The 57,671-nt window shown below is 68.8% G+C and carries 47 protein-coding genes and 1 riboswitch (1 of these 48 only partly in view); of the genes, 19 read left to right on the forward strand and 28 right to left on the reverse strand.

Annotation, left to right across the window (positions count from 1 at the left end; all coding sequences use genetic code 11):
* The 3 genes from AC0VYP_RS17155 to AC0VYP_RS17165 all read left to right on the forward strand — a co-directional run.
* Positions 1-65, forward strand: partial view of a TIGR02678 family protein gene (locus tag AC0VYP_RS17155; protein WP_475470687.1) — the final stretch only. 1,225 nt of this gene lie to the left of the window's left edge; 65 of the gene's 1,290 nt are visible here — the last part of the coding sequence; its start codon lies off the left edge, out of view; its stop codon occupies positions 63-65.
* A 28-nt stretch (positions 66-93) separates the two neighbouring features.
* Positions 94-4,257: a TIGR02680 family protein gene (locus AC0VYP_RS17160; RefSeq protein WP_475470688.1), complete on the forward strand. Its 4,164-nt coding sequence runs from the start codon at positions 94-96 to the stop codon at positions 4,255-4,257.
* A 190-nt stretch (positions 4,258-4,447) separates the two neighbouring features.
* The gene (locus AC0VYP_RS17165; RefSeq protein WP_285757036.1) at positions 4,448-5,062 is read left to right on the forward strand and encodes a superoxide dismutase; all 615 of its coding nucleotides are present in this window, start codon (positions 4,448-4,450) and stop codon (positions 5,060-5,062) included.
* A 70-nt stretch (positions 5,063-5,132) separates the two neighbouring features.
* On the opposite strand, the gene AC0VYP_RS17170 is transcribed toward AC0VYP_RS17165, so the two are convergent.
* From AC0VYP_RS17170 to AC0VYP_RS17180, 3 genes are all read right to left on the reverse strand, one after another.
* Complete coding sequence (locus AC0VYP_RS17170) at positions 5,133-5,807, reverse strand: HAD family hydrolase (protein WP_475470689.1); 675 nt, start codon at positions 5,805-5,807, stop codon at positions 5,133-5,135.
* 46 nt (positions 5,808-5,853) lie between these two features.
* On the reverse strand, positions 5,854-6,477 hold the full coding sequence (locus AC0VYP_RS17175; protein ID WP_285757037.1) for a DUF4126 domain-containing protein: 624 nt from the start codon (positions 6,475-6,477) through the stop codon (positions 5,854-5,856).
* Between the two features lie 110 nt (positions 6,478-6,587).
* On the reverse strand, positions 6,588-6,842 hold the full coding sequence (locus AC0VYP_RS17180; protein WP_285757038.1) for a DUF2630 family protein: 255 nt from the start codon (positions 6,840-6,842) through the stop codon (positions 6,588-6,590).
* 205 nt (positions 6,843-7,047) lie between these two features.
* Here AC0VYP_RS17180 and AC0VYP_RS17185 point away from each other — a divergent pair, with 205 nt between their 5' ends.
* Entirely contained in the window at positions 7,048-7,653 is a 606-nt protein-coding gene (locus tag AC0VYP_RS17185; RefSeq protein ID WP_285757039.1) for a hypothetical protein, read from the forward strand.
* Here AC0VYP_RS17185 and AC0VYP_RS17190 read toward each other — a convergent pair.
* Positions 7,628-8,551: a hypothetical protein gene (locus tag AC0VYP_RS17190; protein WP_475470691.1), complete on the reverse strand. Its 924-nt coding sequence runs from the start codon at positions 8,549-8,551 to the stop codon at positions 7,628-7,630. The two genes, AC0VYP_RS17185 and AC0VYP_RS17190, sit on opposite strands and share 26 nt — an antisense overlap.
* 526 nt (positions 8,552-9,077) lie before the next feature.
* Between AC0VYP_RS17190 and AC0VYP_RS17195 the strand changes: the two genes are divergently transcribed.
* The gene (locus AC0VYP_RS17195; RefSeq protein WP_285757864.1) at positions 9,078-9,365 is read left to right on the forward strand and encodes a metal-sensitive transcriptional regulator; all 288 of its coding nucleotides are present in this window, start codon (positions 9,078-9,080) and stop codon (positions 9,363-9,365) included.
* A 34-nt stretch (positions 9,366-9,399) separates the two neighbouring features.
* The gene (locus tag AC0VYP_RS17200; protein WP_285757865.1) at positions 9,400-9,606 is read left to right on the forward strand and encodes a heavy-metal-associated domain-containing protein; all 207 of its coding nucleotides are present in this window, start codon (positions 9,400-9,402) and stop codon (positions 9,604-9,606) included.
* Between the two features lie 96 nt (positions 9,607-9,702).
* Here AC0VYP_RS17200 and AC0VYP_RS17205 read toward each other — a convergent pair whose 3' ends face one another.
* Positions 9,703-11,058, reverse strand: a complete 1,356-nt coding sequence (locus tag AC0VYP_RS17205) for an NAD(P)/FAD-dependent oxidoreductase (RefSeq protein WP_475470692.1) — start codon at positions 11,056-11,058, stop codon at positions 9,703-9,705.
* Positions 11,059-11,389: 331 nt separating this feature from the next.
* Here AC0VYP_RS17205 and AC0VYP_RS17210 point away from each other — a divergent pair, with 331 nt between their 5' ends.
* Positions 11,390-11,830, forward strand: a complete 441-nt coding sequence (locus AC0VYP_RS17210) for a hypothetical protein (protein WP_475470694.1) — start codon at positions 11,390-11,392, stop codon at positions 11,828-11,830.
* Between the two features lie 76 nt (positions 11,831-11,906).
* On the opposite strand, the gene AC0VYP_RS17215 is transcribed toward AC0VYP_RS17210, so the two are convergent.
* A complete protein-coding gene (locus AC0VYP_RS17215) occupies positions 11,907-12,485 on the reverse strand; it encodes an SACE_7040 family transcriptional regulator (RefSeq protein ID WP_285757043.1) in 579 nt (192 codons plus the stop codon).
* Between the two features lie 58 nt (positions 12,486-12,543).
* Here AC0VYP_RS17215 and AC0VYP_RS17220 point away from each other — a divergent pair, with 58 nt between their 5' ends.
* From AC0VYP_RS17220 to AC0VYP_RS17230, 3 genes are read left to right on the forward strand one after another with little or no spacing between them, the layout of a single operon-like run.
* Complete coding sequence (locus tag AC0VYP_RS17220; RefSeq protein WP_475470696.1) at positions 12,544-14,202, forward strand: carboxyl transferase domain-containing protein; 1,659 nt, start codon at positions 12,544-12,546, stop codon at positions 14,200-14,202.
* Between the two features lie 55 nt (positions 14,203-14,257).
* Positions 14,258-16,384 (forward strand): acetyl/propionyl/methylcrotonyl-CoA carboxylase subunit alpha, encoded by a 2,127-nt coding sequence (locus tag AC0VYP_RS17225; protein ID WP_475470697.1) that lies wholly within the window; start codon positions 14,258-14,260, stop codon positions 16,382-16,384.
* Positions 16,385-16,389: 5 nt separating this feature from the next.
* Complete coding sequence (locus AC0VYP_RS17230) at positions 16,390-17,544, forward strand: acyl-CoA dehydrogenase family protein (RefSeq protein WP_432707407.1); 1,155 nt, start codon at positions 16,390-16,392, stop codon at positions 17,542-17,544.
* 79 nt (positions 17,545-17,623) lie between these two features.
* Here the strand turns inward: AC0VYP_RS17230 and AC0VYP_RS17235 are convergent, their stop codons facing one another.
* The 5 genes from AC0VYP_RS17235 to AC0VYP_RS17255 form a co-directional block, all read right to left on the reverse strand.
* A complete protein-coding gene (locus AC0VYP_RS17235; RefSeq protein WP_475470699.1) occupies positions 17,624-18,415 on the reverse strand; it encodes a class I SAM-dependent methyltransferase in 792 nt (263 codons plus the stop codon).
* Positions 18,416-18,543: 128 nt separating this feature from the next.
* Positions 18,544-19,134, reverse strand: a complete 591-nt coding sequence (locus tag AC0VYP_RS17240; RefSeq protein ID WP_285757866.1) for a GTP-binding protein — start codon at positions 19,132-19,134, stop codon at positions 18,544-18,546.
* Positions 19,135-19,168: 34 nt separating this feature from the next.
* Positions 19,169-19,684, reverse strand: coding sequence for a DUF742 domain-containing protein (locus AC0VYP_RS17245; RefSeq protein ID WP_285757049.1), 516 nt, complete (start codon positions 19,682-19,684; stop codon positions 19,169-19,171).
* Positions 19,685-19,704: 20 nt separating this feature from the next.
* Positions 19,705-20,106: a roadblock/LC7 domain-containing protein gene (locus AC0VYP_RS17250; RefSeq protein ID WP_285757050.1), complete on the reverse strand. Its 402-nt coding sequence runs from the start codon at positions 20,104-20,106 to the stop codon at positions 19,705-19,707.
* Between the two features lie 215 nt (positions 20,107-20,321).
* A complete protein-coding gene (locus tag AC0VYP_RS17255) occupies positions 20,322-23,435 on the reverse strand; it encodes a sensor histidine kinase (protein ID WP_475470701.1) in 3,114 nt (1,037 codons plus the stop codon).
* A gap of 505 nt (positions 23,436-23,940) precedes the next feature.
* Here AC0VYP_RS17255 and AC0VYP_RS17260 point away from each other — a divergent pair.
* Positions 23,941-25,314: a D-alanyl-D-alanine carboxypeptidase family protein gene (locus AC0VYP_RS17260; RefSeq protein WP_475470702.1), complete on the forward strand. Its 1,374-nt coding sequence runs from the start codon at positions 23,941-23,943 to the stop codon at positions 25,312-25,314.
* Between the two features lie 69 nt (positions 25,315-25,383).
* Here AC0VYP_RS17260 and AC0VYP_RS17265 read toward each other — a convergent pair whose 3' ends face one another.
* From AC0VYP_RS17265 to AC0VYP_RS17305, 9 genes are all read right to left on the reverse strand, one after another.
* Positions 25,384-26,067 carry a hypothetical protein gene (locus AC0VYP_RS17265; RefSeq protein ID WP_475470704.1) on the reverse strand — a complete coding sequence of 228 codons (684 nt, stop codon included), beginning with the start codon at positions 26,065-26,067 and terminating at the stop codon, positions 25,384-25,386.
* A 497-nt stretch (positions 26,068-26,564) separates the two neighbouring features.
* The gene (locus AC0VYP_RS17270; RefSeq protein WP_475470705.1) at positions 26,565-27,587 is read right to left on the reverse strand and encodes a LacI family DNA-binding transcriptional regulator; all 1,023 of its coding nucleotides are present in this window, start codon (positions 27,585-27,587) and stop codon (positions 26,565-26,567) included.
* Between the two features lie 86 nt (positions 27,588-27,673).
* A complete protein-coding gene (locus tag AC0VYP_RS17275; RefSeq protein ID WP_285757867.1) occupies positions 27,674-29,074 on the reverse strand; it encodes a GH1 family beta-glucosidase in 1,401 nt (466 codons plus the stop codon).
* A gap of 53 nt (positions 29,075-29,127) precedes the next feature.
* Complete coding sequence (locus AC0VYP_RS17280) at positions 29,128-30,036, reverse strand: carbohydrate ABC transporter permease (protein WP_432707408.1); 909 nt, start codon at positions 30,034-30,036, stop codon at positions 29,128-29,130.
* The gene (locus AC0VYP_RS17285) at positions 30,033-31,034 is read right to left on the reverse strand and encodes a carbohydrate ABC transporter permease (RefSeq protein ID WP_475470706.1); all 1,002 of its coding nucleotides are present in this window, start codon (positions 31,032-31,034) and stop codon (positions 30,033-30,035) included. Before AC0VYP_RS17285 ends, AC0VYP_RS17280 begins: the two co-directional genes overlap by 4 nt.
* A 221-nt stretch (positions 31,035-31,255) precedes the next feature.
* Positions 31,256-32,548, reverse strand: a complete 1,293-nt coding sequence (locus AC0VYP_RS17290; protein WP_475470708.1) for an extracellular solute-binding protein — start codon at positions 32,546-32,548, stop codon at positions 31,256-31,258.
* 247 nt (positions 32,549-32,795) lie between these two features.
* Complete coding sequence (locus tag AC0VYP_RS17295) at positions 32,796-33,650, reverse strand: MetQ/NlpA family ABC transporter substrate-binding protein (RefSeq protein WP_475470710.1); 855 nt, start codon at positions 33,648-33,650, stop codon at positions 32,796-32,798.
* A 65-nt stretch (positions 33,651-33,715) separates the two neighbouring features.
* Positions 33,716-34,399, reverse strand: a complete 684-nt coding sequence (locus tag AC0VYP_RS17300; RefSeq protein ID WP_475470711.1) for a methionine ABC transporter permease — start codon at positions 34,397-34,399, stop codon at positions 33,716-33,718.
* Positions 34,396-35,361, reverse strand: a complete 966-nt coding sequence (locus tag AC0VYP_RS17305) for a methionine ABC transporter ATP-binding protein (protein WP_475470713.1) — start codon at positions 35,359-35,361, stop codon at positions 34,396-34,398. The genes AC0VYP_RS17300 and AC0VYP_RS17305 overlap by 4 nt, the downstream gene beginning before the upstream one ends.
* 560 nt (positions 35,362-35,921) lie before the next feature.
* On the opposite strand from AC0VYP_RS17305, the gene AC0VYP_RS17310 reads away from it, so the two are divergent.
* The 3 genes from AC0VYP_RS17310 to AC0VYP_RS17320 all read left to right on the forward strand — a co-directional run bounded on the left by AC0VYP_RS17310 (position 35,922) and on the right by AC0VYP_RS17320 (position 40,019).
* Complete coding sequence (locus AC0VYP_RS17310) at positions 35,922-36,962, forward strand: coiled-coil domain-containing protein (protein WP_432707432.1); 1,041 nt, start codon at positions 35,922-35,924, stop codon at positions 36,960-36,962.
* 831 nt (positions 36,963-37,793) lie between these two features.
* Positions 37,794-38,888: a hypothetical protein gene (locus tag AC0VYP_RS17315; protein WP_285757063.1), complete on the forward strand. Its 1,095-nt coding sequence runs from the start codon at positions 37,794-37,796 to the stop codon at positions 38,886-38,888.
* A 165-nt stretch (positions 38,889-39,053) separates the two neighbouring features.
* Positions 39,054-40,019 carry a carbohydrate kinase family protein gene (locus AC0VYP_RS17320; RefSeq protein WP_285757064.1) on the forward strand — a complete coding sequence of 322 codons (966 nt, stop codon included), beginning with the start codon at positions 39,054-39,056 and terminating at the stop codon, positions 40,017-40,019.
* 184 nt (positions 40,020-40,203) lie between these two features.
* On the opposite strand, the gene metE is transcribed toward AC0VYP_RS17320, so the two are convergent.
* Positions 40,204-42,501: a 5-methyltetrahydropteroyltriglutamate--homocysteine S-methyltransferase gene (gene metE / locus AC0VYP_RS17325; protein WP_475470715.1), complete on the reverse strand. Its 2,298-nt coding sequence runs from the start codon at positions 42,499-42,501 to the stop codon at positions 40,204-40,206.
* Between the two features lie 190 nt (positions 42,502-42,691).
* Positions 42,692-42,916: riboswitch (cobalamin riboswitch) on the reverse strand.
* 348 nt (positions 42,917-43,264) lie between these two features.
* On the opposite strand from metE, the gene AC0VYP_RS17330 reads away from it, so the two are divergent.
* Both AC0VYP_RS17330 and AC0VYP_RS17335 read left to right on the forward strand, forming a co-directional pair.
* A complete protein-coding gene (locus AC0VYP_RS17330; protein WP_475470716.1) occupies positions 43,265-44,839 on the forward strand; it encodes a polysaccharide deacetylase family protein in 1,575 nt (524 codons plus the stop codon).
* A gap of 276 nt (positions 44,840-45,115) precedes the next feature.
* On the forward strand, positions 45,116-45,730 hold the full coding sequence (locus tag AC0VYP_RS17335; protein WP_475470717.1) for a DUF6461 domain-containing protein: 615 nt from the start codon (positions 45,116-45,118) through the stop codon (positions 45,728-45,730).
* Between the two features lie 81 nt (positions 45,731-45,811).
* On the opposite strand, the gene AC0VYP_RS17340 is transcribed toward AC0VYP_RS17335, so the two are convergent.
* The 5 genes from AC0VYP_RS17340 to AC0VYP_RS17360 form a co-directional block, all read right to left on the reverse strand.
* Positions 45,812-46,957 carry a quinone-dependent dihydroorotate dehydrogenase gene (locus AC0VYP_RS17340; RefSeq protein ID WP_475470719.1) on the reverse strand — a complete coding sequence of 382 codons (1,146 nt, stop codon included), beginning with the start codon at positions 46,955-46,957 and terminating at the stop codon, positions 45,812-45,814.
* Complete coding sequence (locus tag AC0VYP_RS17345; RefSeq protein ID WP_285757068.1) at positions 46,954-47,877, reverse strand: proteasome assembly chaperone family protein; 924 nt, start codon at positions 47,875-47,877, stop codon at positions 46,954-46,956. Before AC0VYP_RS17345 ends, AC0VYP_RS17340 begins: the two co-directional genes overlap by 4 nt.
* Positions 47,878-48,129: 252 nt before the next feature.
* Complete coding sequence (locus tag AC0VYP_RS17350) at positions 48,130-49,869, reverse strand: ABC-ATPase domain-containing protein (protein ID WP_475470721.1); 1,740 nt, start codon at positions 49,867-49,869, stop codon at positions 48,130-48,132.
* Between the two features lie 83 nt (positions 49,870-49,952).
* Positions 49,953-51,068 (reverse strand): ADP-ribosylglycohydrolase family protein, encoded by a 1,116-nt coding sequence (locus AC0VYP_RS17355; protein WP_475470723.1) that lies wholly within the window; start codon positions 51,066-51,068, stop codon positions 49,953-49,955.
* Positions 51,069-51,214: 146 nt separating this feature from the next.
* On the reverse strand, positions 51,215-51,664 hold the full coding sequence (locus tag AC0VYP_RS17360) for an Lrp/AsnC family transcriptional regulator (RefSeq protein WP_475470725.1): 450 nt from the start codon (positions 51,662-51,664) through the stop codon (positions 51,215-51,217).
* A 133-nt stretch (positions 51,665-51,797) separates the two neighbouring features.
* Here AC0VYP_RS17360 and AC0VYP_RS17365 point away from each other — a divergent pair, with 133 nt between their 5' ends.
* The 3 genes from AC0VYP_RS17365 to AC0VYP_RS17375 are packed head-to-tail and all read left to right on the forward strand — an operon-like array spanning position 51,798 to position 55,355.
* Complete coding sequence (locus AC0VYP_RS17365) at positions 51,798-52,898, forward strand: thiamine pyrophosphate-dependent enzyme (protein ID WP_475470726.1); 1,101 nt, start codon at positions 51,798-51,800, stop codon at positions 52,896-52,898.
* Between the two features lie 16 nt (positions 52,899-52,914).
* Entirely contained in the window at positions 52,915-53,964 is a 1,050-nt protein-coding gene (locus AC0VYP_RS17370; RefSeq protein ID WP_475474278.1) for an alpha-ketoacid dehydrogenase subunit beta, read from the forward strand.
* Complete coding sequence (locus tag AC0VYP_RS17375; RefSeq protein WP_285757073.1) at positions 53,961-55,355, forward strand: dihydrolipoamide acetyltransferase family protein; 1,395 nt, start codon at positions 53,961-53,963, stop codon at positions 55,353-55,355. The genes AC0VYP_RS17370 and AC0VYP_RS17375 overlap by 4 nt, the downstream gene beginning before the upstream one ends.
* Positions 55,356-55,520: 165 nt before the next feature.
* Here AC0VYP_RS17375 and AC0VYP_RS17380 read toward each other — a convergent pair whose 3' ends face one another.
* Complete coding sequence (locus AC0VYP_RS17380) at positions 55,521-56,600, reverse strand: alanine racemase (protein WP_475470728.1); 1,080 nt, start codon at positions 56,598-56,600, stop codon at positions 55,521-55,523.
* 28 nt (positions 56,601-56,628) lie between these two features.
* Positions 56,629-57,525 (reverse strand): hypothetical protein, encoded by an 897-nt coding sequence (locus AC0VYP_RS17385; RefSeq protein ID WP_475470729.1) that lies wholly within the window; start codon positions 57,523-57,525, stop codon positions 56,629-56,631.
* Positions 57,526-57,671: the final 146 nt, after the last annotated feature.

The following is a 57,671-nucleotide window of genomic DNA, read 5'->3' on the forward strand; positions in this document are numbered from 1 at the left end:
CGGCCGAACAGGACCCGTCCCCCGCCCCCCTGGACGACGGCCAGGAATCCCTGTTCTCCTTCTGACCCCTTATCAAGACGTAGGCGTATACGAGTGAGGATCGACGACGTGGACGGCGAGGCGACCCCGCGCACCCGATGGCGGCTGCACCGGGGCGGTGTGGTGAACATCTGGCAGTACACCGAGGAGGTCTTCGACCTGTCCGGCGGGCGGGTCATCTTCAAGGGGACCAACGGTTCGGGCAAATCGCGCACCCTGGAACTACTGCTGCCGTTGTGCCTGGACGGCGATCTGCGCACCATGGGCTGCAAGGGCTTCGACACCGTCAGCATGGGCCGCCTCATGCTCGACGACTACACCCAGGGCTCGTCACGGCTGGGCTACGCCTGGGTCGAACTGCGCAGGGAGGCCGCGGACGGCAGCGAGGAGTTCCTGACCACCGGCGTGGGGGTGAAGGCCACGGCGTCGAGTCGTCAGGTCAGCGACTCGTGGCGGTTCATCACCCCACTGCGGGTGAACATCGACTTCGCCCTGATGGAACAGGACCGGCCGATCACCCCGGCACGACTGCGCGAACATATCGGCGCGGACGCGGTGGTGGACGAGGCCGCGGCGTTCCAGGAGCGGGTGGCAGCGGCCGTGTACGGCATCAAGGGCGGCGGGCGCTACACCGACCTGCTGCATCTGCAACGCACCCTGCGCAACCCCGACATCGGCCTCAAGGTCCTCCAGGGACAGCTGGAGCAGCTGCTGTCCGACGCGCTGCCGCCCATCGACTCCGGCGTAGTCGTACGCACCGCCAACGGCCTGGACAACCTGGAGGGGGTGCGCCGCAACGTCGCCCGGCTGCGCGTCGCCGACACCGCGCTGCAGGAGTTCCTGTCCGGGTACCGGGGATACGCCCGCGGCGTGCTCGCCGACCGGGCCTCTGTGCTGACCAAGGCGGAGAAGGATCTGGAGCGGGCCCGCCGGGCCTATGCCAAGCAGGAGAGCGAACACGCCGAGGCCGAGGAGCACAGCGAGAAGGCCCGCGCCGACCGCGACGCCCTGACGGAGCGGCGCGAGGTCGTGCAGGCGGAACTGGACGCGTTGAAGTCCTCTGACGCCTACCGGGCGCTGGGGGACCTCGACGACAAGGCGGAGACGGTGGCCTCCCAGCGCCGCAATGCCGAGGGGGCGCTGCGCCACGCGGCCGAGTTGCGCACGGCAGAGGAACAGTCGGTGGCGGCCCTGCACCGCGCGGCGGCCACGGTCCGCCGTGCCGGGGAGTCGGTGCGCGGCGCAGCGGGAGCGGCCCGCGAATCACTGTCGTCAGTGGGCCTCGGGGCGCCTCTGGGCGACACATCGGCGCTGGTGCCAAAGACCTCGCCGCGCGGAGAGACCGCCCGGGTACTGCTGTGTGCCGACCCTGGCGCACCGGCGGAGGAGGTGCGACGTCCGTTGCCCCCGGCGGTGGACGTTCCCTCACTGGTCGAGGAGGCCGGACGGGTCGCCGGACGGATCGAGGCCGCTGCACGGGCTGTCGGCGAACGCGGTCCATTGCTGACGGGGCTGCGCGCCCGGGCGCAGCGCCTCACCGAGCATGCCGACCGTGTACGGCAACTCGGTGCGGCAGCGGAGCGGGCGGCCGAGGAGTCCGCTGACGCGGCGCAACGGTCCCGCCAGACCCAGGAGCAGGTGGACACGGCCGCCGGGGAATGGACCGACGCCGTGCGCGAGTGGCGCGGCAAGCGCCCGGCCCCCGCCCCTGGAACGGACGCACCGGAGCTGGACCAGGCTCCGGAGACCGCCGCCGTGGCCGCCGATCCCGAGTCCTTCGGTGACGCCGAGCGTAGGGCCCGCGCGGCGCTGCAACCGGCTGCGCGCGCGGTCCAGCAGTCGGTACTGGCCGCACAGCAGCGCCGCGCCGACGCACACGACGTACACGCGGCGCTGGAGGCCGAGCTCGTCGAGTTGCGCTCGGCCGTGGAGGTCGCACTGCCCGACCCCGAACTGACCAGGGCACGGCGCGCGGCCGGGGAGGGGCTTCCGTTCTACCGAGCGGTGGACTTCGCAGCGGACCTCCCCGCTGAGCGGAGGGCAGCACTGGAGGCCGCCCTCCAGGCCAGCGGCCTGCTGAACGCGTGGGTCCCCCGCGCAGGACTTCCCGATGACGACCTCGACACCTGGGCGGTCCCCGGGGAACCGGTGTCGGGCCCGTCCCTGGCCGATCTGCTGCGCCCGGCCGGTGGCGACGAACCGGTCGTCTCCGAGGAGACGGTGCGCGCACTGCTGCGCTCGATCCCGTTGAGCGGCGACGGAGCAGGCGGCCTCACCCTCTCGGCCGACGGTGACGGCCGGTGGCGTGCGGGGGTACTGCACGGGCGGCACGCGAAAGACGAGGCCGAGCACATCGGGGCGGGTGCGCGGGAGGCGGTGCGCCGCCGCCGGATCGCGGCGTTGCAGGAACGGGTTGCCGAGGCCGCGGGCCTGGTGGAGGAACACGCGGCCCACCTCGCACACGCCGAGGCGCTGGAACGTGCGTGGGAGTCCTGGCTGACGGCGTTCCCCGGCACCGGCACGCTGCTCACGGCGCACGTAGAGGCCCGTACCGCCCGCTCCGCGGCCCGACGCGCGGCCGCGGACGCCGAGAGGGCCGAGGCGGAGCACGCCCGCGAGCGGGCGGAGTTCACGGCGGACCGTGCCGCCCATCGGCGCTCCTGCGGCGACCTGGGTGTCGCCGAGGACGCCGAGACACTGGCCGCGCTGTGCGAGGAGGCCCGCACCGCCACGAGCGCATTGGAGCAGTGTTCCGGTCTGCTTGCACGTGACTACCCCGAGGCGCTGGAGGGGGTGCGCGCGGCGCGCGAGGACCACGCGACCACCTGTTCGGGGCGTCGTGACGCGGAGACGGCCGCGCTGGAGGCGCACCGGCGCCATTCGGAGGCGCACGCGGCCCTGGAGACGCTCCGCTCAACCCTGGGCCACGACGCCGAGGAGGTCGCCCTGCGGGTGCGCGCACTGGCCGAGGAGCGCGACCGGCTCAAGGACGAGTCCCCGAAGGTCTTCGACCACTACGACACGCTGCGCGACACCGCCAAGGAACTGGAGGGGCGGCTGGAGGCCGCCCGGATGCGGATCGAGGGGGCAGACGGCCTACTGGGCAAGGTGTCCGACGCCGAGGACGCCCTCACCGACGCGGCAGGGGTCGCCGGCGTCTGGGAGGCCGCCACCGAACAGGTCAACCCCCCGTTCGAGCGTGCGGAGCTGCGCACGGCGCTGACCGACGCCCTGTCGGAGGGTGAGCCGCCCGGCGACCCCGCGGCTCTGGAGCGCGACCTGCTCACCCGGATCCACACCCTGCAGTCGGCGCTCAGCGGCACCCACGACGTGCAGGCGGACCGCCATCCCCGGCACGGGATCCTGACGGTGACCGTCAGCGAGGAGTCGGGAACCGCACCCGTGGCGGCCACCGCGCGCCTGACGCTCGCACGGCTGGAGGAGGCGGAGTCGAACCTGACCGGCCGCGAGGAGCAGATCTTCGAGGACTACCTGCTCAGCGACATCGCCGAGGAACTGCGCCGTCAGATCGCGGCTGCGGAGAGCCTCACCCGGCGGATGAACACGGTGCTGACCAGCGCGCACTCCAGCCAGGGAGTACGCGTCGAGCTGACGTGGGAGCCGGCTACCCATCTGGACCCCGCCGAGCGGTCGGCGTTCGCCTTGGCGAAGAAGTCCGCGGCCCAACGCTCTCCCGAGGAGAACGAGCGGCTGCGGCGCGCGTTGATGGACCGCATCCGCACCACTCGCGACGAGGGCCGCAGCTCCGGATACGCCGAGGTGCTGACCGGAGCGTTGGACTACCGCGCGTGGTACGCCTACCGGGTCCGGGTGCACGACATCGGTCCGGACGGCCAGGCCCGTGACCGGCGCATGCGCCAGCTGTCCTCGGGCGAGACCCGGCTGGTGTCCTACGTGACGCTGTTCGCGGCGAGTGCCGCCTTCTACGACGCGCTCGAAGCAGACATCGACGGCACGTTGCGTCTGGTGCTGCTGGACGAGGCGTTCGAGCGCCTGGACGACCCGACGATCGCCCGCCTCCTGGAACTTCTGGTCAACCTGGACATGGACTGGGCGATCACCTGGCCCTCGGGGTACGGGGTCTCTTCCAGGATTCCGCGTATGCACATCTACGACATCTTGAAGCGCAAGGGCGCGTGGGGGGTGGCGTGCGCGCGCACCACCTGGAACGGCAGCGGATTCGATGCGGCGGCGTAAGGCCGGCGCACCCGCGGTGGTGCGCTTAGGCCGCCCTGCGCCGGGTAGTGCGATCGAGGGGCCGGGTTATTCCCGGCCGGACCTGTAATCAGGGCGGCACTGATCGGGCCCCTCTGCTGCTGATAGCTTTTTTCCAGCGATCACTCGCAGGTTTTCCACAACAGTCTTTTCGAGATCGGAAGGTGCGCATATGTCCGCGCCGTACTCGCTTCCTGAACTGCCCTACGACTACGCGGCCCTTGAGCCGTGGATCTCCGGCCAGATCATGGAGCTCCACCACGACAAGCACCACGCTGCTTACGTGAAGGGCACCAACGACGCCCTGGAGCAGCTGGCGGAGGCTCGGGACAAGGAGAGCCTGGGCTCCGTCAACCTGCTGCAGAAGAACCTGGCCTTCAACCTGGCCGGCCACGTGAACCACAGCGTGTTCTGGCCGAACCTGTCCCCCGACGGCGGGGACAAGCCCGAAGGCGAACTGGCCGCGGCCATCGATGACGCCTTCGGCTCCTTCGATGCCTTCCGCGCGCACTTCAACGCCGCCGCCACCGGCATCCAGGGATCCGGCTGGGCGATCCTGGCCTGGGACATCCTCGGCCAGCGCCTCATCATCGAGCAGCTCTACGACCACCAGGGCAACCTCGCCGCGGGCTCCTACCCGCTGCTGCTCCTGGACATGTGGGAGCACGCGTTCTACCTGCAGTACAAGAACGTCAAGGCCGACTACGTGAAGGCGTTCTGGAACGTCGTCAACTGGGCCGACGTTCAGCAGCGCTTCACCGCGGCCAGCAAGGTCGCGCTGGGCTAGTCCCGAAGCACCCGGAAACCGCGGGCGGCGCCTCCATGCAGGAGGCGCCGCCCGCGTCGTGTCGTGGAGGTCAGCCGCCCAGCAGGCGGACCGCCTGGGCGACCGAACTCGCGACCGGGCTACCGGTGGCTTCCAGTCGCTCGCGGGTCATGAGCCCGGTGGCGACCAGGACGGAGTGCGCACCGGCCTCCTGGGCCGCACGGGCGTCGTCGTCGATGTCCCCGATGAGCACTGTCGTGGCCGGATCGATGTCCTGGGCGACCAGGTGTTCGATGAGGTGGGCTGCTTTGGAGTCGCCCTCGGTGTCGTAGCGGCGGCCGTCCACCCGGGTGAAATGGACGGTCAGGCCGCGTTGGTCGATGAGCGGCACGAGGTGGTCGTGTGAGGCCATCGACAGCAGCGACTGGGTGCGTCCACCGGTCGGCCAGGCCAGCAGGGTGTCAACGACGCCTTCCGCCAGCTCGCAGCTCTCCAGGTGCTCCAGGTAGAAGCGGTCGTACATCGTGTTGACGCGCTCCCACTCCCCTTCGCGGAAGGCCCGTCCGATCAGTTCCTCGTAGCAGGGGATGAGGGGTCGGCGAAAACTGGACCGCCAGAAGTCCAGATCGATCGGCGCACGCCCGAAGTCGGCGCAGATCCGGTTGACCGCTGCGAGGTTGGCGTGGTTGTCGTCGAGAAGCGTTCCGTTCCAGTCCCAGACGATGTGCTGGACGCCGGTCGGGGGGAACGTTGTATTGATTGCCACTCTGACAACTGTACGAGCCGTTGACGAAGCCGCACGGAGGCGGGTGTTAGGCGGTCGCCGCCCGCTCCGCGCGCCTGCGCCTGCCCCTGCGCAGCAGCAGTACGCCGCCCATCGCGATCAGCGGGATCAGGAGCACGATGAGCAGTGGCAGCAGGATGGCGAGAGCCGCCATGAAAAAGCTGGCCACGTCCTCGACCACGCTGGCGACCGGGGCTCCGATCCCGACCGTGACCGTGTTGACGAGCGGTCGGACCAGTGCCTTGAGTGTGTGGAAGAGCAGCGCGACGATCGCGCCGACGATGACGAACACCCACGTCATCGTGCCCTCGCCCCCGCCGGCGGCGGCTGCGGTGACGGTGTCGGTGGTCACCGGGTCCGCTGCGGTAAGGGTGCTCGCTCCGGCTCCGAAGGTGATCCCGCCCGCGGTGGGACGGATGACGGTCTGGAGCACATCGTTGACGCTGTCAACCCCGGGAATTTTGTCGGCCAGGAACTCGACGGCCAGGAGCACTCCGAGCACGATCAGGACGGCGGGGTTGGCCAACCACTCCCAGCCGGCCCCCAAGGGGAACCAGTCGGTGTAGCGGGCCAGCACACCGGCCATCAACAGGGGAATGTAGGCGTTGAGGCCGGCCGACGACGCCAGCCCCAACCCGGTCAGCAGCTCCACTGGGGATCCTCACTGCAGGCTCGGTCAGAGGTCTCCCCTCTAGGATGCGCCGGACGCGCGGCTGGTTTCCCCTTTCTCCCCGGCGTTCCACCCGTCACGGAACCTGCCCGTTACTGGCGGTAGTCCTCGACCTCCGGTGCGGGGCGCACCCGGGCCTCGTCAGGGCTCTCCCCGAACTCCTCGCGGGCCCTGCGCTGACGCAGCAGGTCCCAGCACTGGTCGAGAGCCCGTTCCAGCCCCGAGACGCGTTCGCGTTCCTGGGGCGTGAGTCGGTGCTCGTACTGTTCGCGCAGGTCGCGCTCTTCGTTCACCAGCTCGCCGATCCGCTGGATGATCTCTGCTTCGTGACTCTTCGCATCGCTCATGGAAACCATGTTCGACCTCACCGGATGCCGAATCAAGCTTCTGGGCACCCGTATAACGGCAGCCCAGGGGCACATCGACGGATATGTCGGACAGGACGGGTTAGTCGGGTCCCGGTCCGGGAAAGCCTCAGCGCGTCGGTGACGCTTTCGCCCGGGGATCGATCCGCTCGGCCCCTTCCACCCTCTCGCCGGCTTGGAGCGCCTGATGAAGATCTACGCCGATCGCCCCCTCCGCTTCACCCTGCAGTTCCTCAGCGATGCGTTCGCCATCGTGTGGATCTGGCTATGGGTACGGGCGGGACAGTCCCTCCACGCGACCCTGATGACGCTGACCCGACCGGGCGAGCTGATGGAGGAGTCGGGCGGCGGACTGACCTCGCACATGAACGAGGCCGCCGAAGTGGCCGGGGGCGTCCCGCTCGTCGGCGAACAACTGGCCGTGCCGTTCCAGAGCATGGGCGAAGCCGGGGACAGTCTGAGCGAGGCAGGAACCCGGTTCCAGGAGAGCGTGACGGAGATGGCACTGCTGCTGTCGGTGCTGACCGCCGTACTGCCCGTCATGATGATCCTGGTCCTGTGGCTGCCTTTGCGTGCCCGGTGGATTCGCCAGGCATCGGGAGCCAGACGGCTGCGCAGGATGTCGCCCGAGGCCAGTTCCGAACTGCTCGCTCTTCGCGCACTGGCGTCAGCGCCGGTGCGGGCGCTGACCAAGGTGCACGGGGACCCGGTGGACGCGTGGCGCAGAGGCGACCCCGAGGCGGTGGACCGGCTAGCCGCACTGGAGCTCAGGCGGTTGGGGCTGCGCCGCTAGCGCCCGGGGAGGACCGTGTCCGCCCGAACCGCAGCAGGGCGGCGCCACCGAGCGTCCCCGCCCCTGCCATCACGAGACTGCCCAGGGCGGTTGCGGTGACCGGTAGCCCGGAGATCCCCTTGGGGTCGCGCCCGGGGCCGGGCACCGCCATGACGTTGACGGGGCGAGCGGGGGCGGGGGCGTCGCCCGCGCGGGCGGACGGCCCGCAGTCCACGGCGACGTCGCCGAGCACCAGGGTGAAGATCTCGGTCCGGGCGGTGGACACACTGATGGTGGTCGCGACACGACCGGTACCGGGAGCGTCGTCGGGGACGTCCGCGACGATCTCGACCATGGCCGGTTCGCCGGTACCGGGAAGGTCGAGGGCTGCGGAGACCGCCCCGGCCAAGGGAACGGCGAAGTCCGTACCGAAGACGGTAACCGTGCGGTCGTCGTAGCCAGGACCTCCGTTGAGCTTGTTCTCCCACGTGACGCTGCCGCTGAGGTCGCAGGCGACAGAGTGCCTCAGGGCGTCGAAGGCGACCGCGGGGACCGTGTGGCCGGGCAGATTGAGCCGGAACCCGCCGGAGATCGTACTGCGCGCGTCAGCGCGCCCCGCCCCGCCCTGGGTGGTGTTGGCCAACGACTCCGGGACCGCACCGATGTCGAGGCGGGCGCGCACCGAGTCGGGGTCGTCAGTGAAATCGGCCGAAGGGTAGTGACCGCCGTACTCCTCGCGGGTGATCACCACTCCCCAGTCTCCCGATACCGCCGTCGTCTCAAGGGCGACGAGTCGGCTTGCGGCCAACAGGGGAAACCCGTCACCGGCGAAAGCGGGCGGCCCCGTCCCGACCGCTCCGAAGGCAACCGCGAGCACCACCCACCATGGGAGGCCCCGCCGCAGACCTGACGCTGCCACGCTGCCCCCTCGACACTGCGTCGGGCGGCTTGCGCGGAGCACCCGTCAGGCACGCTGCACGAACCGCCATTCGGCCGGGCACTGCACAGCACCCGAAACCCCCGATTTCCGGCTTATCGCCATAAAAATTATCGAATAGGAAAGAGTGGTGTGCACAACGCCTATCTTCCTGTTTCGCACTTGTTCCGCAACGGAGACCTTCAGCGGCGGGCAGGGACGAGGCGGGCCTGTCATAACCGAACAGCCGAAGGGCATCACCGCACGGAACCGCAAGGGAGATCCAGGACACGGGATTCGCCACGGCCTCTCGGGAACAGGCCCGCCGTCCCGAAGCCGGCACTGGCGGCACGGCGCGGTCGCCGGATCAGCGATCATCGGCTTGTCCCCGTTGTCCGAAAGCATCCGGAACCCGGACCGCGCCCGACCCGGCGCCGCCACGCCCGCCCCATCCGACCACCAGGTCCGGATATACCCACAGGGGGTATCATTGGCCGAGGAAGCGACTAGTGACCAGGAGAGCGCCGAGATGGCCACCTACGGCTACCACCACGACAAGCAGCAGCACCTCAACCGGCTGCGGCGGATCGAAGGCCAGGTCCGTGGGCTTCAGCGCATGGTCGAGGAGGACTCCTACTGCATCGACATCCTCACCCAGACGTCCGCCGTGAACAAAGCGCTGCGCTCGTTCGCCCTGTCACTCCTGGACGAGCACCTCAAGCACTGCGTGGCGCACGCCGTCGCCAACGGCGGGACGGAAGCCGAGGAGAAGGTGCGCGAGGCGTCCGAGGCGATCGCCCGGCTGGTCCGCTCCTGATCCCATGAGCACGTCAACGGAAGCGAGGGCCGTCATGGCCAGCACCACCATCACCGTCAGCGGTATGACCTGCGGACACTGCGTGAGCTCGGTCAAGGAGGAAATCGGCGAACTGCCCGGCGTCACCACCGTGGACGTCGATCTGACGAGCGGGCGCGTTCAGGTGGAGAGCGCCGAACCGCTCACCGACATCCAGCTCAAGGATGCCGTCAGCGAGGCCGGCTACACCATCGTCGCCTGACCGGGGCGGCGGGCCGGGGCGGCTGTTGCGCCGCCCCGGCCGCACGCGTCCTGGCGCACTCGCCCCGCTCCGGACCGGACACCCGGCCCGGAATCGTCACGGGCGGGGCGGGGCGGAAGCCACCCGCTGCCTGGCCTGGTCCGGATCGAGGTACTGGGCTGCCTCTTCGGTGTCGACCAGGGTGTCCACGCGCCGGTCGAGGAAACCCAGCCGCGACACCTCGCCCCCCAGAAGGGAGCGGATCGCCCAGTTGGCGGCGACCCTGGCGCGCCCCGGTCCCGAGTGCAGCGCCAGCAGGTGGTAGGCGCGGGTGATCGCCAGCGCGGGAAGACCGGTGACCTCGTACCCCAACGGCCGGGCCAGCGCGTCCTTCCCGCTGAGGTTGACGAGCAGACCGAGGTCCTTGTGGTGGTACCGGCCTGCGCGTCCCCCAATCAGCGAGGCGATGATGTTGTCGGCCGCCGTCGGCCCCTGCCGGGAGGCGTGCTGGGCGGTCGGCGGGCACAGCGCCCCCTCCCCCTTGCTGAGGTCGGGCACCGCGGCGGAGTCCCCGATGGCGAAGACCTCGGGCGCATCGGGAGCGTGCAACTCCGGGGTGACCACCAGCTTGCCGCGATCGGTCTTCAGGCCCGTGGCGACCATGAGTGGGCTTGGCGCGGTCCCGGCCGTCCAGATCAGCGTGCGGGAGGGCAGGACCCTGTCGTCGGTGAGCGTCACCTTGTCCGCGGTGACCTCGCGGACGCTGACCTCCAGGCTGACCTCGACCCCTCTCTGTCGCAGCAGCCGCAGGGCGCTCTTGCCGAGGGACTCCCCCAGTTCGGGCATCAGAGCCGGCGCGATGTCCACCAGGTGCCACTGCACGTGCTCGCGCAACGCCGGATAGCGCCGGCATGCCTCGTCGCACAACAGTCTGAGCGAGGCTGCGGTCTCCACACCGGTGTAACCACCGCCGACCACGATGAAGGTGCAGCGCTCGTCGCGCTCGGCAGGATCGGTACTGGCGTTGGCCAGCTCCAACTGGGCCAGGACGTGGTCGCGCAGGTACACCGCTTCGGCAAGGTTCTTGTTTCCGCGGCCGTACTCCACGAGGCCGGGGATGTCGAAGACCCGGGTGTTACTGCCCGGCGCAAGGAGCAGCCGGTCGTAGCGCTCGAAGGACGTCTCACCGGAGATCTTGCGCACCACGACCGTACGGGACTCGGTATCCACCCCGATGGCCGCGCCGGGGACCATCCGGGTCCGGCTCAGTGTGCGGTGCAGCGAGGCTGCAATGGACTGCGGCGTGATCAGCCCCGAGGCGACCTGAGGGAGCAGCGGCTGGTAGAGCATGTAGTCGTTGGGCGTGATGAGCACCAACTCGGCGGCACCCTTGGGGATCTTGCGTTCCAGCCGGCGCAGTGCGCTCAGCCCCGCGAATCCTGCGCCAACCACCACGATGCGCGGCTGTGCCATGGTCGAACCACTCCCACTTGTCGCGTTCCCGGCGGTCGTTGTGCAAACGGAACCGACCGCCGCGGCGTGCGTGTCAGGTCGTGGTTCACGCTGCCCGCACCCCCCGATTGCCAAACGTGGAACGTCAGCGGATTGGTTGAATACCCAGCCGACCGCCTCACCTCGGACTTTGGTCTCCCTATGACCTTTGCCGGGATTTTCATACCTTGGCTTCACTCGCCATTGACTTTGTGACAACCACACACAGCTACGTTTCGTTACTGAGTGAAGTTATCGAGAGACGCTCGGTAACCACCCAGGCAATGAAGGGTCACCGATGAGGAGGACGAACATGCGGATTCTCGGCAGGACCGCGGCGGTCGCGGTTGCGGCGGGGGCGTTGTCAACCGGACTGGCAGGGGTGGCGCTGGCCGCACCACAGCCCGTCGAGCCCCTTCCCGACCGGCCCGGCGGCGCAGCGACTGCGGAGAACCCGGCGCAGCCGGGCGCGGAACTTCCCGCGCAAACCCCCGCCGAGGCCCCCGCCGATCCGGCAGAACTACTACAGAACCCCGATGTCGCAGCCCTGCTGGCCGATCCGGACGTCGTCACCATCCTGGGCAACCCCGACGTCGTCGCCCTCCTGGGCGAACCGGACGTCCTCAAGGTCCTGGGTGACACCGACGCGCTCGGCGCGCTGACCGACCTGGCACCCACCGACGCCATCGGCGGGGTGACCGACACCGCAGGAAGCGCGACCGGCGCGGGCGGTCTCGGCGGGGTACTTCCGTAGCCGCATCATTCGGACGGGCCCGCGTCAACCGCAGGGTCGGCCCGGGCCCGTCCCGTACGGGCCCGCGATCTGCGGATCAGTCGCCCATGGATGGCAGGAGGGCCGCGTGCGCCATGGAGAACAGGAGCGCGGCCATCTCGTCGCGGGCGAGCTCACCCGCACTGTGCGGCGTGGAGTTGAGCAGCCCGAAGACGGCATGCAGCGCCGCGCGCAAAATCTCCTCGGCCGTCCCCGGACGCAGCAGGGCCAATACGGCGACCCATTGTTCGACGTAACCGCGCTGGAGCCGGCGGATACGGCGGCGCTCGGCCTCGGGAACGTTCTCCAGTTCGCGATCCTGGACCGTGATGAGTGCCGGCTCGTCGAGAGCGAAATCGATGTGCCCGCGGAGCAACGCCGCCAACGCCTGCTCCGGCCCTTCGGCGGCCTGCGCCCTGGACCTGCCGGCTGTCGCCAGACGTTCACTGACCTCCAGGAGGATGGCGGCCAACAACGCTTCCTTCCCCGCGAAATGGCGATACAGCGCAGGGCCGCTGGTGCCTACGGCGCGCCCCAGGTCCTCGATGGAGACACCGTGGAATCCGCGTACGGCGAAGAGTTCGGCCGCTGCTCGCAGAATGACCTCTCGCCGGGCTCCCGGTCTTCGCTCAGCCATGGCCCCTCGATCCGCTCACTGCCCTGGACACCGATGTTAATGAACACTAACATCAGCGATGTTAGTGTTCATTAACGCACCTGGAGTGGCATTGAGCAGGGCACCCGTTCTCGTCTCGACGGCCGACACTGCAAGCGCTGCCTTCACGGCCAACGCCGAGGCGAACCTGGCACTCACCGCGCAACTGCGCGAGCGCGTCGCGACCGCCGCACTGGGGGGTCCGGAAAAGACCCGTGCCCGCCACGTCCAGCGTGGCAAGCTCCTGCCGCGCGACCGGGTGGACGCCCTGCTCGATCCAGGGTCGCCCTTCCTCGAACTGTCCCCCTTGGCGGCTTACGGCATGTACGGTGCCGACGGTCAGGACGCCCCGGCCGGCGGCATCATCACCGGGGTGGGGCGGGTCGCCGGCCGAGAGGTCGTGGTGGTCGCCAACGACGCCACCGTCAAAGGCGGCAGTTACTATCCGATGACGGTGAAGAAGCACCTCCGTGCCCAGGAGGTCGCCCTGCACAACCGCCTGCCGTGCGTCTACCTCGCCGACTCGGGCGGAGCGTTCCTGCCGATGCAGGACGACGTCTTTCCCGACCGCGAGCACTTCGGCCGGATCTTCTACAACCAGGCGACCATGTCCCGACAGGGCATCGCGCAGATCGCGGCCGTACTCGGTTCGTGCACCGCCGGTGGCGCCTACGTTCCCGCCATGAGCGACGAGGCGGTCATCGTGCGCGAGCAGGGCACGATCTTCCTCGGCGGCCCTCCCCTGGTCAAGGCGGCCACCGGCGAGATCGTGACAGCCGAGGACCTGGGCGGGGGGGACGTGCACTCGCGCGTCTCGGGCGTCATCGACCACCTCGCAGAGGACGACGCACACGCGCTGGGGATCGTGCGCCAGATCGTCAACACGCTGGGTCCACGCGCAGCCCCCGCCTGGGAACGCCGCGAGCCCCGGCCGCCGTCCGCGGACCCAGGCGAACTCTACGGCGTGGTGCCCGCAGACACCCGCACCCCTTATGACGTGCGCGAGGTGATCGCCCGCGTGGTCAACGCCAGCGAGTTCACCGAGTTCAAGGCCGAATACGGCACCACCCTGGTCACCGGTTTCGCACATGTGCACGGCCATCCGGTCGGGATCATCGCCAACAACGGCATCCTGTTCGCGGAGTCGGCGATGAAAGGGGCGCACTTCATCGAACTGTGCGACCGGCGCAGCATCCCCTTGGTGTTCCTGCAGAACATCTCCGGTTTCATGGTGGGACGCGACTACGAGGCCGGAGGCATCGCCAAGCACGGCGCGAAGATGGTCACGGCCGTGGCGTGCGCGCGCGTCCCCAAGTTCACCGTGGTCATCGGCGGCTCGTTCGGAGCGGGCAACTACAGCATGTGCGGCCGGGCCTACTCGCCGCGGTTCATGTGGATGTGGCCCAACGCCCGGATCTCGGTGATGGGCGGCGAGCAGGCCGCCTCCGTGCTCGCGACGGTGCGCCGCGACCAGATGGACGCCCGCGGCGAGGAGTGGCCGCGCTCCGCCGAAGAGGCATTCAAGGACCCCATCCGCGCACAGTACGAAGAACAGGGCAGCCCTTACTACTCGACCGCACGGCTGTGGGACGACGGGGTGATCGACCCTGCCGACACCCGCACCGTGCTCGGCCTGGGCCTGGCTGCGGCCCGCAACGCCCCGCTGGACCCCGTCGGCTACGGGGTCTTTCGCATGTGATCGTCTCCTCCCGCCCAGTTACGTCCTGCGACCCAGAAGGAATCGGAGCCGCCCGATGACCGACCCCGTTCCCGGAGGCGAGGCCCCCCGGACAGCGGCCGCCCCCACCGTCCTGGTGGCCAATCGCGGCGAGATCGCGGTGCGTGTCATCCGCACGCTGCGCCGGCTCGGAATGCGATCGGTGGCCGTCTACAGCGACGCCGATCCCGAGGCACCGCACGTACGCGCGGCCGACACCGCGGTCCGCATCGGCGGAGCCACCCTGTCCTACAGCTACCTCAACGGCGCAGCCATCGTCAACGCGGCCGTCGCCACGGGTGCGACCCTGGTCCACCCCGGCTACGGTTTCCTCTCCGAGAACGCCGGTTTCGCCCGGTCCTGTGCAGAGGCCGGACTCGTCTTCGTCGGCCCGCCCGCCGAGGCCATCGAGGCGATGGGCGACAAGATCAGGGCCAAGGCAACCGTCGAGCAGGCGGGTGTGCCGCTCCTTCCCGGCTTCGCCGAGAAGAACGAACAGCCCATGACCGACACCGAACTCCTGGAAGCAGCGGCGGTTGTGGGCTACCCACTGCTGATCAAGCCCTCCGCGGGTGGCGGCGGGAAGGGAATGCGGCTGGTACGCGAGGAGGGCGAACTGGCCGGGGCTGCGGCCACAGCCCGACGCGAGGCGCGTGCCGCCTTCGGCGACGCCACCCTGCTGGTGGAGCGATTCGTCGAACGCCCGCGTCACATCGAGGTGCAGGTCCTGGCCGACGCACACGGCAACGTCGTCCACCTGGGCGAGCGCGAGTGCAGCCTCCAACGCCGGCATCAAAAAATCGTGGAGGAGGCGCCCTCCCCCCTTCTCTCGCCCACCCAGCGCAGCGCCATGGGTGCGGCAGCGGTGGCCGCCGCGCGGGCATGCGGCTACGTGGGAGCGGGAACGGTGGAGTTCATCGTGCGCGGGACTGCGTCGGCTGATGAACCCCCCGGCACGCTCGACTACTCCTTCCTGGAAATGAACACCCGGCTCCAGGTGGAGCACCCGGTCACCGAGGCCGTGACCACGATCGGCGGCACACGGGGAATCGACCTCGTGGAGTTGCAACTGCGCGTCGCCCTGGGCGAGCAATTGCCGTTCGCCCAGGAGGACGTGGGTGTGATCGGACACGCTGTGGAATGCCGCGTCTACGCCGAGGACCCCGCACGCGATTTCCTGCCCACCGGAGGGCAGGTCCTGCTCCTGGCCGAGCCCACGGGCCCCGACGTGCGCGTGGACTCCGGCCTGGACGAGGGCTCCGCGATCACCTCGGCCTACGACCCGATGCTGGCCAAGGTCGTCGTCTGGGACACCGACCGCGCGGGCGCGCTGCGCAGGGCGGGCACGGCACTGTCCGGCTACACCGTTCTGGGCTGCGGGGTGAACGTGGCGTTCCTCCGGGCCCTGCTTTCCCATCCGGAGGTGGTCGCGGGCCGCCTGAGCACCGACCTGACCGAACGCCTGCGCCCGGAGTTGACGGCCGGCACCGACCGGGTCCCCGATGCCGTGCTCGCCGCCGTCGCCCTGGACCACCAGTTGGGGCTGGAACCCACCGACGCGCTCGCCGACCGCTTCGACGTCCCCGACGGCTGGCGGGTGGGCGAACACGCCTGGACCTCCTGGCGGCTGCGCGCGCCCGGCCAGGAGGCGCAGACGGTCCGGGTCCGCCGCTCAGGCGACGGATTCGAGGTCGCCGTGGGGGATGCCGTGGCGCACCCCGCCACAGCCCGGCGACGCGACAGCGGACGCACCCTGGTGGTGGCACACGCAGGGCGAATCGCACACTATGCGCGAGCCGTCGAAGCGGACACCGTGTGGCTGGGGCTGGACGGCGCGTCATGGCAGTTGCGACGCGAGACCCTGCTGGCTCCGATGCGCTCGGCAGCAGTCGGAATCGACGGAACCGTGCGCAGTCCGATGCCCGGGACCGTCCTGGCCGTCCCCGTCGCGCAGGGGGCGACCGTGCACGCAGGGGACGCCGTCGTCGTGGTGGAGGCCATGAAGATGGAGCACTCGGTGACCGCACCGATTGATGGGCTCGTCACCTCCCTGAGCGTGCACCCCGGACAGTCCGTGGCCATGGACACCGTCCTGGCCGTCATCACCGCGGGGCCTTCGGAAATCCCGGAAGGCTCCTCCCCCGTCACGACCACCAAGGAGTGAATCGCGTGTCGCATCGCCTGGACCCCGACTACGAAGACCTGCGCCGCAGCGTCGAGGAATTCGCCCGCGACACGGTGGCCCCGGTCATCGGCGACTACTACGAACGGGGCGAATTCCCCTACGACATCGTGGCCAAGATGGGGAAGATGGGTCTGTTCGGGCTTCCCTTCCCCGAAGAGTCGGGCGGAATGGGCGGCGACTACTTCGCGCTGTGTCTGGCGTTGGAGGAGCTGGCCAGGGTGGACTCCTCGGTGGCGATCACCCTTGAGGCGGGAGTGTCGCTCGGGGCGATGCCCATCCACCGGTTCGGCAGCGACGAACAGAAGAAGAACTGGCTGCCCCGCCTGTGTGCGGGGACCTCGTTGGGCGCGTTCGGGCTCACCGAACCCGGCGCGGGCTCCGACGCGGGCGGTACCCGCACCACCGCACGGTTGGAGGGCGACGAGTGGGTCATCAACGGCACCAAGTCCTTCATCACCAATTCCGGGACCGACATCACGGCACTGGTGACCGTGACCGCGGTAACGGGGCAGCGCCCCGACGGTCGCCCGGAGATCTCAGCGATCCTGGTGCCCTCGGGAACACCCGGGTTCTCCATCGGACAGAAGTACTCCAAGGTCGGATGGCGCGCCTCCGACACCAACGAACTGGTCTTCGAGGACTGCCGGGTCCCCAAGGCGAACCTGGTGGGCGAACAGGGTCGTGGCTACGCCCAGTTCCTGCGCATCTTGGACGAGGGCCGCATCGCCATCGCCGCGTTGTCGGTGGGGCTGGCCCAGGGGTGCGTGGACGAGAGCCTGCGCTACGCGAACGAGCGGGAGGCATTCGGGAGGCACATCGGCGGCTATCAGGCCATCCAGTTCAAGATCGCCGACATGGAGGCCCGCGCGTACACCGCACGTCTGGCCTATTACGACGCGGCCGCGCGGATGCTGGCGGGGGAACCGTTCAAGAGGCAGGCGGCGATCGCCAAGCTGGTGTCCTCCAACGCCGCCATGGACAACGCCCGCGACGCCACCCAGATCTTCGGCGGCTACGGGTTCATGAACGAGTACCCGGTGGGACGCTTCTACCGCGATGCCAAGATCTTGGAGATCGGCGAGGGCACCAGCGAGGTACAGCGGATGCTCATCGCGCGCGAATTGGGTCTCCCGGCCTGATTCCCTGCGCGGGCGGCTCGTTCTTCGGGCGAGCGGCCCGCCCGCGCCCGTACTCCGTCGGGGCGGGCCGCTCAATGGGCTAGCGACGGCGGCAGATCATGAGTTCGGTGGTGGGGCTTTCGCTCCTGGAGCGCGTCAGACGGCGCTCCAGGGGATAGAGCGCGGCTCCGGCGAGCCACCCGGTCGGTTCCGTGACGGTGGCCGCGCGTAGCGTTCCTCCCCACAGCTTGCGCCAGAGAGGGCCGGCGTTGACCTGGGCGTTCATCAGCACCAGCATCGGCGTTCGACGCACGACGTCGAATCCGGATCGTTCGAGCAGCGCGGTGATCCAGTCGAGCCTGCGGTTGACCTGGTTGGCACCGCGTTGGACGGAACCGTGCAGGAAGTTCTCGGACATGACGAAGTATCCCCCGGGCCGCACGATGCGGGCGATGGACTCGATGGCGGCGACGTAGCGGGCATCATCGGTGACGTGGAAGAGCACATCCATGCACGAGACGGCGTCGAAGGTCTTCTCGCCCAGTGTGTCCCCCGGCTCGGCGATGTCCAGGCGGTGGAAGCCGACACCGGGATAGCGATCGCGCAGGCGATGTACGGCGGCCTCGGTGAGGTCGGAACCGGTGACGGCGCCGGCGCCCAGTGCCTGCCACCCTCGCACGTAGAACCCCGTCCCCGAACCCACGTCGAGAATCTGCGCCGTGGGCCAGTCGAGGTCGAGTGCCGCCGCCTCGCGCAGGAACACCTCGCGGCGCACCCGGTACATCCAGGTGTTGAACGACCGGCCAAGCGCGCGGTAGCCGACGCCGGTCTGCGTCCAGTCCGCTTCCAGGCGTTGTTCCCAGAAGTCCCTGCGTTCGTCATGGAGCGTCATTGGGACATGGTCACCCGCGGGACCCGCCTTCGTCCAGTGCAACCTGCCGACAGCATCGGAACCGACAACGCCAGGGGGCACCGCGCATCAGCACGGTGCCCCCTGGCACTGGTGTGGCCCCGGTCCGGCTAACGCCAGGAAGTCTGGCTGCCGGTGGAGGTCGTCTGCCCCGCGGTGGAGGCGTCACCCACGGTGATGGCGTGCTCGACCAGACGGATCAGCGTGGACTTCGTAGAGGTCCGGTCGCGCGCGTCGCACTGCACGATCGGGATGTCCTCGCTGAGGGTCAGGGCGTCACGCACTTCGTTGGCGGCGTGCGGGTAGTAGGCGTCAAAACCATTGATCGCCACGATGAAAGGCAGCCGCGCCTCCTCGAAGTAATCGATCGCCGGGAAGCAATCGGCGAGGCGGCGGGTGTCCACGAGGACGACGGCACCGATGGCACCCTTGACCAGGTCGTCCCACATGAACCAGAAACGGTGCTGGCCCGGGGTACCGAACAGGTACAGGATGAGGTCGGAGTCAAGGGAAACGCGGCCGAAGTCCATGGCAACCGTGGTGGTCTGCTTGTCCGGCGTCTTGGCGAGGTCGTCCACGCCGACGCTGGCACTGGTCATGACGGCTTCGGTAGTCAGCGGCACGATCTCGGAGACCGATCCCACAAACGTCGTCTTTCCGACGCCGAAGCCCCCGGCGACGACGATCTTGACCGACGTCATCGCGTTCGCCACAGCACCGCCTTCGTCGGCCGCGCTAGAGCTTGCGAAGTCCACTGAGCACCCTTTCAAGCAGGTTGGCGTTGGGCCGGTTGTCGGTGTTGAGCGACGATCTGATTTGAACGAGGCCCTGCTCCGACATGTCCGCAACGAGTACCCGCGCGACTCCGAGCGGGATACGGCACAGAGCGGAGATCTCCGCTACGGACCGCCATTCCCGGCACAGATCGCTGATTGCCTGACACTCGGGAGTCAGGGTTCCGAATTCGTTGCGCGCCGTAGCGGTCGTGGAGATCAGTGCCTCAAGCGGCAACTGAGTCCGCGGCTTGGTCCGGCCCCGTGTAACAGCGTACGGGCGCACCAGCGAACTGGGAGCGCTATTAGCCGACGCGTTATTGGTAGGTGACCATTGCTGTTGGTCGGTTGATTGCTGGCCTTGGCGTGGAGCATCGGCTCCGAGCGAACCGTCCGCCAGCGCCCTGGGGGCGCCGGCGGGCTGCTGCCCGAACCACGAGGGACTCCCGGCATCTCTACCGTGAGGTGGTGCCACCACTTCCTCCTGTCGGTGGTGGATCAGTGGATACCCGAGGTACGCGCAGCCGGTGTCAGGGCACGGCCGGCACGCTCGACGAGCAGTGTCATCTCATAACCGACCAAGCCCAAATCACATTCGGCGGAGGCGAGCACCGCGAGGCACGATCCATCGCTGATGGCCATGATAAGGAGCAGCCCTCGCTCCATCTCAACCACGGTCTGGGCTACTGCTCCGCCCTCGAACACGCGAGCCGCACCCTGGGTGAGGCTGGACAGACCAGAGGCGATGGCCGCCAGCTGGTCTGCGCGGTCGGTGGGGAACCCCGCCGAAGCGGCCAGCGGCAAGCCGTCCGAGGACACCACGATCGCGTGCGCGACATCCGGCACACGATTGGCGAAATCAGTGATCAGCCAGTTGAGTTCTTTCACCGGTTGATTCATCTGCTCTCCTGTCGGTCCCAGCGTCCTTGTCGGTCGGTCATGGCGACCGCCGACGGCCAGGAGGTCGTCATTAGCGACTTTATTGCGTCTTCATGTCCAAGAAGTGCGGATGATGCTATTTCATTCCTCATCCGTGATCTACCCCTGCCCGTGAGCTGGGGCTGCGCGCCGGGCCCTCGCGGGCCCGGCCGTTAGTACCTCTGAGGCTGAGCAACTCACCTCTCCTTGGACGGCTGGTCGCCGAGGGCGTCCCGGCCCTGGCGTACGCCTTGCTGGAAGTTGGAGAACCGGCTGCGGACCTTGTCGGCGGACCGAGAAGTGATCTGCTTGAAGTTCTCCGGGGCCGGCGCGGTGCCGGGGACCAGGTTCGCCTTCGGGACACGCTTGGGCAGCCCGGAGGTGGTGAGACCGCCGGCGACCGGCTCGCTGGCCGTGCGCGCGGCCGTCTTCCAACTGGAGTCGGCGTCGGAGCGCCACTCGTCCTCCGGGCGGGGGGCGGGGGCCGGTTCCGGCGCCGGCGCCGAGCCGAAGGCCGCGAAACCGTCATCGGTGTCGTTGACGGCGCTGATGGGTCCGGTCTCCGCAACGGTGACCGCGGGGTTCACGGTGCGGCGACGGAACCAGTTGGACTCTATTGAGTCGAAAATGGGCAGCGGCTCGCCGCCGTCGATCGAGTTCTCCGGGGACGGCGGGACAACGGTCCCGTTGTTGTTGCTCCCCGATCCATAACGCTTGGAGAGGTAGGCGGTGGAGCCGTAGCCCTCCCGGATCTGGGGCTCTTCCGGGCGAATGCCGCCGTTCCCGTGGGACGACCCGGAGTAGGGCTGGGTCGCCGGCTCCTGCCAGGCCCTCGTCTCCTCGACCGGACGGGTGTCCTTGACCGGCTGGGGAGGCTCCGGGGAACGAGGCTCGACCGAGTATCCGTACACGGGCTCGGCGGACTCTGCCGGAGAATGCGGGGCTGCGTCCGGGTAGTACGGCTCGGGCTCCTTGACAGGAGCCGGCTCGGCGGGCTTGGCCCATCCGGTGTCGGCCCACAGGTCCTGACCGCTGGGCGGGTGCTCGGCGGTCTGCCCGCTGCCCTGGGTGGACCGCGGGGCGGCGGATTCGGGGCGCTTGGGCAGCGAGGCCGGCTCGTCGCGCTCCCAGACCGAACGCTCCGAGGAGCTCCGGGTCTTCCAGACGTCGTCGGCGGGGTCGGCCGGGGCCGGACTGGACGCAAAGGCCGCGGTGGCCTCGGCATAGGTGTCGGGAACCGGTCCGCGCGGCGCAGCGAGCGCGGGCGGGGTGGAGTCCACCGGCGTGATGAGGAGGTCGGCGGGGAACACCACGAGAGCGGTGATTCCGCCATTGTGCGCGGCACGCAGACGCACCTGGATACCGTGACGGGCAGCCAGGCGGCTGACCACGAACAGACCCATTCGGCGCGAGATCGCGACGTCGATGACGGGCGGCTCGGCCAGACGGGTGTTGGTGGCGTCGATCTCCTCGGGCGCCATCCCGATTCCGGAGTCGGTGACCTCGACCATGACCTCTCCGCCGTCCAGGGCCCGGGCGTTGACCGAGACCTGGGTGTCGTGGGAGGAGAACGCGGTGGCGTTCTCCACCAACTCGGCGACCAGGTGGATGACGTCGTTGACGGGGCGGCCCAACACCGAGATGTGCGAAGGCGCCCGGACGTTCACCCGCTCGTACTGCTCGACCTCGGAGATCGCACCGCGCAGGACGTCCACCAGCGGAACCGGCTGGGCCCACTTGCGGGTGTTGTCCTGGCCGGAGAGGACCAGGAGGTTCTCGTTGTTGCGGCGCATACGGGTCGCGAGGTGGTCGAGCTGGAAGAGGTCACCCAGACGGTCGGAGTCCTGCTCGCTCTGCTCAAGGCCGTCGATGAGGCGCAACTGCCGTTCCACCAGGGTCTGGCTTCGACGGGAGAGGTTGACGAACATCGAGTTGACGTTGCTTCGCAGCGCGGCTTCGTCGGAGGCCAGTCGCAGCGCCACCCGGTGGACCTCGTCGAAGGAACGGGCGACCTCGCCGATCTCGTCGCCGGAGGCGACATCGATGGGCGTGACCCGGACTTCACCGGCACCGGAGTTGGTCTCGCGCATCCGGCTGATGGCCTCGGGCAGGTCCTTGGCCGCGATGCCCATCGCACCGTCGCGCAGAGCGCGCAGCGGGCGCACCATGGAACGGGCCACCAGCATGGTGACGATGAAGACCGCGATGATGATGCCCAGAACCATCAGCGAGTCGAGGACCGTACGGCTGAGCGCAGCGCCCTTGAGAGAGCTGGCCTCCGCCTTGACGGAGTCGGCCATTTCGGTCTCGACGATCTGCATGCGCTCCAGGGTGACGTCGGCCACCTTGGCGTAGTCCTCGGGGCCGTCGCCCTGGGAGATCCCGGTGAGCTCCTCGTTCTCGCCCACACGCATCATGACGCGCAGTCGCATGGTGCCCATGCGGCTGACTTCGAGGCCGGTGAAGTTCTCGTCATAGAACGCGCGCTGTTCGGGGGTGACGGTGGCGGCGAAGTTGGAGAGCTCGTTCTCGTAGCGGGCCCGGGTGTTCTCGATCGCCTCCTGGCTGCCCCCGGACATCGATCCGCGCATCAAGGAGTGCAACATCAACGCGGACTCGTAGGAGAGGAAGTCGCGCGCCTTGCCCAGCGAGGTCATCGCGCGCACGCTCTCGCGCAGTGCGGTGTCGTCGGTCTCGTTGGCGATCGTCTCGTTGAAGGAGCTGAGCGAGCTGACGATCTGGCGGTACTTGGTCACCGCGGGGAGCATGGTGACGCGGGTGCCGGTGACCTCCGAGCGCAGCGCGTCGAGTCCGTCGAGGTTGTTCAGCATCGCCTCAAGACGGCTGCGGGCGAGCTCGCTGCCCGGATCACCCAGCTCGTTGGTGCCGTTCTTCAGGGTGTTTACTGCCTGGTTCACCACCTGCTGCTGTTCTTCCAGCGCGGCCAACCGAGTGGCGTCGCGCTGCTGAGGATTGGGATTGTCGGCAATGTAGGCCGCGGTGAGCAGGCGTTCGGTGCCCAGCTCGTTGGCCAACGTCACGACGTCCGCTCCGAGGTCGGCCATGCTCTCGATCCGCTCATGGGTGAGCGTGACGAGCACGTTCTCGGAGATGCGCAGACCGCCCAGAAGCAGGGCTGCGGCGGTGGGAATGACGATGAGCGCAACCAGCCGGGAACGGACACGCCAGTTCCGGGGGGCCCACCATCGGGCGGAACGCCTGGACGAGGCACCGCCCCCGGCCTCTTCGGCCTGGTCAAGCAGCTGATCGTCGTTGGCGTCAGCGCCATTGTTCGTCGCTCGTGTCGGCACGGACCCTCGCAACCTTTCGTGTTACCGCCTCGGGCACTGGATCAGGAACCCCATGGTGTGGCACCGGGAGTCTGGCGGTCGTACGCAGGACCCCGGATGCCTGTTTCAGGACACCGTGGACGACCGTTTGAGATGTTTTTCTAGCGGCCCGGCATTGAGAAGGGGGTGCTTGCCACGGCCAGGATTCACCTCATTGGGAGGGAGGCGTCGCGCACCATTAAACCGAAACGGTGTGCGTGAGGTCGATAGCGTACCAATCCGGCTAGACACCCCGCATACCCCGATTATCCCTAATCAACAGAGCCGTCTAGGACCGGTTTATACGTTTTGCGGCGCCTGGTCTAGTCCCATCCGGTCCTGGCGTGGGACTTCTGCACGCTGAAAGGGCTTCTTACCCTCTTCTCATCACATTGATAACTTTTTGAACACGCGTCACACAGACTGGGAACATGCTGGTCAACGTGGCATGGTGAGGCCGCATCAGCACGTTTCGGGGGGAGCGGCCGTGAGTCACCGCAATCGCGCGCACCAAACCGGTCGGACAACGGTGGCGGCGATTCTTGGGATCTGGCTGGCAGCAGTGCCCGGCCTGCCTGCATCAGCCTCGGTACCGGCGCTCAACGATGTCGAACGCAGTCGTCAGGACGAGGCGCGGCACACCGAGTCGATCGAATCACTCAAAACCGACCTCGCGTTGGTCCGCTCCCGACTGGACGACCTGCACGCGGACGCCGACGCGGCGATCCTGGCCTACGACGAACAGCAAGAACTCCTGGATGAGGCGGAAGCCGCCTACAGCGACGCCAAGGAGTCCTCCGACACGGCCTCGGCCGATCACGCGGCATCCCGGCGCGAGGTGGCGCGTTACGCGGCTGCCGCCTACCGTGGCGCCGACCTCGGCCAGATCGACGTCTGGATGGGCGCAGAGGGCCCGCAGGAGGTCGTGGACCGCGGCGGATACGTCCGCCTGCTGGCCGATCGCCGCAAGGTTGACCTCGATCGCACCAGGGCGGCCGGCCTTGTAGGAGAGACCATGCGCGATCGCGCGAGGAAAGCCGAGCAGGAGCGCGAGCAGGCCGCCGAGGACGCGGCCGAGGCGAAGGACATCGCCCTGGAGGCGGTACGCGAACAGGAATCGCAGATGGAGTCCATCCTGGCCGAACAGAGCGAGGTGGAGGCTGCGCTGGCCGCTGCGCAGGACAACACCGCCGAATTGGAAGCCGAGCGCGAGCGTGCGCTGGAACGGGCCAGGACGGCGAGCGCACCGGTGGCACTGCCCGAGGTCAACCCCCTGCGCGATCCACACCGCCAAGGGGACCTTTCCGCAGGACGACAGGGCCGATCCGCCCCGGAGCACCTCCGGGAGACGGCTCGGGCAACCGCCACCGAGAATCCTCGGGCAGGCGAAAAGGACCGGGTGGGGCAGAGCCCGGCCGCTCCGGGCGACCGCTCGGACACGGCCCCCGTGGCGGTCTGCGAGGGGGGAGCCCTCGCCCACTACGGCAACGGAGCCGTTCCGGAGTCTGCGCTGTGCCCTCTCCCCCAGACCGGGGAAATGCTGCGCGCGGATGCGGCCGTGGCCTTCATCGAACTCGACGGCGCCTACCGCGAACGTTTCGGCCAGGCCATGTGTGTGACCGACTCCTACCGTCCCGTCAGCGAACAAGCCCGCTTGTTCCGGGAGATGCCCACCGGGATGGCCGCTCGACCGGGTAACAGCACGCACGGCCTGGGCATCGCGGTGGACCTGTGCGGAGGAGTGAACGCACACCGTTCCCCCCAGCACGAATGGATGCTGGCCAACGCGCCCGACTTCGGCTGGACCAACCCCGAATGGGCCCGCGACGGCTTCGAGCCGTGGCACTGGGAGTTCGGCTGACCGCTCCCCCGGCCGTCCTGTCGTGCACAACGGCCACGAGGAAGAGCTACAGGGAGCGTCTCCGCGTTCTCAGGCGTTGGCCGACCCGATTCTGAGCTCGAATTCGCCCAACGGTCCACCGTCCACGAACAGCTCCTCGCCTCGCTCCAGGAGGCGGGTTCGCCCGGGCAGTACCGCGGCCACGTCACCGGCCGATCCTCCGGAGATCGACCACTGGTCGGCGAGACTCGCCTCGGCGACGAGGATGTCCTCCACCGTGGCGCTCACGGTGACTTCCGTACCGTCGAACTCGTCGTGGGTCGTGATTGCCGGCCCCAGCGTCAACCCCACGGTCTCTCCCTCGACGGTATGCCACAGGCACGCGAGGGTGTATCCGGCGTGCCTGCCCCTACAGCCGAAAACTGCGGCGACGCCGACGTCGGCGAACAGAACGTCGGCGCCGGCGGGAAGAGCGATCCCATCGTCGGTTCCGCGGACCAGCCCCGGGACGATCGTGAGTTCGCGGGCGTCAGCGGTGCGCAGTGCGACAGGGCGGGCAGGCTTCAACGGCGCGCACAGTCGGGTCTCGAACTCGACGATGATCTCCACCGGCACGGTCAGCGCCCGCTGGTAGGCGTCGGCAAGGGCGTCGTTGCTGTCGGCCAACAGTTCGGGGACGCTCTCGGAACCGGGATACCCGAACACGCACCCGTCGTTGACGACACCTGGCCGTTGCGCTCCTCCACTGGGCGAAAGGTAGGTGACCCAGCGCATTTTCCATCCCTCCCCACCGCCGCCGATAGAGCCGGATCGGCTCTGGCGCGGCTTCCTCGAAGGAAAGATACCTTGCGTTGACCCACGCGGGCGTCAAGCTGCCGGAGCACCGCGCACGCGGAGAATCAGGGGCGAGAAGGCGCGGCAGGGAGCGGATTGTGCTCCTTGCCGGTGCCCGCACACATCCGGCAGGGTTCATCGACCCTGGCCCAGACGATCAAGCCATCGGCGTCGCGCTGCGGCCTCTCCGGGTGCCAGCGGCCGGCGCCGGCGCAGAACCGACACGGCCAGTCTACGCGCGCACACCACTGGCATCCTTCCAGCGCGCAGTAGGTCTCCTGCCGCTCCAACCGCATCTGCTGCGACCCCTCACAGTGTCAACGCCCCCAGAGCCTTCGAGGCTGCCATGGAGACGGCTGCCCGGACCAGGCAATGCACACAAGCGTTGCACAGCGTGCGGAGCGTCGTCCACCGGGTCCGTCAAGGCCACCGCGGGGCTAGGCCGATTCCCGGACCACCAGATGGGTGTCCAGGACGACCCTGGCCGGGGTGTCCCGGTGTCCGGTGATGCGGTTGACGAGTACCCGCGCCATCTCGCGGCCCATGAGCTCGGTGGACTGGTTGACCGTGGTCATCGGGGGTTCGGCGTGCATCGAGACGTCGGAGTCGTCATAGCCGATCACGGCGACGTCGTCGGGGACCTCTCGGCCGGCCAGGCGCAATCCGCGCAGTGCGGCCAACCCCATGAGGTCCGAGGCGGCGAAGATCGCGTCGAGGTCGGGAGCCGCGTCCAGGAGCGCCTGGATCCCGGCCGCGCCACTGTCGTAGCTGAAATCCCCGTAGTAGACGAGCTCTTCGTCCTCGGGGATCCCTGCTTCGGCGAGGGCCTCCCGGTAGCCTTGAAGGCGTTCGACGCCGGCGACCATGTCCTGCGGGCCGGTGATGGTGGCGATGCGACGGCGTCCGATCTGGACCAGGCGCTGGGTGGCGGTGCGACCACCACCGAAGTTGTCGATGTCCACGTAGGACATCTGGTCCTCCGCGACCCCCAGGGGCCGTCCGCCGTAGACGAAGGGCACTCCCGCAGCGGCGAGGACCCCCGGAAGCGGGTCGTTGCGGTGCAGGGAAAGCAGGAGGACACCGTCCACGTGCTGCCCGGTCAGGTAGTCGCCGAGCCTCTCGTGCTCCGGGCCCGAGCGGCCCATCGCGAGCAGGAGTTGGAAGCCGCGCTCGGACAGCGCTCCTCCCACCCCGCGCACGATGCCCGCGTAGAAGGGCTCGGAGAAAAGGCGTTCATTGGTTTCCGAGACCACCAATGCCACCGTGTCGGTGCGCCGGGTCACAAGGGTGCGGGCCGCCCGGTTGGGCACGTAACCCAACTCGCGCACGGCCAACTGGACCGCTTCCCGGGTGGCCGGGCTCACTTGCTCCGACCCGTTGATCACCCGCGACACGGTCCCCCGGCCGACACCGGCCCGTGCCGCCACCATCTCCAATGTCGGACGCTGCCGACGCTCCATCGAACTCCCCCAACCATGGCCGCGCCGCCCCGGCGCCTCCCCACAATCTTGGGGCACGCTGGGGCGACGCCCGCCAGTCGCCCTCGTTAGGGCGCGCCGCCAATGCCGCCCTCCTGGACGACCCTGCCGTACCAACGGCCGCTGTCCTTGACGGTGCGGCGCTGGGTCTCGTAGTCCACGTGCACGATTCCGAAGCGCTTGTCGTAGCCCAGCGCCCACTCGAAGTTGTCCAGCAGCGACCACGCGAAGTAGCCCTTGAGCGGAACTCCGGCCTCGATCGCGGCGTGCGCGGCGCGCAGGTGCGATTCGAGGTAGGCGCGGCGGTTCTCGTCGTGGACGGCGTCCCCGGTGACCTGGTCGTCGAAAGCGGCGCCGTTCTCGGTGATGTAGAGGGAGAGCCCCGGGTAGTCGGTGGCGAGCCTGGCCAGGGTGTCGTAAAGACCGGTGGAGTCGATCTCCCAGCCCATTGCGGTGACGGGCAGGCCACGCCGCACCGTGATGACGTGCTCGCTGCCCACCGAGGGCGAGTACTCGCCCTCGACGTCGAAGTCGGCCGGGTCGAGACCGTCGGTGGAACCGGCGACCCAGGTCGGGTTGTAGAAGTTGACCCCCATCATGTCCAACGGGGCGGAGATGATCTCCAGGTCGCCCTCCTGCACGAAGCCGAAGTCGCTGATCTCGGCGACGTCCGCACGCAGGTCCTCGGGGTAGGTGCCGTTCAACAGCGGCTCGGTGAAGATCCGGTTGCGCAGGGCGTCCATACGGCGAGCCGCGTCGAGGTCGGCCTCGGATTCGGTGTTGGGCCGGATCGTGGTCTGGTTGTGCACGATGCCCACGAGCGGCTTGCGCGCGGAGCCCACGGCCTGCTCGCGAATGGTGGCGGCCGCCAGGCCGTGTCCCAGGAGCAGGTGGTGCACTGCTGCCAGAGCAGAGGCGGGCTCGCGGCGGCCGGGGGCGTGGACACCCGAGGCGTACCCGAGGAAGGACGAGCACCACGGCTCGTTCAGCGTGCTCCAGTTGGTGACGCGGTCACCGAGCAGCTTGTGCATCACGCCGGCGTACTCGGCGAAGCGGTAGGAGGTGTCGCGGTTGGTCCAGCCTCCGTCGTCCTCCAACGCCTGGGGAAGGTCCCAGTGGTAGAGCGTCGGCCACGGCTCGATCCCGGCTTCGAGCAAGGCGTCCACGAGCTTGTCGTAGAAGTCGAGCCCGGCCTGGAGGATCTGTCCCTTGCCATCGGGCTGGATGCGCGGCCAGCCGATCGAGAACCGGTAGGCGCCCAGACCGAGGTCGCGCACGAGTGCGACGTCCTCGCGGAAGCGGTTGTAGTGATCGCACGCGGGATCGCCGGTGTCCCCGTTGTTGACCTTGCCCGGGGTGGCGCAGAAGGTGTCCCAGATGCTGGGGCCGCGACCGTCGGCGGTGGTCGCCCCCTCGATCTGGAATGAGGCGGTCGCCGCGCCCCAGACGAATCCCTCGGGGAACCGGATCCCGGCCCCTTCCTGATCGGTTGCCAGTACGGGTGAGGTCACGTTCTGCGAAGTCACGATTTGATGGCACCTTCCATGATCCGGCCGATCAGTTGGCGGCCGAGTACGAAGAACAGAATCAGCAACGGCAGGGTGGCGACGACCGAACCGGTGAACATGAGGGAGAAGTCACGCGAGAACGCCGATTCGTTCAGCTGGTTGATGGCGAGTTGGACGGTGGGGTTGCTCGGGGTGAGGACCGCGAGGGCCCACACGAACTCGTTCCACTGGGTCATGAAGGTCAACAACCCCAGGACGACCGCTGCGGGACGCAGTGCGGGCAGGACCACACTCCAGTAGATACGGAAGGTGGAGCAGCCGTCCATGCGCGCGGCTTCCAGGAGTTCGTCGGGAATGGCCTGGACACAGTACTGACGCATCAGGAACACGCCGAAACCACTGACCATGAACGGCACGATGATCGCGGTGATGTCGCCGCGCCAGCCCAACCACCCCATCAGCATGAGCAGGGGGATGATGCCCATCTGGACCGGGACGGCCATGGTGATGACGACGCCGACCGCGGCGGCGTCGCGCCCACGGAACTTCAGCTTGGCCAGGGCGAACCCGGCCAGCGAGGAGAAGAACACCACCGAGAACGCCAGGATGGTGGACGAGAGAGCGGAGTTGATGAGCCCCAGCGTGAAGTTGGCGCTGCTGTTGGCGAACAGCCGCTCCATGTTGGCGAGGAAGTTCCCGCCCGGGAGGAGGAAGGGGGGCCGCGCGGCAGCGGCTGCGGAGTCGCGGCTGGCGATGACGAACATCCACCACAATGGGAACGCCGAGAACAGCAGGGCCAGGCTGAGGCCGATGTAGGTCAGTGGCGTCGCTTCGCGCACACCGGTCTCGCCCTTGGGCGCTTTGGCCGGCTTGGCCGCCCGTCCGGCCCGCTGCGCGGGCGGCGGGGTCAGGGTGGTGGTCACTGCGCCCCCTTGATCCGACTGCTGAGCAGGGTGTTGACCAGCCCGAACAGCACGATGAGCACGAACAGGGTCCAGGCGATCGCCGACCCGTATCCGTAGTTGTTGAAGCGGAACGCCTCCTCAAAGATCAACATCATCACCGTCTGGGACTGCCCGGAGGTTCCGCCGGACATTCCGCCGCCGTTGAAGATGACCGGCTCGGTGAACAGCTGCATCTGGCCGATGGTGGAGATGATGACCGTGAAGATGATCGTGGGGCGCAGCATGGGGATGGTGATCTGCCAGAACTGGCGCATCCGCGAGGCCCCGTCGATGGAGGCCGCCTCGTAGAGGTCCTTGGGCACCGCCTGCATCGCGGCGAGGTAGATGAGCGCGTTGTAGCCGGTCCAGCGCCAGTTGACCATCACGGCGATGGCGGCCCAGGACGTGTAGGTCCCGCCCTTCCAGTTCACCGGGTCGATGCCGAAGAAGCCCAGACCGTAGTTGATGAGCCCGAACTGGGTGCCGAACAGCTGAGAGAAGACGATGGCGACGGCCGCGACCGAGGTCAGGTAGGGCAGCAGCAGGCCCATTCGCCAGAAGTTGGCGGCCCGGATGCGGCGGCTCAGCGTGTCGGCGAGCAGTAGTGCCAGCAGCAATTGGGGCACCGTCGCGATGGCGAAGATACCGAGGGTGTTGTAGAGCGCGTTCCAGAACTTGCCGTCCTGGACGAGTTTCACGTAGTTGGCGATACCGACGAAACCCTGGTTGCCGCCGAGCAGGGTCCAGTCGTGCAGCGAGACCCAGACGGTGTACAGCAGCGGAAACAGCCCGAAGACGGCGAACAGCAAGAAGAACGGGCTGATGAACAGGTAGGGCGAGACCTTGAGGTCAAAGTGGTTGAAGCGGGTCTGTCGGCGCTCCAGCCGCTCCTGGTCGGCGCCTACCGGCGGCCTTGAACCAGGACCGGAGGGTTCCGGACCGCTGGGCGGGGCGCCTCCGCGCCTGAGCAGAGTCACGTCGAGCGCTCCTCGTCGTGGGTTCGTGGATCGGGGTAGTGGTGTGCGGGAGGCCGAGACGGCCGCACCCCGGGCCCGGGGTATGAGCACCTCGGGGGCGGGGACGCGGCGTCGCCGTCGGCGAACCGCGGGTGCGGCGGCCCCGCCCCGGACGGAGAGGGGCCGTCCTGTTGGAGGGCTTCCGGAGGGAGCCGCCGCACGTTCTGATCAACTACTGGTGGTTACTCGCCGGCGGCGCGCTTGGCACCGTCGTTGGCCTGGCCCCACGCCTCGTCCGGCGAGAGCTGCCCTTGCTCCATGGCCTCCATCGCCTTGCGGAACTCCTCGGCGACCTGGGCGTTGTTGATGCCGTAGTAGACGGGCTCAAGCTCCTTGGCGGTCTCGCCGTAGATCTGGCCGACGGGCGCGTTGTTGAAGTAGTCGCGCTCGAACTCGGAGACGGCGGGGTCGTCCAGGACCTCGGGGGAGGAAGGCAGGTTGTTGGCCGCGTTCCAGGCACCGAGCTGGCCCTCGGGGCTGCTCAGGAAGATGGCGAGCTTGGCCGCCTCTTCGGGGTGCTCGCTCTGGGTGGTCACCGAGAGCCAGGAACCGCCCCAGTTGCCGCCCTCACCGGGGACGGAAGCGATGTCCCACTTGTCACGGCCGGCGTCGCCGGCGGTGCTTTCGACGTGGCCGAGCATCCAGGCCGGGCAGGGCAGGGTCGCGAAGACGTTGCCCTGGATGCCGGCGTTCCACTCGTCGCTCCACATCGCGAGGTTGGCGGAGAGGCCCTCTTCGGACAGGGTCTCGGCGAGCTTCCAGCTGTCGGTCACGACCGGGTTGCTGTCGGCGACCAGGTTGTTGTCGGGGTCGAAGAAGGTGTGGGTGCCCCCCTGGGCGTTCATGGTGTTGAAGTAGGGGGTGACGGTGGAGACGAAGGAGGCGCCGGTGTCGGCGTCACGGAACTCCTGTCCGACCTTGATGAAGTCGTCCCAGGTCTCCCAGCTGGCGCCGACCTCGTCGCGGTCGGTGGGCAGGCCGGCGTCCTCGAACAGGTTGACGTTGTAGCACATGCTCATGCCGCCGATGTCGGTTCCCAGGCCCAGGAGGCGGCCGTCGGGATCCTTGCCCAGCTCCCACTTCCAGGGCAGGTAGTTCTGCTCCTGGTCGGCGGCGCCGTACTCGGCGAGGTCGACGAAGGCGTCGCCCTGGCCGAGGTAGTACTGCTGGAGGATGCCCTCTTCGATGGCGACGATGTCGCCGGCGCCGTCACCCGCAGCGATGTTCTGCTGCAACTGGGGGACATAGGTGGCGTTGAGATCGGTGAGGTTGCGCTCCTCGATCGTGATGTTGGGGTTGTCGGCTTCGTACTTCTCGAAGAGCTCTTCGTAGCCGAAGACACCGAAGGTGTCGATGACGAGCGTGATGGTGCCGTCGTCGTTGGAACCGCCGCCGCACGCGGTGGTGGTGAGCAGAACTCCGGCTCCAGCTGCCGCAACGGCCGCCTGCCAGTAACGACGCTTGTAAGTTCGCATGTGCGACCCCTCGATCGAGGTGAAAGATGACCAGGCCGCGTCCCTGTCCCCCCGGATATGGGAGCGCTCCCACGAGAGTGGCCCAGATCACCGCACAACGTCAATACCCGGACATGATTGCGAAACGTAACCGTTACTTCGGCCTGCACGGTCCCGGGCGACAAAAAGCCGGGCTGCCTACGCGATACACGCGCGGCAGCCCGGCCTCAGGGAGGTGCGGGGCGCGTGCAGCACCCCGCAGAACAGATCAAGCCTGGTCGTCAACCGGGTAGACGACGCCCTGCCAGGTCTCCTCGATGTAGTTCTTGACCTCGTCGCTGTGCAGAAGCGTCACCAGCGTGGCGATGTCGGGGTCCTCGGAGTCCTCGGCCCGCACCACCAGCCCGTTGGCGTAGTCCTTGACGTAGTCCGGGCCGTCGCTGGGCTCCCAGGCGAGCTCGTTGGACTCCTCGGCGAGGTTGGTCTCGATGGCGTAGTTGCCGTTGACGACCGCGGCGTCCACGTCGGGCAGCGAGCGGGGAAGCTGCGCGGCCTCCAAGGGGGTGACCACGATGTCCTTGGGGTTGTCCTCGATGTCGGCCTCGGTGGCCAGGGCACCGGCGTCGGCAGCGACCGTGATCAGCCCCTCCGCCTCCAGGGTGGCGAGGGCCCGGTCCAGATTGGCCGCATCGTTGGGAACGGCGATCTCCGCACCGTCGGGGATGTCCTCGGCGCTCTCGTGCTTGTCGGAGTACAGGCCAAGACGCTCGACGTGGACGTCGCTGACGTAGGTCAACTCGTCCTCGGGGTTGGCGTCCTGCCACTCAGCGAGGAAGGTGCGGTGCTGGAAGAAGTTGGCGTCCAGCTCCCCTTGGGCGAGCTGCGGGTTGGGCTGGTTGTAGTCGGCGATCTCGACGAGTTCGAGGTTGAGGCCGGCGTCGGCGGCGAGGGTGTCCTGGACGAAGTTCAGGATCTCGCCGTGGGGAACAGGACTGACCCCGATCTTGAGGGTCGTCAGGTCGCTGTCCTCGGCCCCTCCGCCTGCGTTCTCGCTGGGGGCGCCGCACGCCGACAGCGCCACGGCCAGCGTCACTACCCCGACGGCTCCAAATACCTTGCGCACGTTGGCCCTCCTTGGGCTGAATGATGAATCGAACGGTCCCGGACAGGGAGCCGCAGTAGGCCGGATTACCGGTGGGAAACCCGGCGCACGAGGAAATCGCCCACACTCTGGGCTGCCTGCACGACCAGCACCAGGAAGACGACGGTGGCCCAGAGGTAGTAATCGTCGAACCGCTGGTAGCCGTAGCGGATGGCGATGTCGCCCAGTCCGCCGCCGCCGATCGCCCCGGCCATCGCCGAGTAGGAGATGAGGGCCACGATCGTCATGACCAGTCCCGCGATGAGGCCGGGGAGGGCCTCGGGCAGCAGGACCTTGCCCACGATGGTCAGTCTGCGCGCACCCATCGCGAGCGACGCCTCGACGACCCCGCGGTTGACCTCGCGCAGCGACGTCTCCACCAGGCGGGCGAAGAAAGGGATGGCGCCGATACTCAGCGGGACGATCGCCGCGGTCGGGCCGAGGGTCGTTCCGGTGATGAGACGGGTGAGCGAGAGCACCGCCACCATCAGCACGATGAAGGGCAGCGAACGGCCGATGTTGACCACCGTGCCCAGGACCGCCTTGACCGCGGGAGCCGGGGTGAGGCCGCCGCGGTCCGTGGCGACCAGCAGGACGCCCAGCGGAAGGCCGAACAGAATGGTGAACAGGGTGGACCAGAGCACCATGTACAGGGTGTCCAGGGTGCCCAGCCACAGCACCGGCCACATGTCGGGCCAGCGCTGGCCGAGTTCGGCGATCCACTCGATCATCGGACCTCCTCCACGATCAGGCCGTGGCCGGCCAGGTGGTCGAGCGCAGCCTGGCGCCGGGGGCCGGTGACACGGACGTTGAGTCGGCCGACCGAGTGCCCGGCCACCTCCTCGACCGCTCCGCCGATGATGTTGACGTCCACGTCGAACTCCCGGGTGATCTGCGACATGAGCGGCTCGTCGGACTGGCGGGTGTAGGTGAGGGTCACGGTGTCGGGCGGCGAAGAAGCCGGGAGCGGGAACAGCGAGCGCGCCAGCAGCGAACCCGGGGTCTCCAACAGCTCCAGTACCTGGCCGGACTCGGTGAAGGAACCGTTCTCCATGATCGCCGCCGAGTCGCAGATCTGCTTGATCACATCCATCTCGTGGGTGATGAGCAGAACGGTGAGGCCGAGTTCGCGGTTGAGGTCGCGCAACAGCCCCAGAATGGAGGCGGTCGTCTGCGGATCCAGCGCCGAAGTGGCCTCGTCCGACAGCAGTACCTTGGGGTTGGGCGCCAGAGCGCGGGCGATGCCCACCCGCTGCTTCTGGCCTCCGGAAAGCTGGGCCGGGTAGGCCTTGGCCTTGTCGGTCAGGCCCACCAGCTCAAGAAGTTCGGCTACTCGGCGACGGCGCTGGGCCGCACCCACCCCGGCGATCTCCAGGGGAAAGGCGATATTGGCGGCCACGGTGCGCGAGGAGAGCAGGGCGAAGTGCTGGTGGACCATACCGATGCCGTGTCTGGCAGCACGCAGCCGCGGCCGGCTGAGAGCGGTGAGGTCGGCACCGTTGACCACGACCCGTCCTGCGTCGGGGCGCTCGAGAAGGTTGACGCAGCGCAGCAGCGTGCTCTTGCCGGCACCGCTCTGCCCCACGACGCCGTAGACCTCGCCCTGCCGGACATTGAGGTTGACTGCGTCGAGGGCGACGACCTCCCGGTTCTTCAGCCGGTAGACCTTTCGCAGGCCCTCAGCGTTGATCACTGGCTTCCTCGGTACTGGGTCTTGGATTTCCCTGTCGAAACACCCGCCTGCCGGCCCGCGGGATGGGCGTGCCGGCCGTGGTTCGCACGTCCGGGCCTTCATCGGGCCGGACGGTGCGTGCCCGTCTTAGCCGGGCGCATCGCGAAAGGTGACCGCTCTGGCGGGGATCAGGGTCTGTCTCGCGAAAACCTATAACCCACCATATCAGTAGGAAAATGTGGCTTAAATCTCGCAGACATGCACGCGTAACACGATGGGGCACACGCAATCCGCCAGCCCGACCTTCGAGGCTACCCGGACGGCACCAAAGTCCAATGAAACGGACAGCGATGTGACGTGCTTCATCACTGTTTTCCGCTTTGGCCGCCGCATCCGCCTAGACTCGTGACCGGCCCCAGCGGGACAGTCAGGCCGCGGCACCCTCCATCCCCTACGCGATGCCCTGTCCCGGCGCCAAAGCCCGGCGTGGCCCAACCGAGCGATGCGGGTCCTCACCCACAGGCGGCGTCCGCTGCCACCACTGGGATGCCCGCGCCGATTGAGGAGCTGGATTAAGAGTGCTGTCCATTCGTTCGACCGGTGACGGTCCGGATGACCACGCCGACTTCTGGGCGCCCGACCCGCCCGAGCGCACCTGGCGCGAGCTGCTGGCCGCCGTGGTCGCTGTTCCCACCGGCATCCGCCGCCGGACCGGCGCGCTTGCCGCTGCGGTAACACTCACCCTTGTCATGAGCCCGGTCGCCACCGGGTCGGCGGCGCCTGCCGCACCGGCCCCCGCCGAGAGCCTGGACTCCTTGCTCTCACGGGCCGATTCCCTCAGCGAGGAGTACAACGGCGAGCTGCGCGACATGGAGGGCGTGATCGCCGACGCGGAGAAGGCCGAGGAACGCGCGAAGAAGACCCGCTCCGAGGTAGAGGAGTCCCGCAAGCAGGTCCAGCATCTGGCAGTGGCCACCTATACCTCCGGTGGCCTGGATCCGTCACTGAGCCTGTTCGTCGAGGGCGAACCCCAGGACATCATCGACCGCGCCGCGTTGATCGCCCACCTGGCCAACACCAACAACGACAAGATCGACCATCTGCGGCAGGCGCAGCAACGCGACGAGAAGGCGCAGGAGAACTCCCAGGAGAAGGTTGACCAGGTCGAGGCGGACCTCGCGGAACTGGAGGACCGCCGCAACGAAGTCCAGGGGCTCATCGCCGACTACCCCGTCCAGGAGATGGGGCCGCCCGACAGCCTGACCCCGCGGACCCGGCAGATGCGCGATGTGATCATCGACGAGTTCGGCCGCAACAACGCCAACGGCGGAGTGGGCTGTTACCGGCCCGACGGCGGTTTCGTGGTGGGCGAGCACCCCAAGGGTCGCGCCTGCGACTTCATGGTCAACAAGAACGGCCAGATGCCCACGGCGAAGCAGCAGGAGCACGGCCAGCAGATCGCCGACTGGGCCCAGGAGAACGCCGACCGGCTCGGGATCATGTACATCATCTGGAAGCAGGAGATCTGGGACATCCGCCGCAACGAGGGCTGGCGCCAGATGTCGGACCGCGGCAGTATCACCGAGAATCACTTCGACCACGTGCACATCTCGATGTTCTAGTCGTGCGCGGCCGGGGCGGTCAACGGCCGGTTCCGTTTCTCCGCACGGACGACCGGCCACGACGGGACGGCCTGGCTCAGCCGGCGCCGCCGGTGAATATCGGGGCGTAGAGGGTCGTCATACATCCGACGCTCAGGGTGAGCACGGCCGCGACCGCGACGACGAAAACGAACCAGGCGGTGAAACCGTAGCCGCCCGGGGGGGCCGGGGGAGGGCGAGGTGGGCATGGGCGTCCCTCTCGACGGAGTCAACGTGCTGCGGCCCCCTGTGGCGTAGGCCGCAGTCAACTCTAGGCCGGATCGGATGCACCGGACCGGGATTTCCCCGATCGCGCAACGGACCCTCCGAGCCTGCGACAACTCCTCGCGGAAGGGGGCCAGTTGCGATCCGGCAACGATCCGGTTGCGGCGGTCATGTCCTTTTTCGAAGGGTTGATCCCCCAAAATCCGCCCCCGGGAAAGCCGATTGAGTACCTATAGTCCCTATCGCGACCATGAGTCGCAATTTACGCGTGAAGTACCAAATGACGCATTAAGCAATCTTTCGCCGCAAGATGACTGTCGATACGTGACCTCGGCTGGATAGGATCGCAGCCCTCGCGCTCTGTGCTGTGCGGCTACCGCACGGCCCCGACCTCGGTCGGGGTCCGGTCCGGAGCGCAGGGGCCTGCCTTGGCCGCACGCCGCGCCCGCGCGACGACGCGGTCGGTCTCTTTGGGTTCGCGCCACCCGACAACGACGGCCCTGCAAAGGCAGGATCACCAAATGGAACCGTGTACGCGTCCACGCGCGTCCGAGGTCTGATCACAACGCAGCTGGCGCGAGGGGAGTCATGAGCGATAACGGACCTTACACACAGCCACCGCAGTACCCCGGTGGCGAGGGCAACTCGGGCGGACAGCCCGGTCCCTACGGCGGTGCATACGGACAGGGTGGCCAGGCTCCTGGCCAGCCGGACCCCAATGCCGGCCAGGGCAACTACCCCAGCGGCCCCTACCAGGCTCCCTACGGTGACCAGGGAACCGGTGGACAGCAGCCCTACCAGGGGCAGCAACCCCCTGGCGGTTACGGGTCCGGCCCCTACCCCGGCCAGGGCGGGCCGCAGTTCCAGCAGCCCCACGACCAGCAGCAGATGTTCCACCAGGGCGGCCAGCCTCCCTATGGGCCCGGCGGAATCGGGTACCCCCCGCCCCAGCCGCCGCCCGGGCCGCGCAAGAGCAACGTCGGCCTGTGGGTCGTGCTCGCCGGCGGCCTGGTGATCGTGCTGCTGATCGTCGCCGTGGTCGTGGTTCTGTTCACCGGGAACAACAACTCCGAGACCCCGCCCGTGGCTCAGGAGAGCAGCGAGGCCGCGGCACCCAGCGATCCCGCTGAGCCCGAGCAGGGGTCCGGGGGCACCACCACCGCCCAGGGCGAGCCGCCCTTCTCCGTTCCCGAGGACCCCTGCGCGGGGATCCCCGAGAGCACGCTGGCCGACCTCGGCGTGGACGGGGGAGGAACCAAGAACATCAGCGACTACTCCTCCTCGTGCAGTTGGAGCACGGTCGTGAACGACAACTACGGCACGCTGCGCGTCGAGTACAAGGTTCCCTACAGCGCATCGGACTCGGTCGAGAGCGCAACGAGCGACTACGAGTACAACTACGAGTACGCCACCGACGAGGACGGCTCCGTCTTCGACACCAAGGTCCTGGAGAACAAGGACCTGGGCCTCGGTGACCAGTCGGCGATGATCTTCGCCGAAGAGGAGATCATCGGTGTCGGGAACCGCACGACGGTGCTGATCCGCCAGGACAACATGAACATCAAGGCGGAGTGGAGTGTCAGCGGCAGCTTCAGCGGCGACTCCGACGACGCCCCCCAGAGCTTCTCCGATGTCGAGAGTGTCATGACCGGAATCGCCGAGGACTCCCTGGCCCTGTTCTAACAAGGCCCGGATGGTTGACAGTTGACATGGGGCGCGCGGACCGGTGTTGCCGGCCCGCGCGCCCTTGTCGTATCGCGCGGAAGCGTTGTCAACCGCGCACGACAGAGGCCATACTCCCCCTGGGTCGCCCGACCCTCCCGCTTGCGCCAGGAAAGGACCACCCTTTTGATCACCGTCGTGGGCGAAGCACTGATCGACCTCATCAGTTCCGAGAGCGGCACGTACCGTTCGGCCCCCGGAGGCGCGCCCGCCAACACCGCTGTGGCCCTGGCCCGGCTGGGCGTGGAATCCTCCCTGCTGGCCAGGATCGGCTCCGACCGGTTCGGTCGGCAACTGCGCGCCTATGTGGCCTCGCGCGGGGTGAGCACCCGCGACATGGTGGCCGCCGAACAACCGAGCACGCTGGCCATCGCCAACCTCGACGACTACGGACACGCGAGCTACGACTTCTACGTCAAGGGCACGGCCGACTGGCAATGGACCCTCGACGAACTCCCCGACCAGGTGGCCGACGACGTCGTCGCGCTGCATGTGGGATCACTGGCCATGACGATGGCGCCCGGCGCGGCCGTCCTGGAGGAATGGACGGCACGGCAGCGGGGCCGGACAGTGGTCAGCTATGACCCCAACATCCGTCCCGCACTTGCGGGGGAACCTGCGCAGGCACGCGAGCGGGTGGCACGTCAGGCCGCGCTTGCCGACATCATGAAGGTCAGCGACGAGGACGTGCACTGGCTGCTGGAGCGTGAACCCGGCCCCGGCTCCGAGGCCCTTCTCCTGGAGGCCGCAGCCGGCTGGCTGGCCGAAGGGCCCGTCCTGGTGGCGATCACCTGCGGAGGCGAACGGACCATGCTGGTCCGCCGCGGTCACGAGGACGATCCCCTCTTCGTGGTTCCGGCTCCGGTGGAGGTCGTGGACACAGTGGGAGCCGGCGACGCGTTCTGCGCGGGTCTGCTGGACGCGCTGGGCCAGGCCGGTGCCCTGGGCGGAGGCGGCCGCGAGCGGCTGACGGCGCTCCCGGCTTCCACCCTGGTCACGTGCGTGGAGCACGCCCACCTGGTCGCCGCGCGCACGTGCGCGCGAGTGGGTTCGGACCCCGGCGAACTGGACCTGGAACCGCTGAAGTTCTGATCCTTCGAGCCGTACTCCCGAGACGGCGGCCGCGATGCCCTGGACGTTCTACGCCCGCCCGGCAAGAGCACCCAGGACATCGCGGGTCGAACGAGGCCGCACGGGGGCACGGCGCGACCTCAGCAGGTGGACGGCCCCGACCGCCCCGCGCTCCGACGCACGGGACACGGTCGGGGCCCCGGTCCTACTCCCCCTGGGCGATGTCGGCGCGGACCCGGTGGGCCGCCTCGACCATGTTGCGCAGTGCGGCCTCGGTCTCGACGTAACCGCGCGTCTTCAAACCGCAGTCGGGGTTCACCCACAGCTTCGCCGGCTCCACAGCGCGCAGGGCCGCGCGCAAGGAAGCCTCGATCTCGTCGGCGGAGGGCACCCGCGGCGAGTGGATGTCGTAGACACCCGGACCGATCCCCCGGCGGTAGCCGATGGAGTCGAGGTCGTCCACGAGTTCCATGTGCGACCGGGCCGCTTCGACGCTGGTGACGTCGGCGTCGAGCTCGTCGATGGCCGCGACGATCTGGCCGAACTCCGAGTAGCACATGTGCGAGTGGATCTGGGTGGTGTCCGCGACGCCCGAGGAGGCGAGCCGGAAGGAACCGATCGCCCAGTCGAAGTAGGCCTTGCGGTCCGCCTCGCGCAGGGGCAGCAGCTCGCGCAGGGCGGCCTCGTCCACCTGGATGTGCCGGATGCCGGCCTTCTCCAGGTCGGCGATCTCGTCGCGCAGGGCAAGCGCCACCTGGCGGGCGGTGTCGGCCAGCGGCTGGTTGACACGCACGAACGACCACGCCAGCATGGTGACCGGGCCGGTGAGCATCCCCTTGACCGGCTTGTCGGTGCGGGACTGGGCGTAGGTGATCCACTCGACGGTCATCGGCTCGGGCCGCGACACGTCGCCGAAGAGGATCGGCGGACGAACGTAGCGCGACCCGTAGGACTGCACCCACCCCTGTTTGGTGGCGGCGTAGCCCTCCAGCTGCTCGGCGAAGTACTGGACCATGTCGTTGCGCTCGGGCTCTCCGTGCACGAGCACGTCCAGGCCGATGTCCTCCTGCAACGCGATGACCCGGTCGATCTCCGCACGCATGCGGGTCTCGTACTCCGCCTGGTCCAGGCGCCCGGCGCGGTAGCCCGCGCGGGCGGCGCGCACGTCGGCGGTCTGGGGGAAAGAGCCGATCGTGGTGGTGGGCAGCAGCTGCGCACCCGTGGCGCCCTGACGGGCCTTGAGACGCTGGTCGTAGTCGGTGCGCGAGGGGTCGGCACCCAAGGCGTCGAGACGGGCGCGCACCCGCTGGTTGACGAAGGCCGCGGGGATCTTGACCGCGTCGGCGGCGCGGGCGCGCTCCAGCTCCGCGCTCACCGACTCCCCGCCGTCGGTGAGGGCGCGACCCAGCAGAACCACCTCTGCGGCCTTCTGCTTGGCGAAGGCCAGACGGGCGCGCAGCTCGGGGTCGAGTTCGGTCTCCAGGTCGAGGTCGATGGGCACGTGAAGGAGCGAGCAGCTCGTGCTGACGACGACCTCGGAAGCCAAACCGAGGACCGAGGTGAGGGTGGCCAGGGCCGCACCGATGTCGGTACGCCAGACGTTTCGGCCGTCCACGACACCGGCGTACAGGATCTTGTCGCCCAGGCCGGCAACGGCGCTGAGGGTGCCAAGGGTGCGCTGGGCGGTGAAGTCCAGGCCCACGGCCTCGATCGGGGTGCGCTTGAGCGCTTCCAGGGACTCGGGGTCGGGCGCCTCGAAATAGGTCTGTACCAACAGCTTGGGGCGCGGGGAGAGCGCGCCGAGCCGCTGGTAGACGCGCTCCAGTTCGGCGAGAACGCTCGAACCCGCGTCGGTGGCCAGGATCGGCTCGTCGAACTGGACCCACTCGGTTCCTGCTGCCGCGAGTTCGCCGAGAAGTTCGGCGTAGCCCTCGACGAGCTCGTCGAGCAGCTCCAGGCGGTCCCAGCCCTCAGGCGCGTCGGAGGCGTTCTTGGCGAGCATGAGGTAGGTCAGCGGACCGACGAGGACCGGCCGCGTCTCGATGCCCAGCCCACGGGCCTGGGTGTACTCGGAGAGCGGCTTGCGCCCGACCAGTCGCGGCCGGGTCGTGGGCGAGAGCTCGGGGACCAGGTAGTGGTAGTTGGTGTCGAACCACTTGGTCATCTCCATGGCCTGGGCGTCACTGCGCCCACGGGCCATGGCGAAGTAGGTCTCCAGCTCGCTGTCGCGGTCGTCACGCCCGGCCGCGATCCCGGCGAAGCGCGGCGGGACGAGGCCGAACAGGACCGTGGTGTCGAGGATCTGGTCGTAGAAGGAGAAGGTGTTGGAGGGGATCTGGTTGACCCCGGCCTCCTTCAGGGCCTCCCAGGCGGAGCGGCGCAGCTTGGCTCCCACGGCGTCCAGCTCGGCGGCGGTGGAGTCGCCGGCCCAGTAGGACTCGCTGGCGCGCTTGAGCTCGCGTTTGGCGCCGATACGGGGGTACCCCAGAACAGTGGTGGTCATCGGCTCTCACCGGCCACGAGGACGGGCTTGGGGGTGGGGGCGGCGGTGTTCATCGTCAGCTTTCTCTCCCTCGTCGAATGCCTTGGGCCGAGGCACGCGAAGGAGACCACCCGGACACGCGGGCACGGCAAGGACCGCCCCGTCGTCGCCCGGTTCTCCCTCGGAACCGCGGACCACCGCCGGCGCGTGGCGCGCCTACGGGCGACTGGCAGGTCTTCGGACTCGCGGGCACGGCGCGACAGGCTCGTCGCGCCCCCTACCGGCCGTCGCTTCCCAGACGCCGGATGGCGCCCAGTGCTGATGACGGCGTTCGTTCCCACTCACCGCTGCGGGGCAGTCCCGGACTCGCACCGGGTTCCCTCTTGCGACACGTCCGACCCCAGGTCGAACGTGAACCGATCGCAAGTGGGAGTATAGGACCTGGGTGTATGCCGCTTCGTTATCGGCCTGCGGTCGGTGGGCGGACGCATCTGCACAGAGTGACCACATGTGGTCGGCTTATCCGAGCGCGATGCACGGACATCCGCTGGGGCGATTCCCCCGCCAACCCCCCTTGCCCTGGTCGTTTACTCGAAAAATACCGACTGCTGCAATTGGCATTACCCGATTGGGCGCCGTGGTGTCCGAGGCGCGGACCTAGCCTCGATGGGAGAGTCCGGCCCTCCGTCGTCAGATAAGCCAGAAAAATCAGAACCAAACCTGCTTCGGGCGGCGACATATAGACCGCCCCCAGTCTTTACGAGTCGGAAAGACAGTCCTCTCCGTGAAAAACCCAGCTGATTCCGCACCAACGACCACTGGCAGCGACGCTCCGGGCGGCGCCGGGCTTCGGGCTTTCGCTGTCGCCGTCGCGACCGCCCTGGTTCTAGGAGCCTGCTCTCCGGGAAGCGATGCGGATTCCGGCTCGGATGAGACCGAAGACACCCGCGAGCAGGCCAGTGGGGAACCGGACCAGCTGACCGTGGTCAACCGGGCACTCGTCGTCGGCTTGGGCGAGGAGTCCGATTCCGGCGACGAGGGCGGCGTTCGGTCCGACGTGTCCCATCCCACGATCGACGGCGCCGAGCCGCTGAACGAACGTCTGGCCGAACTCACCGCCCAGGAGTTGGCCGACTTCAAGGCCGCCAACCCCGGTGCGAAGGCTTTCGGGCTTTCCTGGGAGCTGACCGCCGCCGGCGACGACGTCGTGGGAGTCCGCTTCACCAGGGACGAGGAGGATTCCGACGGGCCGCGGACCGGGTACGCCACCTACTGGTACGACGCAGCCACGAAACACCCGGCCTACTCGACCGAACTACTGGCCGGGCAGGAGCAGTTGGTGGAGTTGAACGGCATCGTGAAGGAACATCTGTCGGCCAACGACAAGGTGGACGTCTCCGCCATCCACCCGATCCTGCGGCTCTATGACTCGATGGGCTTCAACCCTGCCGGCGACCTGGTAGTCGAGTTCGACGCGGGGGAAGTCGCATCGGTCTCGGAGGGACGGGTGCACACAGTGGTGAAACGGGACGAGGCCGCTCCTCTGCTGTCCGACTTCGGCACCAGAGCCAGAGACACCTCCACCCGGGTGACACCCGATTTCGCCGTCAACCCCTCCCCCGCCGCGGAGCCCTCCACGGAGCCCTCCGCGGCGGCAGCCGCGGAACCGGTCGCGATCCCCGGAGTGTTCTCCCAACTCGAACCGCCGGTGGACTGCTCGACGGCGGAGGCCAAGTGCGTCGCGTTGACTTTTGACGACGGCCCTGGTGATCGGACCGAGGAACTACTGGACGTCCTCGCAGAGTACGACGCCAAGGCGACCTTCTTCCTCACCGGCGGCCCGGTCCGCGAGCACCCGACGACGGTGCGCCGGGAGTACGCCGAAGGCCACGAACTGGCCAACCACACGGTGAACCACCCCGACCTCCGCAAGGTGTCGGACAAGCGGTTGGCAGAGGAACTCAGCACGGTGAACGCTCTGGTCCGCCGCGAGACGGGCTACACCATGGACCTGATGCGCCCGCCCTACGGGGCGACCAACGACAAGGTCGCCGAGGCCGCCGAAGAGCACGGCCTGGCCGAGATCATCTGGAGCCTGGACACCAACGACTGGAAGGACCGCAACGCCGGGGTGGTCACCAGCCGCACGATCAAGGGGGTGAAGCCGGGCTCGATCGTGCTGATGCACGACATTCACTCCACCACCATCGACTCGGTGGAGAAAACCCTGAAGAAGTTGACCGAGCGTGGCTACACCATGGTCACCGTGGGGCAACTCCTGGGCGAGACCGAGCCTGGTCAGTCCTATTTCGACGGTTATCCGGCCGCCGAGAGCCCGTCCCCTTCCCCCGAGGCGTAAGTCGGCGCGGACCAGGGCCGCCGTGTGTGCACGGCGGCCCTTTCACGCGCGTAAGGTGGGACGTCGCGGTTCCTGGGAGCGGGCGCCAATCAGCACTTTCTGGGCTGGTGGAAACCGGTACCCGCCCATGCGTTCTCCCAACCACCGGCCCGCGACCTGTAACGGCCCGATTGATCACCTTTTTCCCGGGAACCGTCAGGTAGAAGCCGGCGCCCAACCTTTATGAACAATCAACTCCGGCTTCGGGGAAACCAACCCTTGGGAAGGGACGGGCAGATGTCCATTGCGTACGCCCGCGACTACGCCTGGCTACGGGAAAGCCAGCCGGATCTGGCGGAGGCCTACTGCCTCAGTTACATCCGGGGACTGCCCAAGGCCGAGGCGCTGCGCCGCTTGGGGGTCAACGAGCGCAGTCTCCGCTCGTTGCCCATCGCTGAAGCGCTGGAAGCCGGCTTGTGCAGCGAGGGGATGCCCCCCTTGACCGCACATGCCCTGTGTATCGAAGGATGGGCGGTGATCGTGGAACCCACCGGGTGCCGCGCAACCCGCCCGGAGGTGTACCGATCACTGTCGGCCGAGACCGAACTGGTGTCGGTACGCGTGGTGATGGAACAACGCTACGAGTTCCGTTGGGTAGTGGACGGCGTCCTGCGAACCTGCTTCGACGCCCGTTTCCCGCTCAGGCGACGGGGAGCGACACCTGACGCCCTGGCCGAGGACATGGCGTCCCTCGGTCTGACCACTGAGATCGACCCGGAGGAGGCCGACCCCGGTGCAGCCGCACTGGCACTGGCCGAACGGGTCACCGGAGTCCGTGTACGGCCTGGTCATCTGGCCGGCCCGCTCCTGGGGGCAGAGCTCACCGGAGCGGCTCCTCTGGCCGCGCACTGACCCGCTCGCCAGTTGCAGTGGGCGGGGCGCGGTCCGGCTCGGATCCCGAGCGGAGTGCGCCCCGCCCACTGCTCTGACAGGTCAGTGGACGGCGACCGGCTGCACGGAAACGTCGTTGACGTCCACACCGATGGCATCGGCGACGCGGGCATAGCCGTCCTTGCGGGCCAGACGCACCAGGCCCCGGTGGATCCGACTGGGCCACAGCGGCCCGCCGTAGATCAGGCCGGTGTAGCCCTGGACGAGCGTCGCCCCGGAACGGATCCGCGCCCACGCGTCTTCCGGCGTCTCGATCCCGCCGACGGCGACCAGCAACAGGCGGTCGCCGACCCGGGCGCGCAGTTGACGCAGCACCTGCAGCGAGCGGGCTTTGAGCGGAGCGCCCGAGAGGCCACCTGCGCCGACCGCCTCCACTTCTTCCTCCGGCGTGGCCAGGTCGGCCCGCGAGATGGTGGTGTTGGTGGCGATGATGCCGTGCAGGCCGAGTTCGAGCGCGAGATCGGCCACCGCGTCGATATCGGTGTCGGCGAGGTCGGGGGCGATCTTGACCAGCAGCGGAAGCTCGGGGCGGCCCTGCTCGTCGAGGGTGGCGCGCACTGCTGCCAGCAGCGGACGCAGGTGCTCGACGGCTTGGAGGTCGCGCAGCCCGGGCGTGTTGGGCGAACTGACGTTCACCGCTACATAGTCGGCGATGTCGGCGAACCGGCGCGCACTGGCCACGTAATCGGCGACGGCCTCGGACTCGGGCACGATCTTGGTCTTGCCGATGTTGGCCCCGATGATGAGGCCGCGGGCGCCGCCGGCGCGCTGGACGCGCAGCCGGGCGGCCACCGCCTCCGAACCGTCGTTGTTGAAGCCCATGCGGTTGACGATGGCGCGATCGGCGACCAGGCGGAACAGTCGTGGGGCCGGGTTGCCCGGCTGGGGACGAGCGGTGACCGTACCGATCTCGACGTGGCTGAAACCCAACGCGCTGAGTCCCTGTGCGCCTTCGGCGTTCTTGTCGAAGCCGGCGGCCATGCCCAGCGGACCGGCGAAGTCGCGTCCCAGGGCCCGCACCGCGAGCTCCGGGGCACGAGGGGCGAGAACCCGGTTCATGGCCGCGGTCGCACCGGGTACCGCGGCTACGGCGCGCAGCCCCGCGAAACTCAGCCGATGGATCTGTTCGGCATCGGTGCGACGGAGTACAGCGTGGAAGAAGAGCTGGTAGAGCACGTCGGTCGTCATCCTTCTGAGCCACGATCGCGTTCGGCGAGGTAGCGTTCGAGTTCGGCGCCGAGTTCATCGGCGGTGGGCAGACCGGAGTCGTCTCCCGCCAGCAGCGGATCGGTGTCGGAGAGACCGCTCCTGGACGACATGAAGTCGTCGTACTGCTCTTCCAGGTTGCGCACGACGCGCTGCACCTCCTCCGACGCCTCCACCTGCTGTTCGATCTCGATGTCGGTGGTCTGGGCCTCTTCGGTGAGCTTCACGGTCGGCAGCGCCAAACCGGTGGCCCCGGCTACATAGTCCAGGGCCGCGATTGCGGCGCGCGGGTACTCCGACTGGGCGAGGTAGCTGGGCACGTGCACGGCATAGCCGATGGCGTCGTGCCCGGTCTCCCCCAGACGGTATTCCAGCAGGCTCATGGCGTTGCCCGGGACCTGGATGCGCCCCATCCACGGGGTGTGCCCGGTGACGAGGTCGGAGCGGGTGGCGTGGGCGGTGACCGTGGAGGGGCGGGTGTGCGGCACCGCCATGGGGACGCCGTAGAAGCACACCGTGAGACTCACCGAGAAGCGCTCGATGAGCTGACGCACGGCCACGACGAAGCCCTCCCAGAGCCGATCGGGCTCAAGACCGTTGAGCAGCAGGAACGGTGTCCCCTCGGTGTCGTGCATGAGATACAGCGCGAGCTTGGGGGCGGCATAACCCGTCCAGGACGACTCGTCGAAGGTCATGACGGGCCGGCGGGAGCGGTAGTCCAAGAGGTCGTCAACATCGAAGGTCGCCAGCTCCGTGGCCTCGAACTCGTCGAAGAGTGTGGCCACCACCTGTTTGGCGGTCGAGCCCGCGTCCATGAAACCGTCCAGGGCGACCAGGAGTACGGGGTCGGCCAGTTCTGGAGGGTCGGGGTGAAGTTCGTAGAGATCAGCGGGATCTCGCACCTGGGCGGGTCTCCATTCTCAACGCCATGCGTGCCTGCGGCGGGCTGGATCGTGGGTGGACGTCGCATCGCGGGCGCACTACCTGGGGGACGGTTGTGATGTCGTCAAGGATACCGACCTGGGCCGACATGACCGTAATGCACGACTTGGGACCAAGGCGTGAGATGGCCGACGCCGCGGTCGGCGGTGCCGTGGCCCCGTTTTCGTCCAACTCCGGTGCCCGACGGTTTCTTCCCTTTCGCGGGTGACACCTCACTCCTGGCATCGAACCCGCAGCGTGCGCAACCGGTTGAGGGTTGCGGCGACCTCCTGGCGACGGGGCAGGGCGTAATCGCCGGGGTACCCACCGCCGAGGCGGGTCACCCCGTCGTGTTCGAGAAGACCGTCCAGTGTGTCCAGTGCCTCTGCCAACGTGCGGCGGCCGTCCAGGATGTTCTCAGCGGCGAGCACCCGCAACGCCAGGCCCAACCCGATGACTTGGGAGGGATCCACGACCTGGGCGAGGAAACGCAGGTCGATGTCGGTCTCCCCGAAGGTCAACACGTCGGTGTCCCGACGTTTGATCCGGGTTCGGCCGCGCGAGGAGTCGTCCACCGAACCGGGATCGATGACGCGGCGGGCCGGCGCGGCGAAGGCGTCACCGATGCGGGGGCGGGCAAGGGCCCGGGCGCGCTCGGTGACGTCGTGGGCGCGGTAGGCGTCGAGCAGGACGACGCGGTCGGCGACGTCGAAGTAGTCACCGCTGGCCCCCATGACCAGGACGGTGGAGACCTCATGGTCCCGGTGCAGTGATCCCACGAGGTCCACGAACGGGGTCAGGGGTTCGCGGTCCCCGCTGACCAGCTCCTGCATTCGGGCGTCCCGCACCATCAGGTTGGTGGCGGTGGTGTCCTCGTCCACGAGCAGGACGGTTGTTCCGGCTTCCAGCGCTTCGACGGTATTGGCGGCCTGGGAGGTGGAACCCGAGGCGTTGTCGGTGGCGAAGTCGCGGGTATCGGCACCGGTGGGCAGGTCGCGCACGAACGCGCCGACATCGACGCGCTCGACCCGGCGTCCCTCCTCCGCGCGGATCTTGACGGCGTCCGCGCGGGTGACGACGAGTTCACGGCCGTCACCGGGGACATGGTCGTAGACCCCGCGCTCCAGGGCGTGCAACAGGGTGGACTTGCCGTGGAAGCCGCCGCCGACGATGAGCGTGACGCCTTCGAACACCCCCATCCCGGTAACGGTGCCCCGCTGCGGGAGGTTGACGGCCACGCGCATCGTCTCAGGGGACACGAAGGGGACCGCGTCGCGCATGGGGAGGTCGCTGACGCCACTGGCGCGGGGCAGGACCGCGCCGTCCGCGACGAAGGCGACCAGACCGAGACCGGGCAGCGCCGCGCGCAGGGCCGTGGCGTCTTCGACCGTGTCGGCGAAGTCGGTGGCGGCCGCGGTGTCCAGTTCCGCCCAGCGCAGGGCGCGCACCAGTGCGGGGAGGACGTCGAGGAGTTCGCGGCGGGCTCCCCGACCGTCGATACGCCGACCGTGTCCGGGAAGTTCGACGCCCAAGCGCATCAGCACCTCACCGTCGTGGATCTGGCAGGCCGCGCGGTCGATGACTTCCTGGCCGCCGGAGTCCACGCGCAGCCGGGAACCCTTGAGCGTTCGGCGGGCGACCCTGGCCAGGTAGTCGGCGGTGGCGCGACGGCGCTCGGGTGAGCGCAGCGCCGCCGGAGGCAGGCCGGCGGTCGCGACGGGCAGCCGCACCAGCAGCCGGGAGGGTGGCGCGAAAGGGTCGGCCTGCACCTTCTCCACGGTGAGCGTGGCGTCACCGAGGTCCCATTCGCCGGACAGGGACTTGTAGCGGCCGTAGGAGGCACCGTCCATGCGCGCCAGTTCGGCTCCGAGGTGTTCGGCGTCGCGACTCCCCCGCAACGGTTCGGGAGCGGGCCGGTCGGAGTGGCCCCGCCGTGTGCCGCCGCGGTCCCGCCAGTTCTGCCGTCCCGTCATGTGCGTCCTCCCCCGTGGTCGTTGATCTTGACGATACCCATCCGCCAGCTGCCCTTTCGGCATGATCACCGCCATGGTCGGCGCTAGTCGGGCGGGAAGCGCTCCTGCCAGCGCGGCCCTGCGAGGAGTGCGGCGGCGCCGGGACCGAAGGCCAGGGAGAAGTCGTCGGCCAGCTCCATGAGGTCGCCGCGCCCTTCCACCTCGTAGGCCAATTCCGGGGGCAACGCGGTCTCACCGTGCAGGGCACCCAGGATGTTGCCGCAGATGGCGCCGGTGGAGTCGGAGTCACCGGAGTGGGTGACCGACAGCGCCAGCGCGTCGGTGAACCGGTGCGGCTCCGGGTGGACCAGCGCCGCGTAGACCGCGATGGCCAGGGCCTCCTCGGCGATCCAGCCACCGCCCAGGCTCTCGACGGTCGCGGGGGATGCCTCTGACTGTCGGGCGGCACGGCGAGCGGTGAGGAGTGCGGCGGAGGTCTCCTCGTGGCCGGGGTGGCGGTGGAGCACGGTCAGGACGGTGTCCAGCGCGTCGTCGAGCGCGTCGCCCTCGACGACGCGGCGGACGAGCAGGGCGAGGGCACCGGAGGCAAGCCGCCCGGTGGGATGGCCATGGGTGAGGCCGGCAGCCTGGTCGGCCCAGGTGAACACGTCGTCGTCGGACGCGCTTGCCCGGGGGAGCAACCCGAAGGGCGCGACGCGCATCACGCCTCCGCAGCCCTTGGAATCGTTGCGGGCGGGAACTCCGGGTTTCAGCGGACCGGGAGCGGGGTCAAGGGCGCTCAGGCAGGTGTTACCGGGCGCGCGCCGGGCGTAGAGCCAGGCGCGGGTCTGGAGCCGGCCGGTGTGGCGACCGTCGGGGGCGCGATGGCGTTGGGTGTCGTACCAGCGCAGGTAGGCGGCGTGGACCGGGGCGATCGGATCGAGCCCGTCCTTCCCGCCCTGTCGGGTACGGGCCCGGATGAGACCCTCCACGGTCCACAGCGTCATCTGGGTGTCATCGGTGATGAGACCGTGGCGCGGTGTTGCGTGGGCGTAGTCCACGACGTACTCGCGCACCCCTTTCGGACCGTGCTCGGCGAGGATGCCGCCGAGCGACATGAACTCCACCGGTGCACCCAGGGCGTCACCGACCGCGCCGCCCAGCAGGCACCCCCGGACCCGCGACCGGTACCGCTCTGCCCACTGCACGTCCCAGCTCATGGGGTCCCCGTTCTCCGCCCCGGTGCGCCCGTCGCCGCCGGAGTGCCATCATCCCGGACGGCGGGGTGTCCCCTCGACGGGGTACCGACCCGCCGGGGCACCGGTCCCGACCGCCTGTCTCCCTTCATCGAGTGGGTGCCGTGCCGCTAACCCGGCTCCCGCAGACGCGGCTCGTCGAGGATGAACATGGTCTGGGTGGAGCGGACCTCGGGAATACGCTGCAGCCGTTCCAGGACGAAGACGCGCAGGGCCGCGGCGTCGGCGACGCGGACCAACAGCAGGAGGTTGACGTCGCCGGAGACCAGGGCGGCGTGGTCCACTTCGGGGATGTCGCGCAGATGGTCGCGGAAGAGCTCCCAGGAGTGCTGCTCGATGCGCACGGAGACGTAGGCCGCGAGCCCGAATCCGCACTTCTCGGGGTTGACGACCGCGGTGAATCCGCGGATCACGCCTTCGGTGCGCAGGCGGTCCAGTCGGGCGTAGGCGTTGGCGCGGGAGATGTGCGCCTGCTCGGCGACCGACCTGATGGACATCCGACCGTCAGCGCGCAGCAGGGCGATGATGTGGCGGTCCACTTCGTCGAGGTTGACTGCCATGCGTCTCACCCCATGTCGTCCCCGTGCCGGACGCCGCAAACAATTTGCCGCCGACACCGCCCAGAACACCCATTTGTCTATTCTTCCCCGCGCATCATGGACACTATGGGGTGATTCAGCTCATATTCAAGACATGAAGCGCATCGATGAGCGACCCGCGCCGGCTCCCCCGGGGCTGCCCTCCCTTGAGCCGGTCCGCCTCGTGGACCGGCATGGACGACGCGTGGACACCCCCCTCTACCAACCGCCCGGCGACGCCGTACTACTGGAACTGCTGCGCGGGATGGTGGTGGGGCGCCGCTTCGATCAACAGGCCGGCGCACTGACCCGGCAGGGCCGTCTGGCGGTCTACCCCTCTTCCCATGGCCAGGAGGCCTGCCAGGTGGGTGGGGCCCTGGCCTTGGACGAGGGTGACTGGCTCTTCCCGACCTACCGCGACAGCGTCGCGCTGGTCACCCGCGGCGTCAACCCGGTCGAGGTGCTGACCCTGCTGCGCGGCAACTGGCACAGCGGCTACGACTCCAACCGCTACCGCTGTGCACCGCAGTGCACTCCTCTGGCCACCAACGCCTCGCACGCGGTGGGACTCACCTACGCCGCTCGGCGCAAGGGCGAGAACGTGGCCGCGCTGGTGCTCATGGGGGACGGCGCGACCAGCGAGGGCGACGCGCACGAGGCCTACAACTTCGCCGCCGTGTGGAACGCCCCGGTGGTCTTTTTGATCCAGAACAACCAGTGGGCGATCAGCGTCCCGGTCCACAAGCAGTCCAAGGCACCCACCCTGGCGCACAAGGCAATCGGCTACGGCATCCGGGGCCACCATGTGGACGGCAACGACGCCGCGGCGGTGCACTCCGTGGTCTCCGGGGCGCTGGCCGACGCCCGGGCGGGCAAGGGGCCCGCGATCATCGAGGCCCAGACCTACCGGATCGATCCGCACACCAACGCCGACGCACCCCAGCGCTACCGCGACGCGACCGAGGTCAACCGCTGGCGCGGGCGCGATCCGTTGAACCGGCTCGAAGCCCTGCTCCGCGCCGAAGGGCTGCTCGACGACGACGCGCTGGCCGCGATGGCGGCCGAGGGCGAGGCCCTGGCGACGCGGGTGCGGGAGCGGATGGCCGGCGAGGACACCCTCGATCCCGACGAGCTGTTCGCGCACGTCTTCGCCAGTCCGACCGCCCAACTGCTGGAGCAGCGCCAGGCGCTGCGCGACGAACTCCGGGAGGCGTGACGTGACCGAGCTGACCATGGCCCAGGCCCTGAACCTGGCGCTGCGCGACGCCTTGGCCGAGGACGAGCGCGTGCTGGTCTACGGCGAGGACGTGGGCCCGTTGGGCGGCGTCTTCCGGGTGACCGACGGACTGACCGAAGCATTCGGCGAGGACCGCTGCTTCGACTCCCCTCTGGCAGAGTCCGGGATCGTGGGCACCGCCGTGGGAATGGCGATGTACGGGCAGCGTCCCGTCGTGGAGATGCAGTTCGACGCCTTCGGTTACCCGGCGTTCGAACAGGTCGTCTCGCATGTGGCGAAGATGGGGAACCGGACCCGGGGCGGGCTGCGCCTGCCATTGGTGATCCGGATCCCCTACGGCGGCGGCATCGGGGGCGTGGAACACCACAGCGATTCCTCCGAGGCCTACTACGCCCACACCCCGGGGCTGCGCGTGGTGACGCCGGCGACCCCCGCCGACGCCTACTCGATGCTGCGCGAGGCGATCGAGAGCCCTGATCCCGTGGTGTTCCTGGAACCCAAGCGACGTTACTGGTCCAAGGGCGAGGTGGAGCCGGGCGCCCGCACCGAGCCGATGGACCGGGCCGTGGTGCGCCGCGTCGGCACCGACGCCACCCTGATCGCCTACGGTCCGATGGTCACCACGGCCCTGGACACCGCGGCGGCAGCCTCTGCCGAGGGACTGGACATCGAGGTGGTCAACCTTCGCAGCCTGGCGCCCTTCGACGATGCCACCGTCACGGCCTCCGTGCGCAAGACCGGGCGGGCGGTGGTGGTGCACGAGGCGTCAACGTTCGGGGGTTACGGCGCGGAGGTGGTGGCGCGGGTGACCGAACGCTGCTTCCACTACCTGGACGCCCCGGTTCTGCGCGTGGGCGGGTTCGACATTCCTTATCCCCCGCCGAAACTGGAAGAGCACCACCTGCCCGGAGTCGATCGGATCCTGGACACGCTGGCACGGTTGCAGTGGGAGTCGCGTTGGGTGGAGCCGGAACGGTCCGCGCCCTCTGCCGTGGCACCGAACGGGCTCGTTCTTCCCGCGCACGACACGCGGGTGAACGCGTGAGCGCCGGCGCGGTGCGGGCGTTCGCGCTGCCCGACCTCGGCGAGGGGTTGACCGAGGCCGAGATCGTGCGCTGGCTGGTGTCCCCCGGGGACACGGTGACGATCGACCAGCCGGTCGCGGAGGTGGAGACGGCCAAGGCCGTGGTGGAGGTTCCCTGCCCCTATGCGGGCCGGGTGGCCGAACTGCACGGCGCTGAAGGGGCGACCGTTGACGTCGGCGCCTCGTTGATCAGTATCGATACCACGGCATCGGCGGCTCCTGCCGGTTTCGGCGAGCCCGGTGTCGTCGTGCCGGAAGCCCGGTCGGGTGGTTCGGCGGAGCCCGGCGGGGACGGCGACGATGCCGCCCCCGGTGCTTCCGGCTCCGGCGCGGTCCTGGTCGGATACGGCACGAGCGAGGGCGGACGGCGCAGTCGGCGGGCTGCCCGCGCCTTCGTCGCGGACGAGCCTCGGACAACGGCGTCCAAGGCATCGTCCGCCCCACCGGCCGGGCCGCGCACCCGCCGGCCGGTGGTGTCGCCGCTGGTGCGGCGGATCGCCCGCGAGCAGGGGGTGGATGTGGCCGGCCTGGACGGGAGCGGCCCCAACGGCCTGGTGCTGCGACGCGACGTGGAGGCCGTACTGGCCTACCGTCGGGGCGCGGCCGATGCGGAACGCTCTCCGGGTTCGTCGCGGTCCCAGGCGTATGCAAAACGCCCCGAGCCCGAGCGCATCCCGATCAGGGGCACGCGCCGGGTGATGGCCGACCGGTTGTCGCGGTCTCGGCGCGAGATTCCCGAGGCGACCGTGTGGGTGGACGTGGACGCCGGCGGCCTGCTCGCAGCACGCGCGAGCCTGAACGCGGCCGCCCCCGAGCGACCGGTGAGCCTGCTGGCGCTGTTGGCCCGCTTCTGTGTGGCCGGGTTGCGCAGGTTCCCCGCGTTGAACGCTCGGGTGGACGGCGAGCGTTCCGAGATTCTACGGTTCTCCCAGATCAACCTGGGTTTCGCGGCACGGACACCGCGCGGCCTGGCCGTACCGGTGCTGCACGGAGCGCACGACCTGACCACGCGGGACCTGTCGGCGGCGCTGGGCGGCCTGACCGGCGCCGCCCGCTCGGGGACGCTGACCCCGGGCCAGCTGAACGGCGGAACGTTCACGGTGAACAACTACGGCGTGTTCGGTGTGGACGGTTCTGCCGCCATCATCAACCACCCCGAAGCCGCGATTCTCGGCATGGGGCGGATCATGGAACGGCCCTGGGTGGTGGACGGCTCACTCGCGGTGCGCCCGGTCACCGAACTGACCCTGGCCTTCGACCACCGGGTCTGCGACGGTGAGGAGGCCGGCGGCTTCCTGCGCTTCGTCGCCGACTGCGTCGAGCGCCCCGAACTGCTGTTGGGCGAGGTCTGAAACCCTCTCCCCGCCGTCGTGGTCCCCCGTGGGGAGGCCACGACGGGGGAGACGGTTATCCGCGGATGGCGCATCGGGCGCTCGCGGGGCCCGATGAAGCGGTCGGGGACGCGGGGAACGCGCTCGGCCGCCTGGAAAGCGACGCGCTCCGGGCGGTCCCAGGCGTCAGGTGTTGGCGCCGCGGGCGGCGACCTCCCAGCGATCGACCACCGCGCCGTCGGCGACGACCAGCAGGTGGTCGGCGAGGTTCACCGCGGTGCAGACGTGGTTGGGAGCGACCCGCAGCAACGTTCCGAGGTCGGGAAGCGGGGTGTCGTGCGGCCAGTCCACGGTCGCGTGGTGTTCGGAAAGAGCACTGATGCAGGCATCGGGATGGTCGGGCAACCGGCCGAACCCCGACGCCCAGGCCGGGCGGTCCGCACCCAGGACCTTGCTCCCCGCGTCCAGTACGACGCGCCCGCCGGAGCGGGAGACGACGGTCGCGGCTGCGGTCAGTGCGATATCGGCGGCTGTGCAGGTGCCCAGCTCCCATTGCTGGGCATCACCGAAAACGTACACGCCAGGACGCAACTCGGTCAGGCCCGAATCCGTGTCATGGGCGGCTGTGGGTGTGGAACCTCCGCTGACAACCGGACACTGCACGCCTCTGGCACGTAGGGCGTCCGCCGCGAGGTGCAGCGCACGGGCCTCGTCGTCGGCGGCCGGGACAGCGTGCCCCGGCCCATAACTGTGACCGGGGAAGGTGAAGACGCCCCGGACGTCGAGCCCGGCGCGTGCGGCCTGTTCTGCGACGCGGCCGGCCTCCTGCGGAAGCACACCGGTTCGGTGGTGGCCGCTGTCAACCTCCACGAGAACCTCGATCGGGTGCGTGCCACCGGCATGGCGGGCCAGCGCCCGGGCGCCTTCCCCCGAGTCGATGCCCACCCGCAGGCGGACGCGCTCGGCGACGGCGCGCAGGCGCGCGCCCCGGGCTGCGTCCACCCACAGCGGGTAGGCGATGAACAGGTCGTTGACTCCGGCGTCGGCGAACACCTCGGCCTCGGCGACCGTGGCGACGGTCAGGCCGTGGGCGCCCGCCGCCAGCTGGCGGCGGGCGACCTCGACGCTCTTGTGCGTCTTGGCGTGCGGACGCAACCGGATCGCGCGGTCTACGGTCCGAGCGGCCATCGCCGCCACGTTGGCGTCGAGACGCTCGGCGTTGACCAGTAGGCAGGGCGTGGTGATGTCATCAGACCGCAATCGCATACCGATCAGTCTGACATCCTGCGTCCGCCTAGACGGGTGCGACCTTGCGGGCGACCCTGGCCATCAGGCCGGGCTTGCGGTGCCGCCCGGACGAGTCGCCGTGGACCGCGGCATTGCGCTGTTTGACCACGAAGACCGTGGCCGCGGCCGCGGCCACGATGGCCAGGGTGACTCCGCTGGAGGCCATCGGAAGGTCGTTGGACGCCAGGTCGAAGGAGTTGCCGGTTCCGGCCTCGGTACCGGCGGTGGTGTCGGTCGCACCTCCGGAGCCGGGAGCCGCCTGCTGGGCGTCCCCTCCTCCGGGAGGAGCCTGGTCACCGCCGCCTGCGGCACCGGACTGGTCCTGGGAGTCCTCGGACCCCTCCGCCCCGTTGCCGGCCGCCGCCTGATCGGTGGACTCCTCGCCGCCGGAGTCCTCGGCCTTGGACTCCTCCTTGGGCGTCTCTTCGGTCTTCTCCGCCTTGGGCAGTTCGGAGACCGCACTGTCGCACTTGGTGGAGGAGTCCTGGAAGGGGTGGGGTGTGCCTTCGGTGCCGTTACCGTCGCCCCACTTGGTGATGTAGTACTCGACGTCGATGTGGCCGTTGCCGCCGCTCACGGTGAGGCTGGAATCGTCCCAGGACTCACCGGTCAGGTTGGCGAACGTCTTGCCGTCGAGGTCGAGCATGACGTGACAGTCGTTGGACGGGACGCCGGGCCCCCGGTCACCGATGAAGAAATCGGCGCGCTCACCGTTGTAGGTGACGTAGCCCTCGGTGCCCAGCGGCCAGCTGGGTGCCGCGAACAGGCCCTCTTGCATGGGCTCGCCGGACGCGGGCGCGCCGGTGTCGCCGTTGATTCCGGATCCGTCGTCCCAGAAGTAGGACGCCTTGACTTCGCCGTGCAGGAGCACATCGGCGTCGCTTTTTCCAGTGGAAGGGTTCATGAGAAGAAGGAGGGGTTGACGACAGGGGTCGAGCCGTTCCCGTCCGGACCCTCATCCTTGCGACCACGAAAGAGGCAAGGGAGGGTAACCCGGTTGCCCGGGGCGTGTCATGACTGGGTCGTCAGACGACTGACGCGGTTACCGCT

The sequence above is a fragment of the Nocardiopsis sp. iso_186 genome, assembly GCF_056173365.1.

Excerpts from the sequence above, each read along its gene's own strand:
- AC0VYP_RS17210 (WP_475470694.1), top strand. The coding sequence starts at position 11,390 with ATGCGGATTCTCGGCAGGACCGCGGCGGTCGCGGTTGCGGCGGGGGCG.
- AC0VYP_RS17265 (WP_475470704.1), bottom strand. The coding sequence starts at position 26,067 with ATGCGCTGGGTCACCTACCTTTCGCCCAGTGGAGGAGCGCAACGGCCA.
- AC0VYP_RS17240 (WP_285757866.1), bottom strand. The coding sequence starts at position 19,134 with ATGACGTCGGTCAAGATCGTCGTCGCCGGGGGCTTCGGCGTCGGAAAG.
- AC0VYP_RS17270 (WP_475470705.1), bottom strand. The coding sequence starts at position 27,587 with ATGGAGCGTCGGCAGCGTCCGACATTGGAGATGGTGGCGGCACGGGCC.
- AC0VYP_RS17380 (WP_475470728.1), bottom strand. The coding sequence starts at position 56,600 with ATGCGATTGCGGTCTGATGACATCACCACGCCCTGCCTACTGGTCAAC.
- AC0VYP_RS17300 (WP_475470711.1), bottom strand. The coding sequence starts at position 34,399 with ATGATCGAGTGGATCGCCGAACTCGGCCAGCGCTGGCCCGACATGTGG.
- AC0VYP_RS17225 (WP_475470697.1), top strand. The coding sequence starts at position 14,258 with ATGACCGACCCCGTTCCCGGAGGCGAGGCCCCCCGGACAGCGGCCGCC.
- AC0VYP_RS17200 (WP_285757865.1), top strand. The coding sequence starts at position 9,400 with ATGGCCAGCACCACCATCACCGTCAGCGGTATGACCTGCGGACACTGC.
- AC0VYP_RS17315 (WP_285757063.1), top strand. The coding sequence starts at position 37,794 with ATGAGCGATAACGGACCTTACACACAGCCACCGCAGTACCCCGGTGGC.
- AC0VYP_RS17290 (WP_475470708.1), bottom strand. The coding sequence starts at position 32,548 with ATGCGAACTTACAAGCGTCGTTACTGGCAGGCGGCCGTTGCGGCAGCT.
- AC0VYP_RS17235 (WP_475470699.1), bottom strand. The coding sequence starts at position 18,415 with ATGACGCTCCATGACGAACGCAGGGACTTCTGGGAACAACGCCTGGAA.
- AC0VYP_RS17220 (WP_475470696.1), top strand. The coding sequence starts at position 12,544 with ATGTTAGTGTTCATTAACGCACCTGGAGTGGCATTGAGCAGGGCACCC.
- AC0VYP_RS17350 (WP_475470721.1), bottom strand. The coding sequence starts at position 49,869 with ATGACGGGACGGCAGAACTGGCGGGACCGCGGCGGCACACGGCGGGGC.
- AC0VYP_RS17250 (WP_285757050.1), bottom strand. The coding sequence starts at position 20,106 with ATGAATCAACCGGTGAAAGAACTCAACTGGCTGATCACTGATTTCGCC.
- AC0VYP_RS17385 (WP_475470729.1), bottom strand. The coding sequence starts at position 57,525 with ATGAACCCTTCCACTGGAAAAAGCGACGCCGATGTGCTCCTGCACGGC.
- AC0VYP_RS17165 (WP_285757036.1), top strand. The coding sequence starts at position 4,448 with ATGTCCGCGCCGTACTCGCTTCCTGAACTGCCCTACGACTACGCGGCC.
- AC0VYP_RS17355 (WP_475470723.1), bottom strand. The coding sequence starts at position 51,068 with ATGAGCTGGGACGTGCAGTGGGCAGAGCGGTACCGGTCGCGGGTCCGG.
- AC0VYP_RS17370 (WP_475474278.1), top strand. The coding sequence starts at position 52,915 with ATGGCCCAGGCCCTGAACCTGGCGCTGCGCGACGCCTTGGCCGAGGAC.
- AC0VYP_RS17340 (WP_475470719.1), bottom strand. The coding sequence starts at position 46,957 with ATGACGACCGACGTGCTCTACCAGCTCTTCTTCCACGCTGTACTCCGT.
- metE (WP_475470715.1), bottom strand. The coding sequence starts at position 42,501 with ATGACCACCACTGTTCTGGGGTACCCCCGTATCGGCGCCAAACGCGAG.
- AC0VYP_RS17185 (WP_285757039.1), top strand. The coding sequence starts at position 7,048 with ATGAAGATCTACGCCGATCGCCCCCTCCGCTTCACCCTGCAGTTCCTC.
- AC0VYP_RS17365 (WP_475470726.1), top strand. The coding sequence starts at position 51,798 with ATGAAGCGCATCGATGAGCGACCCGCGCCGGCTCCCCCGGGGCTGCCC.
- AC0VYP_RS17335 (WP_475470717.1), top strand. The coding sequence starts at position 45,116 with ATGTCCATTGCGTACGCCCGCGACTACGCCTGGCTACGGGAAAGCCAG.
- AC0VYP_RS17360 (WP_475470725.1), bottom strand. The coding sequence starts at position 51,664 with ATGGCAGTCAACCTCGACGAAGTGGACCGCCACATCATCGCCCTGCTG.
- AC0VYP_RS17180 (WP_285757038.1), bottom strand. The coding sequence starts at position 6,842 with ATGAGCGATGCGAAGAGTCACGAAGCAGAGATCATCCAGCGGATCGGC.
- AC0VYP_RS17215 (WP_285757043.1), bottom strand. The coding sequence starts at position 12,485 with ATGGCTGAGCGAAGACCGGGAGCCCGGCGAGAGGTCATTCTGCGAGCA.
- AC0VYP_RS17205 (WP_475470692.1), bottom strand. The coding sequence starts at position 11,058 with ATGGCACAGCCGCGCATCGTGGTGGTTGGCGCAGGATTCGCGGGGCTG.
- AC0VYP_RS17195 (WP_285757864.1), top strand. The coding sequence starts at position 9,078 with ATGGCCACCTACGGCTACCACCACGACAAGCAGCAGCACCTCAACCGG.